Below are 57,671 nucleotides of genomic sequence, written 5' to 3'. Positions count from 1 at the left end.
GCCAGCCGCCCCGCACCTCCCGCTCCTCAGCGATGCCCGAGAGGGTGTCACCCCGCACCACCGTATACATCTCGGCGTTGCCGGCCCGGGACTGCGGCGTGGACTGCGGCCGCACGTCCTCGATGGAGGTCTTGGGCCGCTGCTTCCGGTCTGCCTTCTCGCCCTTCCTCGTGCTCTCGGCGGCCGGCCGGATGTCGGGCTCGGCTCCGCCCCGGGTCAGTCCGGCCCGGACCGAGCACGTCGGCCAGGCGCCCGGCCCCTGCCCGTCGAGCACCTTCTCGGCCACGGCGATCTGCTCGTTCTTGGTGGCCAGGTCCGCGCGCGCCGCGTAGGCCCGGCCGCCGTACGCCTCCCAGGTGGACTGGGTGAACTGGAGCCCGCCGTAGAAGCCGTTGCCGGTGTTGATGTTCCAGTCGTTGCTCGACTCGCAGGCGGCGACCTTGTTCCAGGTGTCCACGTCCGCCGCCTGGGCGGTTCCGGCGCCCATGAACGGGAGCGCCATGCCCGCGCCGCCCGCCGTGACGGTGAGTGAGGCGCGGTTGATCCTGTTCGGCTGATACCGGCGATGCCGGCCGCGTACGGCCATCGAGAGCCCCCCTAGACATGCGTCAGGAGGGGCAAAAGTAAGCGCTGCGAACCGGCCAGGACAAGGCGGCTATCGGCCGCCCGGTTGCCCAAATGGCCGGGATGAGGCCCCTGTTGCGCGACGTGCGCCACTGCGGTGCACCGCGTACGGCACCCGGTGCGCGTGTGCGGCGCGCGCGGGGACGTGTACGTCGGCTGAGTGCGACGGGGGCTCTTGTGCGTATCTGCCTGCGCGACGTCGTACGACCCGCGCGTGCGGACGAAGTAGCGGCACGTCAGGATGGTCGACGGGGCATGCTGGTGGACAACACCGCAGCACCGAATACCGAGGTCTTTAGGAGCCAACCGAATGAGCAGTACAGCGCAGATCGGCGTCACGGGTCTCGCGGTCATGGGCCGCAACCTCGCCCGCAACTTCGCCCGCAACGGCTACGCGGTGGCGGTGCACAACCGGACCCCCGCGCGCACGCGCGCCCTGGTCGACGAGTTCGGCGGTGAGGGGGAGTTCATCGCGTGCGAGTCCGCGAAGGACTTCGTCGCCGCGCTGGAGCGGCCGCGACGGCTGGTCGTGATGGTGAAGGCCGGTGAGCCGACGGACGCCGTGATCCAGGAGTTCGCGCCGCTGCTGGAGCCCGGCGACATGATCATCGACGGTGGCAACGCCCACTTCGCGGACACCCGGCGCCGGGAGCGCGACCTGCGCGAGCAGGGCATCCACTTCGTCGGCATGGGCGTGTCCGGCGGCGAGGAGGGCGCGCTCAACGGGCCGAGCATCATGCCGGGCGGCCCGAAGGAGTCGTACGACTCGCTGGGCCCGATGCTGGAGAAGATCTCGGCGAAGGCGGCCGACGGTTCGCCGTGCGTCTCGCACGTCGGTCCGGACGGTGCCGGGCACTTCGTGAAGATGGTGCACAACGGCATCGAGTACGCGGACATGCAGCTCATCGGCGAGGCGTACCAGCTGCTGCGTGACGTCGCCGGGTACTCCCCCGCCCAGATCGCGGAGATCTTCCGCACCTGGAACCAGGGCCGGCTGGACTCCTACCTGATCGAGATCACGGCCGAGGTGCTCTCGCACGTGGACGCGGAGTCGGGCAAGCCGTTCGTGGACGTGGTGGTGGACCAGGCCGAGCAGAAGGGCACCGGCCGCTGGACCGTGCAGATCGCGCTCGACCTGGGTGTGCCCGTCTCCGGCATCGCCGAGGCGGTCTTCGCGCGTTCGCTGTCGGGCCACGCGGAGCTGCGGGAGGCCTCGCGCGGGCTGGCCGGTCCGAAGGCGCAGCCGCTGGGCGAGGCGGAGGCCGCGGCCTTCGCCGACCGGGTGGAGCAGGCGCTGTACGCGTCGAAGATCGTGTCGTACACGCAGGGCTTCCACGAGATCGACGCGGCCCGCGACGAGTACGGCTGGGACATCGACCTCGGCGCGGTCTCCGCGCTGTGGCGGGGCGGCTGCATCATCCGCGCGGCCTTCCTGGACCGGATCCGCTCCGCCTACGACACCCGGCCGGATCTGCCGAGCCTGCTGGCGGACGCGACGTTCGCGCAGGAGATCGCGGACGCTCAGGACGACTGGCGCGAGGTGCTGGTCGCGGCCACCCGCCAGGGCGTGCCGACGCCCGGGTTCGCCGCGGCGCTCGCCTACTACGACGCCCTGCGCGCGGAGCGGCTGCCGGCGGCGCTGACGCAGGGGCAGCGGGACTACTTCGGTGCGCACACCTACCGGCGGGTGGACCGGGACGGGTCGTTCCACACGCTGTGGGGTGGGGACCGGTCGGAGGTCTCCGCGTAGGCGCTCCGCGTCGACAACCGGTACGGGGCCGGTGGACGGCTGCATCGGCCGTCCACCGGCCCCGTTCTCTTGCCGATTCCCCTACCGCCGTTCAGGACAGCGGCGGGCCCGGCTCTGGGTTCGGTACGGGTTCCGGTCCCGGCGGGATCGGGGACGGGTCGGGTCCCGGCACCGGGTCGGGGCCCGGGGGCGCCGGCGGGGTCGGACCCGGGGGTGTCGGACCCGGGGGCGGGGTCGGGGCCGGGGGCGGCGGGGTGGGCTCCGGGCCCGGCGGCGGCTGCGGGTTCGGCACCGGGTCGGGGTGCGGCGCCGGGGGCTGGGGCTCGGGGCCCGGCGTCGGCCCCGGTGGCACGGGGTCGGGATACGGATTCGTCATGAGGTCCTCCAGCCAGTCGCTCGACTCCGGCTCTGGACTACTCCCCCGCCTACCCGTCGGCTCCTTCCCCAGTCACCCCCGCGCAGGACGCGGAGGGGCCAGGTGGAGGTAACGGGGGCGGGTCGGACACCACGTGTGCCGGTTCGGGAGTCAGAAGCGCCCGGGGTGTTCCGTCAGCCAGTCCTTCGCGGCGGTCAGCAGGGCCTGGTCTGCCGGTGGGGCCTCGTCGGGGTGGCGTTCGGCCCACTTGACGACGTAGGGGCAGAGCGGGGCGACGGCGCTGTGCTCGCGGGCGGCGATGCCGTAGAGCTCTCGTGCCAGCGCGCCCGCGATGCCCTGACCCTCGTGGGCCGGTTCGACGATCGTGTGCACCGGCACGAGCGCGCGTCCGGGGCTGTCGAGGACGAAGTACTCGATGCGGCCGACGACTTCACCGCCGGACAGCGCCTCCAGCCGGCCCGCCGCCCGGTCGTCGCGGATCTCCAGGTCCCTCATGGACACGCTCCTGTCCCTGTACGTCGGTCAGGCCCGGACGGCCTGCGGGCTGCGCTGCTGGTCCGAGCCCGGTACCGGCTCGGACGGGTCGGCGCCGAGGTCCACGATCCTGTTGTCGCGGTCCACGTGCACGACCCGCGGGACGAGTGCCCGGGCCTCGGCGTCCGTCACCTGGGCGTAGCTGATGATGATCACCAGATCGCCGGGGTGGACGAGATGGGCGGCGGCCCCGTTGATCCCGACGACGCCGGACCCGCGCTCGCCCTCGATGACGTACGTCTCCAGCCGGGCGCCGTTGGTGATGTCCACGATGTGCACGAGCTCGCCGGGCAGCAGGTCGGCGGCGTCGAGCAGGTCGGCGTCGATGGTCACCGATCCCACGTAGTGCAGGTCGGCCTGGGTGACGGTGGCGCGGTGGATCTTGGACTTGAACATCGTACGCAACATCGGGACACTCCCACAAGTAGGCTCCCTGCCTGCATTTTTGCAGGTCAAGGGCTGTTTTCACACCTTACAGCGAGTCGCATGTTCGGGCAGCTTTCCCTAGGTTTTCCAGGACTCATGCTGACCGAATGCTGACTTTTCTGATGGTGCATCAGACGCCGGGAAGGGCGCACCCGAGGCGCCTCACGCCTCCGCGCTGCCCGTCACGGACGACCGCGATCAGAGTACGCAACGGGTCCCGATGACTCTCGTGACGATCGCCACAGCAGGGCTTGACTACCTGACCCCGGGTCGATCAAGAACCGTCGCCGAAGGCGGCGGCGCGCAACATAACCGCTCATCGCCGGTTAGCCAAACCGGCGATTTCTCCGATCATTGTTTCGCCCTCGCGGTGACGCTTGGCGGTGGTACGCGACGGGTGCCGCCCAACCTGTCGAGCCGACGCCCCAACCGAGCTTCCGATCGATATCAAGGAGCAAGCCGACCTTGAACCCAATGAACAATGCCGACGAAGTCTCCCGTCGATCCACTCCGACGGCCGACAGCCGCCGAGTGGACCCGGACTGGCCGGCTGCGGCGTCTGCATGTCCGGCAGCGGTGGGCGTCCCCCGCGGCAGAGCGTTCGCCGCCCCCTCGGCCAACGCCATGGCCAGCACGATTCCACCGATGAGGACGAGCTTCCCGTCCCTCCACAACGCCGGGCGGAGCCCGGGGCCCTGCGTCTTCGCCGACCCATCGACGGTGGCACGGCCGGTACCCGCCGGAACGGCGCGCGGCGCGAAGAGGAAGATCGCGACCGCCAGAGCCGTGACTGCAGCGAGGTGCCAGTGGACCGGTACGTCGGCCGCCGTCGCGCCCATGCCCGCGCCGGCTCCGAGGACGGTGCCCAGGCTGAAGCACCCGTGCAGGGCGGGCATGGTCGTCACGCCGGATATCCGCTCGACGTCCGTGGCGTCGATGTTCGCGGCCACATCGCTCGCGCCCATACCGGCACCGAAGGCGCACAGTCCGGCCGTCACCATCGGTACGGACACCATGAGGCTGCCGGCGCAGATCGCGGCCATCCCTAGGATGAGCAGTGCCGTGGCCCAGAGGATCACCGGTCGCGTCCCGGATTGGGAAACCAGCCGGCCGGAGGCGAGGATTCCGAGCATCGAGCCCAGCGACAGCCCGAAGAGGACCAGTCCCATCTGCGCCGTGGAGACATCCAGCGCATCCCGGATCGCGGGGGTGCGTGTCACCCACGAGGACATCGCGATGCCGGCGAGCAGGAAGAGCAGAACCAACGCCTGACGACGCCTGCGCACGGCCTGGTCCATGAAAATGCTTCTCCGATGGCGGGAGGCCGCAGTCCGACAGGCCGGGCATCGGCTCCCACCCGGCCCGGACCAACGTACACGCCGGGTCACCGCTGCGAGTAAGCGCTTGCGAACAGAGCCCGACGCACTGGACGTCGGCTCCACACCGGCCGCCCCGGTCCACCGCAGCTGAGTCCCCGCTCACGACCGACGGCCGCAGGCACGGTGTGCCTGCGGCCGTAACGGTGACCCGCTCCGCCTACTCGGTCTTGATGGCGGTGAGCATGTTCAGCCGGGCCGCGCTGCGGGCGGGCCACAGGGCGGCCAGCAGGCCGACCAGCGCCGCCAGCAGCAGGAAGAGCGCGAACCGGCCCCACGGCAGCACCAGCGCGTATCCGGCGATGTCCGCCTTCGTGGTCTCACCGACGGCCCAGCCCAGGAAGGCACCGACGCCGATCCCGATCACCGCGCCGAAGAGGGAGATGACCACGGACTCCAGCTGGATCATCCGCGTCACACCCCGTCGGTCGAGCCCGACGGCGCGCAGCATGCCGACCTCCCGCTGCCGTTCGAAGACCGACATCGCGAGGGTGTTCACCACCCCCAGCACCGCGATGACGAGGGAGATCGCGAGCAGGCCGTACAGGACGTTCAGCAAGGTGTCGATGTATCTGCTGAACTCGTCGCGGATGTCCTGCCGGTCACCGATCTCGACCCCCGGGTCCCCGGCGAGGGCAGCGGCGAGTGTCTTCTCGTTCGCGCTGCCATCCGTCTTGACGTAGATCTTCGAGATGAACGTCTTGTCCGCGTGCGGTTCGATCACGTCCGTGGAGACGACGACCGGCAGAACGACATCGTTGTGCGCGAAGACGGCCCCGACGGTCAGCCGGCCGCTCTTGGAGTCTTCGTACTCCACGGGCAGGGTGTCCCCCACCTTCCAGCCCTGGGACCGCGCGACGTCATCGGCGACGGCGATCTGTCCCTTCGCGAGCGCGTCCTGCGAGCCGGAGAGCACCGGGAGGTGGAGGGCCTTTGGGAAGTCTGCCGGGGTGACGCCGGTGACATCCTGCTGGCTGCCGTCGATCCGCATCCACCCCGGCTGCTCCTGCGACACCGCCGTGACGCCCTGGACCTTGCGCAGGGCGGCGACCGCCGAGGTGTCCAGGCCCGCGCCGCTGTCCGTGACGATGTAGTCGGCCCGGACGATGTCCGTGGTCATCCTGTCCACAGCCTGGCTGAGGGTGGCAGCGATTACGGTCAGGGCGCTGACCAGCGTGAGCCCGATGGCCAGCGCGGAGGCGGTGGCGCCGGTACGGCGCGGGCTGCGTACGGCGTTCTGGCCCGCGAGCTTGCCGGAGACCCCGAAGCCGCGCCGCAGCAGCGGCTGTACGACCGCGATCACAGGCCGGGACAGCAACGGGATCAGCACGATGACACCGGTCACCGCGAGGACGGCACCGAGCCCTACGAGCCCTTTGCCCAGGGACCCGCCGGCCCCGGCCCCGGCGACAACGACCGCCGCGCCGAACACTGTCATGATGCCGCCCAGCAGGTTCCGTATGACCAAGGACCTGGTGGTGGCCGGCAGGTGTGCGCTGCCGATCGCCGCGACCGGCGGGATCTTCGCGGCGCGGCGAGCCGGCAGCCAGGCCGCCAGCATGGTGACCAGGACCCCGACGACAGCCGCGACCAGGACGGTCGTCGACGTGACGACCAGCGGCCCGTCCGGGTTCTTCGCGCCGAACACACCGACCGTGGAACGCGCTACGGCGGCCATGGCGGCGCCGAGCCCCAGTCCGGCGGCCGCGCCGGCCGCGCCGACCACCATCGCCTCGATCAGCACGGACCGGGTGACCTGCCTGCGGGAGGCACCGACCGCGCGCAGCAGGGCGAGTTCCCTGGTGCGCTGGGCGGCCAGCATGGTGAAGGTGTTGGCGATCAGGAAGACGCTGACGAAGAGCGCGACGCCGGCGAAGGCGAGCAGGATCGAACTGAGCGTCGAAGCGTCTCCCGCGCCCCCCTTGGCCCTCTCGGCGGCGAGTTGCCGGCCCGTCTTGACGTCCGCGTCGCCCGGAAGCATCTTGCTGATGGTGGCGGCGAGTTCGGTGCTCGACGTGCCCGGGGCGGCGGTGACGGTGACGTAGTGATAGAAGCCCGGCTGGAGGAAGAGTCGCTGAGCGACCGGAGTGTCGAACAGCACCAGGCTGTCGCCCAGGGCCACTGAGGTGGCGTCGGTGGTGAAGATGCCGGAGAGTGTGTACGTCTTCGCCGGCCCCTTGAGGGCGATGCGCACGGTGTCGCCGACCTCGTAGCCGTTCTTCTCGGCGGTTTCCTTGTCGAGCGCTACCTGCCCGGGCTCGGTGGGTCCGCTGCCGTCGGTGAACACGTAGAGCGGATCCTTGCCGTCCTTCCCCGGCGCGAAGTTGGCGGCCGAGGTGGACGAGCCACTGTCGATGAGCCTGCCGTCCTTGTCGGTGACGTCGGCGGTCCCGTCGACCCGCCCGGCGGCTTCGGCGACCTGGTCGAGTCGGGCGATCTCGTCGAACGTCTTCCCACTGATGCCGGGGATCTTGTCGGAGGGGTCGTAGGAACGGGCTTCGACGTCCACGTGGGCGTAGCTCTTGGCCGTCTGGTCGCGGTAGCCGTTGCTGAGGGTGTCGTTGAAGATCAGAGTGCCGGAGACGAACGCGACGCCGAGCATGACGGCGAGCACGGTCATCAGCAGTCTGGCCTTGTGCGCGAGGACGTTGCGCAGGGCTGTGCGGAACATGGTGGAGGGGTCCTGGTGAGGTGAGAGGAGGGGAGGACGGGGTCGATCAGGGAGCGCGCGTCGCTCCGTACGGCTCGGTTCGGTCCGCTTCGGATCAGGTCGTACGGAACGGAGTGTCGAAGGCCTTCATCCGGTCGAGGACCCCGTCCGCGGTGGGCTCGTACATCTCGTCGACGATCCGTCCGTCGGCGAGGAAGACGACCCGGTCCGCGTAGGAGGCGGCGACCGGATCATGGGTGACCATGACGACGGTCTGGCCCAACGTCCGTACGGAGTCACGCAGGAACCCGAGAACCTCCGCACCCGCACGCGAGTCCAGGTTCCCCGTCGGCTCGTCGCCGAAGACGATGTCGGGCTTTGACGCGAGCGCCCGGGCGACGGCGACACGCTGCTGCTGACCGCCGGAGAGCTGGGCGGGACGGTGGCCGAGCCGGCCCGACAGGCCCACCATCCGGATGACGCTCTCCAGCCACTCCTTGTCCGGGGTCCGGCCCGCGATGTCCATCGGGAGCGTGATGTTCTCGAGCGCGGTCAAGGTCGGCAGCAGGTTGAACGCCTGGAAGATGAAGCCGACCTTGTCCCGGCGCAGCCAGGTGAGCTGCCGGTCCGTCAGGGCCCCCAGCTCGACGTCACCGACGCGGACGGAGCCGGAGGAGAAGCTGTCCAGCCCGGCGACACAGTGCATCAGCGTGGACTTGCCGGATCCGGAGGGCCCCATGATCGCGGTGAACTGGGACTGTCCGAAGCCGACACTGACCCGGTCAAGGGCGACCACCTGGGTGTCGCCCTGTCCGTAGACCTTGGACAGCTCGGTGGCGCGGGCGGCCACGGTGGGGACGGTGGTGCGAGGGCCGGTGGGCGAGGCGGTGGTCACGGGTACTACTCCGATCGGCGGCCGAGGCAGCGCGGGGCGCAGGCCGCACAGACGGCCACAGTCAGCACATGGACGCGGGGGTCCAGGCCCCACCCCGCTGGGTACTCCTCCATCGTCCGGTTCATACGGGACCCGTGTATCAGCCGAAGTGCCGACCACCTGGGGCTGAGGCGAGAGGCAGTCTCGTAAGCCTCAGGTATGCCGTCGGGTCAGCTCCGAGGATGACGCCCGGTGGAGACCCCGTGGGAAACGGGCCTGTCGTGGGGGCCACCATCCCTGCCACCGGCGAGACGCGGCCTCACACCGACAAAACCCACCCCATCGCCGTCTCGGCCGAACGGCCGATGCACCGCCGAGCCGGGCGATGCGAGGCTCGTCCACCGGCAGCCCCTGCGGCGACGTCTCACGGCGGCCTGCCCTCATTCCCTGTCCTCCCCCAGGTTCTGCTTCTCCCTTTCCTCGGTTCGGCCGGAGGCTCCTCACGGCCCGCCCAATTGACCCCCAAGTGGCCAGCATATGATCATCTTTGCTCCTGCAGTCGCCTTCTTCCTGGTGTTCGCCGGCAGCTTCCTGTACGACCGACGACTCGTACGCAACGGCGTCTACCTGTTCTTCGGGCTCCTCTCCCTGGCCTTGGCGCTGCTGTACCGACTGGCGTCGGTGTCCGAGACAGCGGCCCTGATTCTGCTGTTGACGCTCTGGATCCTCCTCATCATGCTGCCCTTCGTGCTCGCGCTCTTCCTGATCGCGAACGGAGTGATGATGGTGCGCCGTGAGGGCAGGAGCCTGGCGAATCTGCTGTCGCTGGCAGCAGGTGCGGGCATCCTCCTGTTCGTCACGCTGAAGGCGCTGGCCGACCGCACCAGATGGGATCGGCTGGACACCCCGTTGGATGCGGTGGGGTTCGTCCTCGGTTATGTGTCGCTGCTGTTCGTGTGCTTTCTGCTCTACTCGTTCGTCTACGGCAGGATCCGCCACCGGCGCGCCGTCGATTTCGTCGTGGTGCTCGGTTCCGGGCTCATCGGAGGTTCGCGGGTCCCGCCGCTGCTGGCCGGCCGACTGGACCGGGGACGCGCCGCCTTCGACGCCGAACGGGCCAAGGGCCGGGAGACGATGCTGCTGACGTCCGGCGGACAGGGACCGGACGAGGACCTTCCCGAAGCGCGGGCGATGGCCGACTACCTCATCGCGAGCGGTGTGCCGGCCGACCGGATCCTCATCGAGGACAAGTCCCGCACCACCCAGGAGAACCTGCGGTTCAGCAAGACGCTGATGCAGGACCGCAAAACGGACTACCGGGCCCTGGTGGTGACCAACAACTTCCACGTCATGCGCGCCGCGCAGATCGCGCGCAAGGAGAAGGTCGCGGCACAGGTCATCGGCTCGCCGACGGCCCGTTACTTCTGGCCGAGCGCCACGATCCGCGAGTTCGTGGCCGTCTTCCTGTCACACCGGGTCCTGAATATCGGCATCTGCGCGCTGTTGGCCGTCACCGGCATGCTGCACCTTTACTGATCCCCTTTTTCGTAGCCGACGCCGACCAAGGCACGGCGCTGAGAGGAATCCGCTCCTCATGAGTCAGAGAATGGAGCCGGCCGTCTGGGCCGCCCTGTTGATGTCCGTGGCCGCGTTCGTGCTGTTCGTGCCCTATATCGCCGTGCGGTACCGGCGACGCGGCGAACTGGGCCTGGGCAACATGGCATTGGCGTTCGCAGGGCCTCTCTACGGCCTGGCGCTGTTCTTCTACGTATTCGCCCCGTTCCCGCCCGTGCGACACGATTTCTGCGACGCCATTGGTGTGCGCCGACCGCAACTGATCCCCTTCCATTTCCTGCACGACATAGGGAAGGCCGCCACCGGCAACGGCCCTATGGCGATGCTGCACAACCCGGCCCTGACCCAGGTACTACTGAATGTCATTCTCTTCATACCTTTGGGTATGTTTGCCCGGTACATGTTCGGGCGTAGCGTGCCCGTCACCGCGATCATCGGCCTGGGTGTGTCACTGCTGATCGAGACGACACAACTGACCGGCGACTGGTTCATCTACCCGTGCCCGTACCGGCTGTTCGACGTGGACGATCTGATCGCGAACGGCCTGGGAGGATTGATCGGCGCGCTGGCCGCCCCGCTGCTCAGTGCCGTGCCCGGGCAGCGGGTCCACGCCGAACCCGGAGAGCCGCGCCCGATCACCTGGCGCAGGCGGCTGCTGGCGTCCGTGTGCGACCTGATGAGCTTCGGGTTCCTCTACGTGCCGACGGTCGCCGCCTGCGCGGCGCTGATGTGGGTGTGGCAAGGGGGTATATCCAGCACTGGTGCCCTTCCTTACTCGCACTTCTTCTTCAACGCGACCGTCGAGCGTGTCGGGTTCTGGGGGCCGTGGCTGGTGCTGATGGTCGGAATTCCCCTGGCGGGCAGCGGGGCCAGTCTCGGTCAGCGCATCGTCAGGTTGCAGGCAGTCACCGCTGACGGCAGCCGGCCGGACGTGAAGGCACGACTGGTACGCGGCCTGACGGGTGTCGGCGGCTTCCTGCTCCTGAACCACTTCGGCTCAGTGTCCGGCCCTGCCGCCGTCCTGGCCGTCATCTCGCTCATCGCACTGTTCAAGACGTCGCAGCACCGCGGCTTCTCTTACCTCTGCGCAAGACTGACGCTGACGGATTCCCGCATGCCGAGCGGGCAAGCGGCATCGACCGAGCTCGTGCCGTGACTCGACCCCTGCGATGAGGCACACCTCCGGCGCCAGGCCCTGGTACCTCGGACGTCGTCATCCGCTGAGCATGCCCCTACCTGCCGTCCCAGCCGAACGCCGCACGGTTGCGTGATCGGGTCCCTGTCCTCGGGAGCGGCCGTCCATGGATGACTCTGTGGCGATGCGAGCAGTCACCGACGCGACAGGTGTATGAACGGGCGGATCAGCCAGTTGGGGCTCACTGTGCCTCTGCGGTGCGCCTGATGATCGGCAGGATCAGCCTGCTCCGGTGCTCAGGCCCGTGGAACACACGGTTGGTCGCGGTCTTCCAGTCGGTCGCCCTTTCGAGTCGGTCGCCGGTGTTGGTGTTGCGGTCGTAGCGTGGGAAGTTGCTCGAGGAGACCTCCAGCCGGATCCGGTGTCCGGGCAGGAAGACGTTGGACGTGACCGACATGTCGATGCTCACCTCGTAGATCTCGCCCGGCGCGAGCAGGAACGGATCTGCCAGGGACCTGCGATACCTGGCCCGGGTGATCCCGTCGGTGAGGTAGATCGCCCTGCCGTCGGGGAAGACGTCCACCAGCTTCGCCGTGAAGTCCGTGTCGACCGCGGTCGACGCTACGTGCAGCACGGCCGTCACGTGGCCGGTCACCTCAACAGGCTCGTCGAGTACATCGCTCGAATAGCACAGGACGTCCTGCCTGTTTTCGACCTCACGCTGGTCGACCGGGCCGGCCGCGTTCAGGCTCGGAGGCCGCAGCAGCCGGCCACCGACGCTCGGGACCGGGTCGGAGGGGTCGTAGACGAAGGTGTCCGAGTTCGGCGTCGAACTGTTGGCCGGGCCGAGCGTGCCGTCGCCACTCAGGCTGTTGGCGCCGGAGGAGCTCGCGAGGAAGTAGTCCGTGTACTCGGTGTCCGGCAGCGGCCAGTCCGCCTCGTCGCGCCATTCGTCGATTCCCATGACGAAGATCCGCACCGGAGGCTGGTCCGTCGCGTCGGTGCGGCCTCGCACCGTGCGGTCGAAGAAGTCGAGGTGTGCCTGCGTCAGGTCTGCCGCGGGCACTCAACTCGCGAGCCCGAACTGCCGATCGTGGTACTCGCCGCCGAAGTACATGTGATCCCAGGGACCGATAATCAGGCGCTGCCCGTCGCGGGCCTCGGGCGTGCCCGCCTCGCTTCGCGCCCGGGTGAAGGCTCGCGCCATGTCCCCGACGAAGATGTCGAACCAGCCGGCCACATGGAGCGCGGGTACCTTCACCTCGCGGAGGCGCTCGATCGTAGCGAGGTCCTCCCAGTGCTCGTCGCGCGAAGGGCGGGAAAGGATGTCCGACCACCAGGGCCACAGCTCGTTGTAAAGCGGCTGGTCGATGACCGGGAAGTGTTCCAGATGCTTCTGGGCGTCCGCCAGCATCACCAAGGCGCCCCCGGCGACCTCTTCGGGCCCTGAGGACTCGTGGCCGTGTCATTGGTCGGGAGCAGCAGCATGAGGTTGGTCCAGGACCAGATGAGGTGCCACGACAGAGCACCGCCATCGGAGTACCAGCACGACCGGTAGTAGTCGGTCGATGTCATCGTCGGCGCGATGGCTTTCAAGCCCTCGGGGGCCGTCGATGCCGACGCCCACTGGGTGAATCCGAGATAGGAGTGGCCGAAGGTGCCGATGGCCCCGTCGCACCATGGCTGCTCACGAAGCCACGCGATCGTATCGGCGCCGTCCTGAGGTTCGTTCGTCATCGGGTAGAAGAGACCCTCCGACCTCCCCGTCCCCCGGCAGTCCTGATAGACGACGGCATAGCCTTCCTCGAGCAACCGGAAAACATTGGGCATCGTCGGGTAGTCGATCTCTCCCGAAGGAAAGATGTCCTTGCTGTAGGGCAGTCTGACCAGAAGCACCGGACCGGGTTGTGTGCCGTCGGGGATCCATAGGTCCGTGGCCAGCGAAGTCCCGTCGCTCATCGGGACCATCACGTTCTTCTCAACACGGAAGTTCATTGTTGTCTCCTCAAAGAGCAAGGCGACGGCAACTCCGGCCGAACGTCAGGGACGAGAACCACGCCCTCGCCGACTGGGTGTGCCCAGCCCGGACAGCAGGGCACGACTGTTCAGCGCGGTGCCATTCGCAGCGCCCCATCCATGCGGATGACCTCGCCGTTGAGGTAGTCGTGTGCGATGACCGCCAGGGCGAGCTGCGCGAATTCCTCGGCCATGGCCGGCCGGTGCGGGGAGGGCACGGTAGCGGCGAGGGAGTCACGCACCTGGTCCGAGAAGGCCGCCATCATCGGAGTGTCCACGATGCCCGGTGCGATCGTGCCGACACGGATGCCGTGAGCGGCCAAGTCACTCGCCGCCGGAAGAGTGAGTGCGGCGACTCCCCCGCACGTGCGGCGAGCGCCATGACATTGAAGGTGCCGACGAGGTTCACACCGACGACGCGCGCGTACAGAGGGAGATCGTGTACGCCGTGGCGGCCGAGGATCCGGGCCGATGGAGCGACGCCCGCGCAGTTGACCACCGTACGCAGGGGGCCGGCGTCGGCCGCGAGGGCGACTGCTCGCTCGACATCGTCGACGTCGGTGATGTCTGCCGCCGTGTAGGTGATTCCGGGTGCCGCCTGCGCCGTCTCCACGGCAGCGGCGAGGTCGAGGCCGCAGACCCGAACGCCCTCCGAGGCCAAGGCCCGCGCGACGGCGTGGCCGAGTCCGGACGCCGCGCCTGTGACGATCGCCGAGGTGTTGTCAAGCTGCATGATCAGGTCCTTCCTGCGCCCTAGCTGTCCGGGCTCCGGTCCTTGCTCTGGGGCGACTCGCTGTCAGGACAGATCGGCTATGTCGTCGTCGCTCATCCCTCTGAGGACGAAGCGTTGGATCTTGCCGCTCGGTGTCTTCGGAAGTCGGTCGACGAAGTGCACTCTGCGCGGGTACGCGTGAGCGCCGTACTGGCTGCGCACCAGCGCCTGAAGCCGTTCCACCAGGGGCATGCCGCCTGCTTCGCCCGGCTGGAGCACGATGAACGCCTCGACGACTTCGCCGCGGATCTCGTCGGGCCGGCCGACGACGGCCGCCTCGGCCACGGCGGGATCCGCGGTGAGGATGCTCTCGATGTCAAAGGGGCCGATCCGGTAACCCGCGGCAAGGATGACGTCGTCGTCACGGGAGGCGAAGAAGAAGTCACCGTCCTCCGCACGTCCCACGTCCCCGGTCAGATACCAGCTGCCATCGGCGACGAAGCGTTCCCGGGTGCGCTCGGGTGCGTTCACGTATCCGGTGAACCACATCAGGGGGCTCATGTCGGCCGAGATCGTGATCGCCTCCCCCACCGTGCCGGCCACGAATCCCGGCAGGGCCTGTCCCATCGAGCCCGGACGCACGTCCCGCCGCAGCCTCGGGTCCCAGGCGTTGACGATCACCATGCCCTGCTCGGTCTGGCCGAAGTGGTCCCGGACCTGTGTCCCGAGAGCATCCGGAGCCCACGCGGTGACATCGGGGGTCAGCGGCTCGCCGGCCGATGACGCGACACGCAGTCGACGCCTGTCCGCCAGGACCACTCCCCGCTGCTTCAACGCCCGGTAGACAGTCGGCGCCGCGGCGAAGTTGGTGACGCCGACCGCGCTGATCACTTGTGCCGTGAGTTCCGCCGAGAACCCGCCGGCGAGCAGCACATTGGGCCGCCCCATGGCGAGGGGACCGACCACACCGAAGTACAGCCCGTAGGCCCACCCCGGGTCGGCGGCGTTCCACAGGACATCACTGTCGAGAAGGTGAAAGCCGTAGCGCATGTAGGCCATGAACGCGGCGATGGCCCGCGCCGGAACTCCCACGCCTTTCGGGGCACCTGTGGTTCCCGACGTGTACAGCTCGATGAACAGACCGTCCGGCCCGACAACCGTGCTGTCCTCGACCGGACGGTGCGCCGCGACGAGGCCGTCCAGCTCGTCTCCCGCCTCGATCACGTTCGTCCCCAGCCCGTCGACCTTCGCACGTTGACTCGGCTCGGTCACGACCAGCTTCGCGCCCGCGCCCCGCACACGCACACTGATGGCCGGTGCGGCAAAGGCCGTGAAGAGCGGCACATGGACAGCGCCGAGCCGCCACAGCGCGAGCAGGACAATGGGAAGCTCGCGCCGCTTACCCATCAGCACCGCGACCCTGTCCCCCGTGCCGATCCCCCGCGCGTGGAGGGCGGCGGCGAGCCTGCGGGACTCGTCCGAGAGTTCACCGAAAGTCAGACGGCGGACATCGAGGTCACCGTCGACGAGGATGAACGCCGTGTCCTCCCGTGGATGCTCGTCGCACAGGACCGAGGCCACGCAGAGATCGGGCTGATCGAAGCGTCGGCGCAGGTTCTCGACCTCATCCACCATCTCTGGCAGGTCCAGCCATGGTGCCGGCGCGGCCAAGGGAACGTCCTCGGCACTTGGGGCGGCCGGCAGGCCGGCCGTGGGATCGGACACTTCGCCTCCGTGGGTTTCGCCATCAACATGCGCACAGCGCCCACGTGCCCGCAGGAAGCGGCCGGGAGGCTGCAGGACACACTGTCGCCGTGTCCTGAGCAGAGCCACACCCTCCATGGAGGGGACCGACCTCGTTGCAAGCGGCCTAGCCTTCGCTGAGAATGGTCCTTCCTGCCTTCCCCTCACCATGACGTTCGACAGTGTCATGGACACGGGGCGGGGGCCCCACCACGGCAGGCATGTACGACGAAGGGGATCAATGATGATCGCCAACGACCTCACCAACCGGCTTGACCGAACTGCCGAACGAGTTCGCAAGCTGACAGGTGTATCCCTGGCCTTCGCCGGCTCCGTCACACCTGCCAACGACCTCGTGCTCGGCAATTTCGCGGGTCCGACTGTGGGTGCCCTGCCCGGAGTGGTTCTGCGCTACAACGAAGGACTGGGCGGCCGAGCGGTGGCCTCCCGCCGGCCCATCGCCGTGAACGACTACGTCTCCTGTGACCAGATCACCCACCGCTACGACGTCATCATCCGGGCCGAAGGCATCCGCTCCATCGCCGCCGTTCCCGTGGTCGTCGACCGCAGCCCCGTAGCTCTGGTGTACGCGGCGTTTCGCACCGACGAGATCGTGGGCGACCGGATCCAGGACGGCCTCAAGGACGAGGCCCGCGCACTGGAACAGGAACTCGTCACTCTGCATGCCCTGCGCGGAAGCCACGAGGAACCGGACGCAGATCTCGGGAGCCTGCGCGAACGCCTTCGGGAGGCATACACCGACCTGAGGGCCCTCGGCCGACGTGTTCCGGACCCCGCGATGGAACGCGCGCTCCACGACATCGCACGACGGCTCATCGAGCCTGGCACCGCTGCGTGGACCTTGGGCAACCTGACCCGGCGGGAGTTGGACGTGCTCGCTCTCGCGTCCTCCGGGCTGCCCAACAAGACGATCGCCGACCGGCTCGGACTGACTCTGAACACCGTCAAGGGATATATGAAGTCCGCGATGTCCAAGCTGCACGCGACCAGTCGGCTCGAAGCCGTCGTGATCGCCCGCCGCGCCGGCCTTCTGCCCTGACTCCCTCCACGCTCTGCGCCGCTGTCGCGTAAACCGCCTTACGACGGCGACGTGCCGGTTCAGCACACTCCGCGTCGTCAGCCACCTCACCGACGCCCCGGATCCACCGGCCGCTCTCGTCGAGGGCTTCGCTCCGCACGACCACGTCGAAGGGGTATCGGTTCGGCATCAACGTGGTCGGACACAGCCGATCAGGACTAACGAGGATTAGCCTGCGGCCCATGCCGCTATTCGGTCGTCGCAAGGCGACTCCCCATCTCGCCCCTGAACTCGACGACACCGAGCTCGGCCAGGTCTGCCGACGTCTCGCAGACCGAGGCGTCGGCAACTCCCGCGCCCTTGCCGTAGCGGTCATCGAGAAGCTGCTCGACAGCGCCGGCGGGGACTGGGACCGCCGCTGTCACCGGTTGGCCGTACTGGCCGAGGTGTCGCTGCCCGGTGTGCAACGTCTGTGGATGGACCGGCGGCCGGATCATGCGGACGCGCTGACGCTTTTCGCGTGGGGCGTCATGGCCCGTGGCCGCCACACGCCTCCGTCGCAGGACGAGTTCCAGCTGGCCTGGCACGCGTCCATCGAGGCCGCCCGGCTACGGCCCGCCGACCCGAGTCCCTGGATCGTGCGACTCGGCCTGCTGAGGCAGTGGCGTCGGCCCAACGACGAAGTGTTTCCGCTCTGGAGGGAGATCACGGCACGCGATCCGTGGAACCGTGAGGCCCACCTTCAGATGTTCGGCTATCTGTCCCCGCAGGAGTGCGGTACGCGGGGACAGATGCTGGACTTCGTCGACGAGGTGCGCGCGGTCGCGCCCGCGTCCGCTCCGACCGCGGCGATGCCCCTCTGGTCCCTGGTCGAGCGGTATCACTCGGCGTTGGGCAAGGGAGGCGTGGGCGCTCTCACCGCCGTGCACCTCTGGGAGCACGGTGAGGCCGCCGGCGTGCTGCAGGTGGCGACCGCCACGTGGCTGCGGCCCGGCCACCTGACACACGCGGCTCTCCTTGCCGACCTCAACCTGCTCGCCTACGCGCTGTGTGAGGCCCGGAAGCATGCCTCGGCGGCAAACGTGTTCGCGACCGTGGGCGGCAGGGTCACTGCCTTCCCGTGGAGCCGAGGGGGTGCGGATCCCGTATCTGCGTTCGTCTCGGCTCAGGAGCGGGCCGACCGGGCAGCACGGTGAACACGGCGACGAGCGGAGTGACCCTCGTCGGGCCGCCCGCCCGGCCGCGACCACAGGTCAGCCGAACAGGCCGAGGGTGACTTCCGCCCAGATCGTCTTGTCGTCATAGGGGCTGCCCAGGAGTGTCCGACGTGGAGCTCACAGCGCCGCGGGTCCCGGCGGGCGCGGCGCGACCGACCGTGGGACGAGCCCGGCCCCTTCAGCGGGAAGGCCGGGCTCGCCTGCTGGGACGCCGGGCTGTCCCGGCGGTAAGCCCGTCACAGGTCCTGGCGCCCGATCCGGGCGTACACGTCCGGCTTGGTACGCCGGTACACGAGAGCCAGCACGATGCCGAGTACCGCGAGGCCGTAGGCGACGGCGAGCAGGACGTTCGCCGTCGTCCTCGACCCGCCGATCAGGAGGTCGAGGTTCTGCGTGGCGAGGACGGTCGCCGTGACGAGACCGCCGATGGCGAGAACCGGCGCGACCTTGCTGTGCCAGACGCCCAGACCGGTCTCCCGGTGCCGGTTCAGATAGACGAGCACGGCGACGGCGGTGGCCAGCACGAGGACGATCAGCGCGTAGCCCCCGATGCCGATGAGCGTGGCGTACAGCGTGGCCGGAGCGACCCCGGCGACGGCCAGGGAGACGATGCCGGTCAGGGCGAGCGCACTGGTGGCGAACGAGGCTCGGTACGGCGAGCCGTGGCGGCCGTGCACACCGCTGAGGACGCGGGGGAAGATGCCGTCCACGCTGAGGTTGTACAGGTAGCGCGTGGTCACGTTGTGGGTGGACAGGTTGGCCGCGAAGATGCTCGTGCAGAGCAGGACGCTGACGATGTCCACGGCTGCCTTGCCGACGAACAGCTGCAGGCTGTGGGTGAAGGAGCCGGTCGGGTCCGCGGCGGTCGCCTGTACCACCTGGTCGGGACCGTACGCCTGGATCATCACCCAGGCGCCCAGCGCGTACAGGGTCGCCATGAAGCCGATGGCCATGTACGTGGCCCGCGGGATGGTGCGCTCGGGAGACCTGACCTCCTCACGGAAGATCGCGGTCGCCTCGAAGCCCGAGAAGCACGTGATGCCGAACAGGAGGGCGAGTCCCACCGAGCCGGAGGTGGCGGCAGACGGGGTGAACGACTCGAACGAGGTGCCCTGCGGGCCGCCGGTGAAGACGACCGCCGCATCGTAGACCAGCACCATCAGGACTTCGAGGCCCAGGAGGACGGTGAGTACACGGGCCGAGAGGTCGATCTTGAGGTAGCCGAGCACGCCGGCCCCGGCCTGCAGCACCAGCACCCAGATCCACCAGGCGATGTCGGGCCCGTGGAAGGTGTCCCGCACGAGGCTCTGCAGGGAGATACCACCGAACGCGTACCCGCCGATGAGGACGAAGTAGTACGAGAACAGGGCGAGGAACGAGGCACCCAGCCCCGCCGGGCGGCCGAGCCCGGCGGTGATGTACGCGTAGAACGCGCCCGGGTTCGGCAGGTGCCGGCCCATCGCCGTGAAGCCCACCGCGAAGAGTCCGAGGATGACGCCGGCCGCGAGGAATGCCGTCGGCGCCCCCAGCTGGTTGCCGAAGCCGATGACCACCGGCACGAATCCGACCGCCGTGGCCAGAGGTGCGTTGAAGGCCAGCACCGTGAAGACCAGGTCAGCCGTGCCGAGGGAGCCTTGAAGACCTGCCTCGGGCGCCGGTGAGGGTGATCTTGCGGGGTCGTTGGCGGTAACCGGAGAGCTCATGTACGCACCTCATCAGGGGACGGGAGAAGACGACCAGCCAGCGGGTTAACGAATATTCGTTAGCGCCTCAGTAAGCAGGTGGCTTGCCTCGGTGTCAAGAGGGTGGGCGTCTTTCGACTGGGCCGGACACGATGGGCCGGCTCGGCCGAAGATCTCGCTGAGGTTGCGGCTGCCCCCGAGCCGACGCTCAGAGGCGCAGCATGCCGCACACGAGGAACCAGTAGGCGTTGGCGACCTCGTCGTGCGAGAACTCGCCCTGCGGGCGATACCAGGTCACGACCCGGTCGCAGAGGCTGATGATCGCCAGTGAGGTGATCCGGGCGTTCGGGGCCCCGACGACGGCCCGGGCCGTATGCAGGGTTTCCAGGATCCCGGTCACGAGGTCCAGGTGCCGGCGCATTCGCTTGCGCAGGTCATCCACGGTTTCGGACGGCATGATGCCCTGCAGGGCCGCAGCCTCCAGCAGCAGGTCGTTGGCCTGGGCGATCTCCACATGGCGGAGTTGGAACAGCACATGACGCCGCACGATCTGTTCCAGCCGGTGCAGGGGCGGCGCGGCCGGGTCGTCGGCCCCCAGGACACTGCGCTGGAAGACCTCCAGACCCCAGGTCGTCGCCGCGATCAGCAACTCCTCCTTCGAGGAGAAGTGGTTGTAGATGGAGGGGGCCTTGATGCCGGCCTCCTTGGCGATGTCCCGCAAAGTGGTCGAACCGAAACCACGCGCACCGAACTGCTGGATCGCGGCCTGCATCAAGCGCTCACGCGTATCCGCGGTCTCGTCGATCAGGGACATGAAACCCCTCCCACCTGCCGTGTTTCGGCGATGCTAACAAACATTCATACGGCGACTTCGGCCGCCGACTCTTGACAGCCACGAGCTTACCGGTGTCGACTAACAAATATTCGTAAGCGGAGGTGGCCATGAGTCAACACATCGCTGTCGTCGGCCTGGGGCAGATGGGCCGCAGCGCCCTCGCCATCCTGCTCGACTCACTTCCCGGCGCCCGGTTCCTGGCCGTCGACCGTGACGAGCGGGCCGTCACCACGGCGGTGGAGCAGGCTCCCGACCGGATCCAGGGAGGGGTGGCCGACGCCACGGCCGACCTGGACCTGACCGGCGTGGACCTGGTGCTGAATCTCGCCGGCCCCTTTTTCGCCGGGTCGGACCGGATCGCCCGGCAGGCCATCGCGGCCGGGGCGGCGTACGTCGACATCTGCGACGACGTCGAGGGCACCACCGCGATCCTCGCGCTGGACGCCGATGCCAAGAACGCCGGTGTCCCCCTCGTGACGGGAGCCGGCCTCTCCCCCGGCGTCTCGAACTGGATGGCCTGCCGGCTGCTGGACGAACACCCGGACGCCGACGGCATCCAGGTCGCCTGGGCCGTCCACGAAAGCGACCCGGGCGGACTGGCCCCGCTGCGCCACATGCTGCACATGGCCGTCAGCCCTTGCCCCGTCCTGCAGGACGGGGTCCGGGGACACTCGCCGGGTTTCGTCCCGGACACCGCGGCCGTCTTCCGCTTCCCCGACCCTCTGGGGGAGATCGAGGCATACGACACCGCTCACCCCGAGCCGGTGACCCTGGCCCGGCACTTCCGGCGGCTGCGCAACGCCGGCTGCAAGGGCGCCTTGCAGCCGGCCTGGGCGAACTCGGCGTTCTCCACCCTCGGCCGGATCGGCTTCGGCTACTCCGACGTGCCGGTCGAGATCGCCGGCGTGGAGGTCGAACCGGCCGAGTTCCTCTGGAAGCTCATGTGGTCCCGCTACCACCGCCGCCCGCAGCGCCCCCGCTCGGCGCACACCAGTGTCCTGGTCCAGGCGTTGCGCGGTGACGCGGTTCTCGACGCCCTCGCCATCACCGACGACGAGGTCATGGCGCGCGGCACCGGTATCGGCGCTGCCGTCGCCACCACGGTTCTCCTGAGGCACGGGGCCGTCCCCGGCGCAGGGGGCGTGGAGGTCCTTCCCTGGAAGGACTCATTGGACCTTTTTGAGAAAATTGCTGCACAACGTGGTGGTTTCACCGACGGTGTGGCGCGGATGGCGCTTTCTGCCTCCTCTTGTTCCGCCTGACCCTGAATTGGAGTTCTTCATGGCCACCATCGCGGACCTCACGCCTTATGTGGGCGGACGACCGTATACGCAGGGTGAGGCGGCCTCCGTGGTCGAGCCTGCCACCGGCCAGGTGATCGGCCGGGTGCCGGACGTCGGCGCCGAAGGTGCCGCGGCCGCCGTCCAGGCGGCCAAGGAAGCCGCGCCCGGGTGGGCGGCGACGCTGCCCAAGGACCGGGCCGCGGCCCTGCTGGCCATCGCCGATGCGATGGAGGCCCGGATCGACGAGTTCGCCGAGCTGGAGGCGCGGGACGTCGGCAAGCCGCTGGCCGCGGCCCGCGGCGAGATCGCCTCCGCGGCCGACAAGTACCGCTTCTTCGCCGGAGCGGCCCGCACCCTCACGACGGCGGCGTCGGCCGAGTACAAGCCGGGCGTCACCAGCATCGTGCGCCGGGAACCGCTGGGTGTGGTGGCCGCCATCGCCCCGTGGAACTACCCGATGGGCCTGACGAGCTGGAAGATCGGCCCGGCGCTCGCCGGCGGCAACACCGTCGTCCTCAAGCCGGCGCTCGACACCTCGCTCACCGCGCTGCTGCTCGCGGAGATCGCGTCCGACATCCTGCCGCCGGGCGTGCTGAACGTCGTCACCGGCAGCGGCCCCGGCGTGGGAGCGGCGCTCGCCACTCACCCCGATGTCGCCATGGTCTCGCTGACCGGCGGCACCGACACGGGCCGCCGCCTGATGGCCCTGGCCGCGCCCACCGTGAAGAAGATGCACCTCGAACTCGGCGGCAAGGCTCCCGTCCTCGTGTACGACGACGCCGACCTGGATGCCTTCGCGGCCGTCGTACGCGGTGCGGTGTTCCGCAACAGCGGTCAGGACTGCACCGCCGCCACCCGCGTCTACACGTCGCCGAAGCTCCGTGACGAGGTCGTCGACATCCTCACCACGGCGGCGAAGGACATCAGCGTCGGCAACGGCTTCGTGGACGACTCCGTGGAAATGGGGCCCGTCGTCTCCGAACGGCACCGCAAGAACGTGGTCGGTTTCGTCGAGCGGGCCCTGGCGGGCGGTGCGCGGGCCGCGGCCGGCGGCGGTACGCCCGACCTGCCGGGCTCGTACGTCGACCCGACCGTGATCGTGGGGGCGGAGCAGTCGTCGGAGATCGTCCAGGAGGAGATCTTCGGCCCGGTGGTCACCGTGCTCACCCACGACGGGCACCAGGACGCCGTCGCCAAGGCCAACGACATCGCCTACGGCCTGGCCGCCTCCGTGTGGACCCGGGACATCGACCGCGCGCTCGACGCGGCCCAGCGGATCCAGGCGGGCACGGTGTGGATCAACGACCACGGCCCGACGGCCGCGGAGATGCCCTTCGGCGGCTACAAGCAGTCCGGTGTCGGCCGGGACCTGTCCGTGCACGCCGTCGAGGACCACATGCAGCTCAAGCACGTCGCCGTCACCCTCCGGAGCCCACGATGACGGGCAGCGCGGATCTCACCGCCACCGGTCGCTACGCCTTCGCCGGCGACATCGGGCCCGACGTCCGCGAGCGAGCCGCGTCGTTCCTCGACCGGAAGGCTTTGGACCTCCTGGGCGACGGCCCCATTACGGTCGAACGGCTTCAGGGCGGGGCGAGCAACGTCAACCTGCGCCTGATCGCCGGCGGTCGCCGATACGCCCTGCGGCTGTGTGACCCCGAGGCCCGGCGGTGGGGTGTGGACCGGGCCGCGTCCATCCAGGCCCAGCAGGACGCCGCCGCCCTCGGCCTGGCGCCGCGGATCCTGGCGTCGGAGCTGCCCTGCGGGGATTTCCTCGCCGAGTACGCCGACGGCGTCCAGATGACCGCGGCGATGCTCGCGGACGACACCCTCGTGGCCAGAGTCGCCCGGACCCTGCGCACACTGAACGCGGGCGCGACAACCTCCCAGGAGTTCTCGCCCTTCGACGACGCTCGGATCTTCATCGAGCACGCCGACGCGGAGAAGGCTCCCCGCCCCGACCGTTACGACGAGATGCTGGCACGGTTGCTGCGCGTCGAGGCACTGTTCGTGACCCGTGACGTGCCACGCGGCTTCTGCCACAGCGACTCCGTTCCCCAGAACTACCTCGTCACCGACGAGCGCATCCAGCTGGTCGACTTCGACTACGCGGGCTACGGCTGGACGGCGTTCGAGCTGGCGTCGCTGTGTTGCCAGGCCGAACTCGACGACGACCGCACCGCCATCCTGCTGAGGGCGTACGACCCGGAGGCGGACGACGGCCAGCGGGCCCGAGTGGAGCTGATGCGGTTCGTGGCCGGAGTCCGCGAGGCTGCGTGGGCGCTGATGGCCGAGCCGATTCTCGCGGCCAAGACGGCCACCCTCGACGGCTGGTCCTACCAGGACCACGCCGCACGCAACATCCGGCAGGCGGCCCGGGTCGTCGACAGCGGCGCCTTCGAGGTCTACCTCGCCCGGGCCAGAACCGTGAGGGAGGGCGCGCTGTGCTGACCCAGGCCACCACGTGGCAGATCCCCAACGGCGCCACTACTCTCGACGCGGCCCTGCGGGGCTGGGCGGAGCGGGCTCCGGATCTTCCGGCGCTGCGGCACACCACCGAGGAGTGGTCGTACGCCCGGCTGGACGACGCGGTCAGCCGCGTCGCCGGCGCCCTGCAGACTCGGGGCGTCAGCCCCGGCGACCGCGTAGTCCTCGTCGGGCACAACAGCACCGCCTGGGTGATCCTCTATCTCGCCACTCTGCGCGCCGGCGCGATCATCGCCCCGGCCAACAACCGGCTCAGCCCCGGCCAGTTCAAGGAACAATGCGAACTGCTCGGTGCCGCCCTCGTACTGCACGACACGGAACACCACCCGCTCGTCTCCGAGTTGAACGGCTCGGTGTTCTCTGTCTGCGACGCGCAGGTCTTCGTGGACACCGCGCTGGCGCAGTCGGCCAAGCCGGTCGGTGAACCGCCGGTCCCCTCCGACACCGCGCTGATCAGCTTCACCTCCGGCACGACCGGCGCTCCCAAGGGAGCGATGCTCACCCATGAGGCGCTGCTGCGGGGCTCCGCGGTCTTCGCCGAGTACATGGAGTCGACGCAGGACGACAGCACCACCGTTCTGGTCCCGCTGTTCCACAACACCGGCTTCGTCGACCAGCTGGGCCACATGCTGGTCGTCGGCGGCTGCACCAACCTGCTCACCCGCTACAAGACGGCTGCCGCTGTCGCCGAGTTCGCCGAGCGGCCGACCACCTTCATCACCGCCGTGCCGAGCATCCTGCGGCTGCTGATGGTCGCCGACGGCGCCGACCATGTGTACGGCACCGCGCGGACCGTCCTCTTCGGCGGCAGCCCGATGCCGGAGGCATGGAGTGCGGAACTGCGCTCGCGTTGGCCGCAGTTGCGGCTCGTCCACGGCTACGGGCTGACCGAGTTCACCTCGGCGTGCACCCTGCTGCCGCACGAACTGGTCGCCGAGTGCGGCGAGTCGGTCGGTTTTCCCGCGCCGGGCGTACGAATGCGCCTGGTGGACGAGGAGGAGCGGCCGGTGCCGGTCGGCGTCACGGGCGAGGTGCAGGTGGCGGGTGCGACGCGCATGCTCGGCTACTGGGCCGCCCCGGAACTGACAGCCGGCAAGCTGTCCGGCGAATGGCTGCGCACCGGCGACCTGGGACACCTGGACGACCGAAGCCTGCTCTGGCTGGACGGCAGGGTCGACGACGTCATCAACCGGGGCGGCGAGAAAGTACTGCCCGCCTTCGTCGAGGCCTGCATCGCGGAGCTTCCGGCAGTGGCGGAGTCCTCGGTGTTCGGCGCCCCCGACCCCGTTCTGCAGTACCGCGTCGCCGCCGCCGTCCTGCTCAGGCCGGGCCACGTCTTCGACGAGGACGCCGCCCGCGCCCATCTGGCGAGTCGGCTGCCGGACTACGCGGTGCCCGAACGCTGGGTGGTGCGCGAGGAGTTGCCGCGTACGGCCTCCGGAAAGGTCGACCGCCGAGAAGTTCTCAGACAGTTCATGACACACGTGACAGCCGGGTCCCGGGAGGAACAGTGACCGAGCGTCGTTGGAAAGTAGTCGTCATCGGCGCCGGCGGCGCCCAGGCCCAGGCCATGCTGGCAGGAGCCGCCCGGGGCACGGACGTCAGCGGCTGGCTCGCCGTCGACCTCCGCTGGCGCCCCGAGGCACTGGCCGCCACCCAGGCCCTCGGCATCAGCACGATCGAGGAAGACCCGCTGGCCGACCCGGGCAAGCTGCGCGAGCTCACCGCGAGCGCCGAGATCGTGGCCAACTTCGCCGGCCCCTACTACCGCACGGGCACCCTCGTCCTCGACGCCGCGATCGACACCCGCACCCACTACCTCGACATCTGCGACGACGCCGACGCGACCCTGCCGATGCTCGATCCCGTCCGGACGGCCGCCGCCGAGGAGGCCGGGGTGACGGCTCTGGTGGGGATGGGTTCCTCGCCGGGCACCACCAACATCCTCATCCGGGCCGCGGTCGACCACCTGGGGCCGGTCGAGAACGTCGACATCAGCTGGACCGTCGACGTGGACGACGTCGCCAATGCCGCGCTGCGGCACTTCTGGCACTGCTTCAACCTCGTCGACCCGGACGGCACCACTCATCCGGTGTCGACCTGGGAGGACCTGGAGCAGCGCACGGTGGACTTCCCCGGCACCGTCGGCAGGCAGGTCGTCGTCCGGCTCGCCCACCCCGAGCCGTTGACCATTCCCCGCTTCCTGCCGGTGAAGAGCTGCGGCAACTTCGGCGCGGTCACCCCGTACGAGTCCATGGTCACCGCCTGGGGTCTGGCGCACGCAGTGGACCCGCAGCGCACCGAGGTCTCCGAGGCGACCCTCGACGCCGCCGTGGCCGTGTTCTCCCACTACCGCGACACCCGACCGGCGACCGCCCGGCTGGGCAGCGGCCTGCAGATCGACGTGCACACCGGCGGCAACGGCCTGCGCTTCGCCTCCGGCGCCCCGACCCCCATGGAGGACGCCACCGGCATCCCCGCCGCGGCGGGCCTCCTGATGCTCCAGGAGGGCAAGGTGCGCGACGTCGGCGTCATCGCCCCCGAAGTCCTCTCCCCTGCCGACTTCTTCACCACGCTGCGCCGTGTCAGCACCGGTGGCGGCGGCCTGGGCCTGTACCGGCTGGAGAACGGAAAGACCGGCGAGCGCCTGCGCATCCGCGACCTGATCCGCCTCGACACCGCGACGGAGAGCTGACCCATGGCACACCTCACCGGCAGGACGGCCCTCGTCACCGGCGGTACCCGCGGCATCGGGCTCGCCATCAGCCGCCGGCTCGCGCAGGACGGCGCCCGTGTGGCGCTCGTCGGCCGCGGCACGGACTCCGTCAAGACAGCCACCCAAGAACTGAGCGCCGCCGGGCACGACGTCCTCGGGATCATCGCCGACGTGACGGCCGACGCCGACATCGCCCGCACCGTCGACGAGGTCGTCGCCTGGGCAGGCGGACTCGACATTCTCGTCAACAACGCCGGGATCGCCGAGGAAGCCCCCTTCGCCGACATCACGCGCGAGTCGTGGGAACGGGTCCTGACCGTCAACCTCACCGCGCCGTTCCTGCTCACCCAGCGCGCCGCCACCGTGATGAAGCCCGGCTCGTCGGTCGTCAACATCAGCTCGATCGACGCCCACGGCGCCGACGGCCCCTTCGCGAGCTACATCGCGGCCAAGGCCGGGCTCGTGAGCCTGACCAAGTCCGCCGCGGTCGAACTCGCGCCCGCCGGAATCCGCGTCAACTCCGTGAGTCCCGGCTGGGTGCACACCGACATGGCGGCCGAGGCCGTCGGCCCGCAGATGCTCGCCTACATGCAGAACAGCTTCGCCCGGGTCCCGATGCGCAGGCTCATCACCACCGAGGAGGTCGCCCACGCCGTTGGCTATCTGGCCGGCCCGGCCGCCTCGGGCATCACCGGAGTCGACCTCCTCGTCGACGGCGGCACCCTCGCCAACCTCTACATCCTGGAAACCCTGCCGGACACCGGCGGAGAGGCACAGTCATGACCGGCCCCACCATAGCGATCATCGGCGCGGGCACCGCCGGCTGCGGCGCCGCCCTGCGCGCCGCCGAACTCGGCGCCGAGCGGGTCGTCGTGATCGAACAGGACCACCCCGCCTCCGGCTCCTCGGGCCGCAGCGCCGGCGTGTACAACATCCAGACGCTCGACCCGCTCGACATCGAGATCCGCGTCCGCGCCCGCGAGCTGTACTTCCGCCTGGAGCGAGACCGCGATCTGCACCTGGCCCGCATCGGCAACATCCGCGTGGCCGGCCGCGAGTCCGACATGGCGCGCCTGGCCGAAGTGATCGAGATCCAGAGGAGCTTCGGCGCCGACGACTCCCGGCTCCTCGACCGTGCCGGGCTGCAGAAACTGGTCCCCGACCTGCGCACCGACGACCTGGCCGGGGGCCTCCTCGGCCCCAACGACGGCCACCTCGACGGCCACATGCTGTGCGAGGCCCTGCTCGCCGATGCCCGCGACATGGGCGCCGAACTGCTCAGCAAGGCCAAGCTGCTCGGACACGAGGTGAGCGGCGACGGGCGCCACATCCTGACGACCTCACGCGAAGAGGTCGTCGCGGACATCGTCATCAACGCGGCCGGGCCCTGGGCCTCCAAGGTCGGAGCCCTGCTCGGGCAGCCAGTGCCGCTCATCCCGCAGGTCCACGAGGTCATCCAGGTCCAGCTGCCCCGCGACCTCGGCTACGTCGTCCCCATGGTGAACCTGTACATGCCCGGCCAGGAAGGCGAGGCCCTGTACTTCCGGCAGGACGGCCCGGACTCCCTCATCGCGGGCATGCACACCTACGTCGTCCTCGACGACCTGCCCGCGGCCGACCCCGACAAGTACCGCACCAGGGTCGAGGAGGACTACCTCATCGAGGTCGCGGGAGCCCTCACCGAGCGGTTCACCGTCGAGGACCTCGGCTTCAAGCCCGGCTGGACCGGCCTGTACCCGCTGAGCCCCGACGGCCGGTTCATCCTCGGGCCGGAGCCCGGCGACCCGACCGTCATCACCTGCGCCGGCCTCGGCGGAGTCGGCGTCACGATGGGCGCCATCGCGGGTGCGAGCGCCGCGGAATGGGCCGTCGAAGGCAAGCCGACCACCGTGCCAGGTGTGACCGCACTGACGCCCGGCCGTCCGACTCTCATCACAGAAGGCACCTCCGCATGACGATCCTGCTGACCAACGACGACGGCTACCAGTCCGACGGCCTGGCCGCCGCCCGCGAGGCCATGCTGAAGGCGGGCCTGCGCGTCATCACCGTGGCCCCCGACGGCCCCCGCAGCGGCAACTCCCGAGCGGCCACCTTCCGCAGGCCCGTCCGCGTCGACCTTGTCGGCGGCGACGACGCCAACCCGATCTACGCCTGCGACGGCACCCCCGTCGACTGCGTACGGGTGGGCCTGATGTCCGACCTCGCCCACGAGGCCGCCGTGGTGGTGTCCGGCATCAACGAGGGCGCCAACCTCGGCGACGACACCACGTACTCGAGCACGTTCGGGGCTGCGGTCGAGGGCGCGCTGCTCGGTATCGCGGGTATCGCGGTCTCCCAGCAGTCTCGCGACCGGCGCTTCCGCCTGGTCGACCGTACCGGCTACGACTGGGAGACCTCGGGCGCCGTCACCGCCGAACTGGCACGACTCGCCCTGGACACCCCGCTCCCGGCCCGCACTGTCGTCAACGCCAACGCGCCCGGCATCGCGCCCACGGCCGGCACGGCGGTCACGCGCCTGGGCCGCCGCGCCTACCGTCGCGGCGGGCTGGAAACGGCCACCACCGAGCACGGCCACGGCTACTACACCTTCCACGTCAACCTCGACACCGACCCTCCCATCCACGACGAGGACGGCACCGACTTCGCCGCCCTCAACGAAGGCCGCGTCGCCCTCACGCCCGTCTCCTACGCCTGGGGACGGCCGGAGGTCTTCGGGCAGGTCGAGCAGTGGGCGCAGGAGGCCGCAGCCCGTGTCGACACCGCCCTGAGGATCGCCCATGCCTGACGTCACCGACAGGCCCGTCGTCGTGGTCACCGGTGCCGCCGGCGACCTCGGCTCGGCACTCGTCTCCTCCCAACTGGCCGCAGGTGCCGTGGTCGTGGCGCTCGACCGGGCCGAGGACGCCCTGAAGGAGGCGGCCGACGCCTGGGCCGCGGAGTACTCCCAGGACCGGATCCGCACCTTCGTCGTGGACCAGACGTCCCGTGCCCGGATCGACGAGGCCATGGACGCCGTCCGCGACGAGTTCGGCCGTATCGACGGCCTGGTCGCCAACGCCGGCTACGCCAGGTTCGGCGGCTTCCTCGACATGCCGGCCAAGGTCTGGGACCGGCATGTCGAGGTCAACCTCAGCGGTACCTTCCACGTCTGCCAGGCCGCCGCCCAGGTGATGGCCGCCGCCCGCACCGGCGGCTGGATCACCGTGATCTCCTCCAACCTGGCCCTGGGACACACCGACTACGTCAGCGCGTACAACGTCACCAAGGCCGCGCTGCTGTCGCTGGTACGGTCCGCCTCCGCCGAACTGGGCGTGCACCGCATCCGCGTCAACGCCGTACTTCCCGGCGCGATCGCCACCGCCATGACCCGGCAGATGCTCGACGAGCCCGGCGTCACGGAGGGCCTTCTGCAGCTCACCCCGCTGGGCCGGCTGGGCAAGCCCGACGACGTGACCTCCGCGGTCGAGTACCTGGCCTCCCCCGAAGCCCGGTGGATCACCGGCGCCGCCCTCGTCGTCGACGGCGGCCAGTCCATCTACGGACAGCCCGCGTGGATGCGGCAGGACCGCTCCACGCCCCACGAGCCGCAGTGGCTGCCCAACTACCAGCCCCGCTGAACCACTTGTCGCACAGACAAGCCTCCTCCCCCCTGTAAGCCACACCTAAGGAACACCGACATGGCAAACGTCAACTGGGACCGCGTCGCCAAGGGCGTTGCACGCGAGCACGAGAAGATGATCTGGCGTCCGTACGGCATCCCGACCGTTCTGGACCTGGAGAACAGCGCGTTCCACGACGCCGGGATCTCCGACCGCTGGGACATTCCGGAGAAGCTGGTCGTCTCCGTCGCCATCACCGGCGCGTTCTTCCGCCACGACCAGAACCCCAACCAGCCGCTGACGCCGGGAGCGATCCTAGACTCGGCCCGCGAGGTCGCCCGCGCCGGCGCCAGCACGGTGCACATCCACGTCCGTGACGACGAGGGCTACAACGTCCTGTCTCCCGACCGCTTCCGCCAGGTGATCAAGCCGCTCCGCGACGAGTTCCCGGAACTGGCCGTCGACGGCTGCCTGGTGCCGGCGCTCGCCGGGGAGTGGGACTTGATGAAGGAGGTGCTCCAGGCCGGCGTGCTCGACGCCGCCCCGATCAACACCACGGCCACCTACATCGGTGACTCGCTCTTCGTGAAGCCCGCGCCGATCATGATCGAGAAGGTCCGGCTGATCAACGAAGCCGGGGCCAAGCCCGAGATCGCGGTGTACACGGACGCCGACGTCTCCAATGCCGACCGGTTCCTGTTCAGGAGCGGGCTCATCGAGAAGGGCGCGGCCTGGCTCGTCCTCCCGGCGCTCCCGGGCTGCAGCCCCATGGAGAACCCGCGCCAGATGATCGAGGGCCTGACTCGCACGGTCAGCGCGATCCGCGACATCGACCCCGACGCCTTCATCATGGTCTGCGCCGCCGGCCGCGCCTCCACCCATGTGGCGACCCTGGCCGCCCTGATGGGCCTGCACATCCGCGTCGGTATGGAGGACACCTACTTCCTCTGGCCCCACCGGGACGACCGCATCGAGAGCAACCTCCAGGCGCTGCGCATCGGTCAGCAGATCGCCGAGGTGACCGGACGCCCCGTGGCCACGCCCGCCGAGTACCGGGCGATGCTGGGACTTCCCGCGCGGCACGGCGCCGCTTCTCCGACTGCCTGATCAACAGTCACGGTTCGTAGGTGAGCGCCCGGGACCGGCTCCCGTCTCCTCCCCTGGCGAGAGCCGGCACCGGACGCCACCACCGATCCACGCAAAGTACCGCCACCGCCCATGTCGCCGGCTTCCGCCGTTCGGGCCCGGCGCGCGGCAGGAGGACCACTTGAACGGACAAGGACACGAGGTCGCCTTCGTCACGGGCGCCGGCTCAGGCATCGGGGCGGCGGTCGCTCGCCGACTGGCGGCGCGTGGAGCGGCGGTCGCGCTGTTCGACCTCGCCAAGGACAAGGTCGAGGCCACAGCTGCCACGATCGCAGCCGAGGGCGGCCGTGCCCTCCCCCTGCACGGGGACGTCGGAAACGACGATGCCGTCGGGCAGGCCGTGACCGGGGCAGTGAGCCGGTTCGGTGCTCTGACCACCGCGGTGGCGTGTGCCGGAATCGCCGTCACGGGCACTGTCGTCGACCTCTCGCCGGCGGACTGGCAGCGCACCCTGCACGTGAACCTCACGGGCGTCTTCCTGACGGCCAGGCACACCATCCCCCAGATGATCCAGGCCGGGGCGGTGCGTTCACCGCGATCAGCTCGGACGCGGGAGTGCAGGGCGCCGAGGGCTTCGCCGCCTACTGCGCGTCCAAGCACGGCGTCGTGGGACTGGTCCGCTGCCTGGCCCTCGATCACGGACCGCAGGGCGTGCGCGCCAACGCGGTCTGCCCGGGCTTCGTCGAGACACCGATGGCCGATCAGATCTTCGAGGGGACCGGCCCCGAGGTACGCGGCTACTACGCCACGACCGTGCCGCTCGGCCGCTTCGCGCGACCGGAGGAGGTGGCAGCGGCGGTCGCACACCTCACCTCCGCCGAAGCCTCGTACACCAACGGCATGACGTACGTGATCGACGGCGGTGCCACCGCAGGCTACTTCGAGGGCGGCGAACCCACCTGAGGGCGCCTCAGCACAAAGCGAAAGGACAGACGACGTTGGACAAGGTCAGCGTGAGCGCGCAGGAGGCCGTCGCGGACATACCGCACGGAGCCTCGCTCGCCGTGGGCGGCTTCGGGCTGTGCGGCATCCCTTCCGTCCTCATCGACGCCCTCTACGAACACGGCGCTTCCGATCTCCACGTCGTGTCGAACAACTGCGGCGTCGACGGTGCCGGCCTCGGCACCTTGATCACAGCCCGCCGCATCACGCGGGTCATCGGCAGCTACGTCGGGGAGAACAAGGAGTTCGCCCGCCAGTACCTCGCCGGGGAACTGGAGGTCGAGCTCATCCCCCAGGGAACCCTCGCCGAGAGGCTGCGCGCGGGTGGCTGTGGCATCCCCGCGTTCTACACCCCGGCAGGCGTGGGCACACAGGTGGCCGAGGGCGGCCTGCCCTGGCGCTTCGACGCCGACGGAAACGTCGCCGTAGCCTCACCACGCAAGGAACGGCGCACCTTCCACGGCCGCGAGTACATCCTGGAGACGGCCATCACGACCGACTTCGCACTCGTCCGGGCGGTGAAGGGCGACCGGCACGGAAACCTCGTCTTCCACCACTCCGCCCGCAACTTCAACCCACTCGCCGCCATGGCCGGCCGCATCACCGTGGCCGAGGTCGAGGAACTGGTCGAGCCCGGAACCCTCGATCCCGACGAGATCCATCTGCCCGGCGTGTTCGTGCAGCAGGTCGTGCCACTCACGCCCGAGCAGGCCGGCGACAAGCTCATCGAGAAGAGGACGGTACGAGTCTGATGCCCTGGAACCGCGACCAGATGGCCGCCCGAGCCGCCGCGGAACTGACCGACGGCTCCTATGTCAACCTCGGCATCGGCCTGCCCACCCTCGTCCCCGGTCACCTTCCCCCGGACATCCACGTGGTCCTGCACTCCGAGAACGGCATCCTGGGAACCGGCCCCTACCCGAACGAGACAGAGGTCGACCCCGACCTGATCAACGCGGGCAAGGAGACGGTCACCGTCCTCCCGGGGGCCTCCTGCTTCGACTCGGCTCTGTCCTTCGGCATGATCCGCGGCGGCCACATCGACACCGCCGTACTCGGCGCCATGCAGGTCTCCACCACCGGCGACCTGGCCAACTGGAGTGTGCCCGGCAAGATGGTCAAGGGCATGGGCGGCGCCATGGACCTGGTCCACGGGGCACGGCGTGTGATCGTACTGATGGAGCACACCGCGAAGGACGGCAGCCCCAAGATCGTCCGCGAGTGCACACTGCCGCTGACCGGAAAAGCATGCGTTCACCGCATCATCACCGACCTGGGCGTCTTCGACGTCGCCGACGGAGAAATGCTCGTCCTGCGTGAACTCGCACCGGACGTCACGACCGACCAGATAGACAGCACCACCGAGGCCGAGGTCGTCATCGCCCTCATCGATGAAGTCGCGGCCTGAGAGCAGGAGTTACGCATGAGCTTGAGGATTGTTGTCACTGTGAAGTACGTGCCCGACGCCACTGGCGACCGGCACTTCGCCGATGACCTGGCCGTCGACCGGGACGACGTGGACGGTCTGCTCTCCGAGCTCGACGAGTACGCGGTCGAGCAGGCGCTGCAGATCTCCGAGAACTCCGACGACGACGTGGAGATCACCGTCCTGACGGTGGGCCCCGAGGACGCCAAGGACGCCCTGCGCAAGGCGCTGTCCATGGGCGCTGACAAGGCCATCCACGTCGAGGACGACGACATCCACGGCACGGACGCCATCGGCACCTCCCTGGTCTTGGCCAAGGCGATCGAGAAGGCCGGCTACGACTTGGTGATCTCCGGGATGGCGTCGACGGACGGCGCGATGGGCGTGGTGCCCGCGCTGCTGGCCGAGCGTCTGGGTGTGCCGCAGGTGACGCTGCTGTCGGAGGTGGCGGTTGTGGACGGCACGGTAAGGGGCCGCCGCGATGGTGACGCCGCTTCAGAGCAGCTGGAGGCGTCCCTGCCTGCGGTCGTGTCGGTGACCGACCAGTCGGGCGAGGCGCGTTACCCGTCCTTCAAGGGCATCATGGCGGCCAAGAAGAAGCCGGTTCAGTCCTGGGACCTGTCCGACCTCGACATCGAGGCGGAGGAGGTCGGTCTGGAGGGCGCCTACACCATGGTCGACAACGCGGCCGAGTGCCCGGCCCGTACCGCGGGCACGATCGTCAAGGACGAGGGCGAGGGCGGCAAGCAGCTCGCTGAGTTCCTCGCGGGCCAGAAGTTCATCTGAGCCCCGCATTCGCTGACCGCCCCTCATCTTTCGCAAGCAGGAGAGAAGAAGTCCCATGGCTGAAGTTCTCGTCTACGTCGACCACGTGGACGGTGCCGTCCGCAAGCCCACCCTGGAGCTGCTGACCCTGGCCCGCCGCATCGGCGAGCCGGTCGCCGTCGCGCTCGGCAACGGCGCCGCCGACACCGCCGCCACGCTCGCCGAGCACGGCGCGGTCAAGGTCCTCACCCACGACGCCTCCGAGTACGCCGACTACCTGGTCGTACCGAAGGTCGATGCCCTCCAGGCCGCGGTTGCCGCAGTGTCCCCGGCCGCCGTGCTGGTCCCCTCCTCCGCCGAGGGCAAGGAGATCGCCGCCCGTCTGGCGCTGCGTCTGGGCTCGGGCATCATCACCGACGCCGTCGACCTGGAGGCCGGCGACGAGGGCCCGGTGGCCACGCAGTCGGTGTTCGCCGCGTCCTTCACCACCAAGTCCCGTGTCTCCAAGGGCACCCCGGTCATCACGGTCAAGCCCAACAGCGCGGCCGTCGAGGCCGCCCCGGCCGCCGGTGCGGTCGAGGCCCTGTCGGTGTCGTTCTCCGCGCAGGCCACCGGCACCAAGGTCACCGGCCGCACGCCGCGTGAGTCGACGGGCCGTCCGGAGCTGACCGAGGCCGCGATCGTGGTCTCCGGTGGCCGTGGCGTCAACGGCGCGGAGAACTTCGCGATCATCGAGGCCCTCGCCGACTCCCTCGGCGCGGCCGTCGGTGCCTCGCGCGCCGCCGTCGACGCCGGCTGGTACCCGCACACCAACCAGGTCGGCCAGACCGGCAAGTCCGTCTCGCCGCAGCTGTACATCGCCTCCGGCATCTCCGGCGCGATCCAGCACCGCGCCGGTATGCAGACCTCGAAGACGATCGTGGCGATCAACAAGGACGCCGAGGCCCCGATCTTCGACCTCGTCGACTACGGCGTCGTCGGCGACCTCTTCGACGTCGTCCCGCAACTCACGGAACACATCAAGGCCTTTGGCTCGTGAGACCGGGTGTCATGCCGGCACCTGTCAGGCGATGCGCCGTGTGAGGCCGCCAGCAGCAACTTAGACCGTGTCCTATGTGGTGAGGCGGACGAGTCGCTTGTAGCAGCAGATGGCTGCGGCCAGTCCGAGAAAGGCCAGGTAGTTGCGGGGATTGCGTTCATAGCGGGGGCTGAGTCTTCGATAGCCGGACAGCCAGGACATGGTCCGCTCGATCACCCAGCGGCGGCGCCCTAATCGTTCGCTGGACTCGATCCCTTTGCGGGCGATGCGCACTCCGATCCGCTTCCAACGCAGTCATCTGCGCAGGTCGGGGCGGTCGTAGGCTTTGTCCGCGTGCAGGCGCTGAGGCTTGAAGTAGCGGCCGTTGTGAGGGTCGTGTCTCGTTTGGTGACCCTCGATCATGGGCTGCAGCCCTTCGCTGTCGTGGGTGTTGCCGGCCGAGACGCCGACGAGAAGGGGCAGTCCGTTCGCGTCCGACAGGACGTGCATCTTGGAACCCGGCTTGCCCCGGTCCACGGGGCTCGGACCTGTGTGTTCGCCCCCCTTTTAGCCCTGACGTACGCGGTGTCGAGCACTACGCGAGTGACGTCGATGAGGCCGGCGTCGTCGAGCCGGTGCAGCACGGCCTCGTGGAGGCGGCCCCAGACACCGGCCCTCGACCAGATCAGGAAGCGGCGATGGGCAGTCGACTTCGATATGCCGAAGCACGGCGGCAATTGACGCCAGGCGCAGCCGCTTACCAGGACGTAGATGATGGCCGCGAACAGCGTCTCATCAGGAGTGTCCTGCGTTCCGCCGCCCTGTGGCCGCACCCTCGACGGAGGGATCAGCGGCTTCGCGATCTCCCACAGCCCGTCCGGAACAATCCAACTCCACGTACCCCGCCCCATGATCGGACCAACGTCCGCCTCACCACATAGGACACGGTCTTAGACGCCATTTCAGTTGGCGTGATCTTGCGGCAGTCTGGGGTGATGACTGCTGCGCTTGTCGAGCGGATGGCGCCGGAAGACCTGTGGACGTTGTTCCAGCGGGTCGTGCCACCGGCGCCGGTCTGCCCTCAGGGTGGAGGGCACCGGCGGCGAGGGGACCGCGAGGTGCTGGCCGCCATCATCTTCGTGGCCACCTCGGGCTGCACCTGGAACCAACTTCCTCCAGGCTTCGGCCTATCGGGCGTGACGGCCTTCCGCCGGTTCACCGAATGGACCGAGGCCAGGGTGTGGGCCAAACTTCACCGCCTAGTCCTGGATGAACTCGGTGTCCGGGGCGAGCTGGCCTGGTCGCGGTGCGCGATCGACTCGGTCAGTGTCCGGGCCCTCAAAGGGGGCAGTTGACGGGACCGAATCCGACCGACCGTGGCAAGAAGGGATCGCAAATCCACCTCATCGTCGACTGCCAGGGCCTGCCCCTGTCGGTCGGCATCTCCGCCGCGAACCTCCACGACAACCAGGCCCTCATCCCGCTGGTCCGCGGCATCCCGCCCAAACGCTCCCGGCGTGGCCCGCGTCGCCGCCGACCCGGCAAGCTGCACGGTGACAAGGGCTACGACTACAGGCACCTGCGGCAATGGCTGACTTCCCGTGGCATCCGGCATCGCCTTGCCCGCAAGGGCATCGAGTCGTCCCGGCGTCTGGGCCGGCACCGCTGGGTCGTGGAGCGGACCATGTCCTGGCTGACCGGCTGCCGCCGCCTTCACCGCCGCTACGAACGCAAGCCGGACCACGTCCTCGCCTTCACAGCCATCGCCGCGACCCTCATATGCCACCGCAGACTAACCAAGTGAAATGACGTCTTAAAGCCGCATGGGAGGCTGACCGCGCGAGGGTTCGTGCCGGACACAGACGGCACGAACCCGTAACGCATCTCGCGGTCTATCCGCTCAGGCGGCCGGCCCCGGGTGACAGCGCCTGCTGGGCTCCTGCTGGTCTTCCTCCTCCGGGTAGGAGGACGAAGGTCACTGACGTGCTGGAGGAACCGCAGCCGGACACCGCGTGACACGTGACGCGCGCTGTGGTTGAGCAGCATGACTCCATGTGCCGGGCCCGGGGATGACCTCCCCCGGGGCCTGTGGTGTAGCGGGATCAGGTCAGGTCAGGAGTGGCGGATACGTGCTCTACAGCATGGGTGCCGTGGAGCTCGACCAAGACGTCCTCGTTGCAAGGAGCATGGATGCTGCGCCGCTTGAGCGCTGACGACGAGCGCTGACGACGAGCGCTTCAAAGAGGCGTCCTTCACCGGGGGCCTGAACCTGATCGTCGCGTCCACCACCGCCTCATCCGCAGACACTGACAGCCGCAACAGCGCCGGCAAGTCCAGTCTGATCGAGCTGATCCACTTCCTGCTCGGAGCGCGAGCGACAAACACCACGCTCGCCATGAACAAGGCGCTGCGGCAGACCACGTTCAACCTAGAAATGGACTGGCCTGGCCTCAGCAGTCCGCTCATGGTTCGCCGCAGCGGACAGCGTGCCGGATTCGTGACCCTGAGCGAGGACGTCACCGGGACGGACGACGGCGCCATCTTTCCCCGCACAGGTTCCATGGAGCTGCCCGTAGAGCGGTGGACACAGCTGATCGAGCGGGACCTCTTCGGCCTGCGCGGCGACCACCCAGGCGTGAGCGGAAGGGTGCTGCTCTCCTTCCTAGCCCGACGTATCTCGTCGCACGGCTTCAACGAGCCAACCCGTACCTTCTCCCGGCAGTCCGCCCCAGAAGCCGCCTCCAACCTCGCCTACCTGCTGGGCTGGACTGGCAGCTCGTCGACGAATACAGACAGCTGGCCGCCCGAAAGGCAACGCGTGCCCAGCTGAAGAAAGCGGTCGATGACCCCGTATGGGGGCGCATCGTGGGCTCCACCGCAGACCTCAGGGGCCAGATCACACTGGCCGAGGCACAGGTGGAACGGCTCCGTGCACAGGTGGCAGCCTTCCAGGTCGTCCCCGAATACGAACGTCTCAAAGACAGAGCGGACCAGGTCAGCCGGCGCATCAAGCAGCTGGCACAGGAGGATGTGATCGACCAGCACAACCTCGAAGAACTCTAGGCAGCCGTCACCGAGACCACCGACGTCGAAGTCGACTACCTCGAACCCGTCTACCGCGAACTCGGCGTCGTCCTCAACGACCAAGTCCGCCAACGGTTCGAGGACGTGAAGACGTTCCACCACTCAGTGGTCCGCAACCGTCGGCGCTTCCTGGAAGAAGAGATCGCCGAACTCACAGACCGGCTCCAAGCGCGCCGCTCCGAGCGTGCACGCTTGGGCGAAGACCAAGCCCGCCTCCTTCGGGACCTTGCCGAGGGAGGAGCGCTGGAGGCTCTGACGGCCCTGCAGACGGCCCTTGGGCGCGAAGAGGCGGCGCTCCAAGCGCTGCGACACCGCTTCGAAGCGGCGCAGACCCTCGAAGCCAGTGCCCGGCAAATCACCGCGAAAAGCGTGGAACTGCAACAGGCCGTCGATACCGACCTTCAAGAGCGCCGACGGCAAACCGACGAAGCCATCCTGCTGTTCTCCCGCTATGCCCAGCGCCTCTACGGGGAAGGGCGTGAGGCCTACCTCGCCATCGAGGCCGGCCGCAACAGCCTGACCATCACTTCACGCATCGACAGGCGACGGCAGCCGCGGAGGCATGAACCACGAGGAGGCCGCCCGCAAGCTCGGCGTCGACCCGGCCTCCCTCACCCCCGCCCCGCCCGCGCCCAGCTTCGCCGAGACCTGGGCGCGGATGCAGCAGGAGCCGCCCTGCTCCGCCTGCGGCCGGCCGTCCCGCACCAGCGGCGTGACCCACGACCCGCACCTTAGCCACCAAAGGCGACCTCGCCCGCGACATGATCCTGCGCGCCCTGGCCTCCCCTCTGCCCATCGCATGGGTCACCGCGGATTCAGCCCACGGACAGGACTCGCACTTCCGTCGCTTCCTGGAAGACGTCGAGCTCTCCTACGTCGTTGCCGTCTGCAAGTCGCAGCAGGTCCACGGCCCGCGCATCGATCATCTGCTCGCCCAAGCCCCGGCCGAGGCGTGGCAGTGCCTGTCGGCGGGACCCGGAGCCAAGGGCGAACGGCTCTGCGACTGGGCCGCCGCCCGTCTGCCCACCGTGGCCGAGTTCGACGGCGACGAGCCGACCCGGCAACGGTGGATGCTGGCCCGCCGCAGCATCAGCAGGCCCGACGAGATCGCCTACTACCTCGCCTGCGCTCCCCTGGACGCCACCGTCGCCGACCTGGTCCGAGTCGCCGGATGCCGCTGGAAGATCGAGGAGTGCTTCCAGAGCGCGAAGAACGAATGCGGCCTGGACCAGTACGAGGTCCGCCGCTACGTGGGCTGGTACCGGCACATCACGCTCGCCATGCTCGCCCACGTGTTTCTCGCGGTGATGGCCGTTCAGGAGCGCGAAAAGGGGTGACCAGGCCGACACACCCGACCTCGTGGACCTCACACCAGCCGAAATCCGTCGTCTGCTGGCAGCTCAACCCCGCCACCCTCCTGCACGCCGCGACCACGCGGTGAACTGGTCGAGGTCGAGATGGCGGCGTCACCAGGCACGTGCCCAACGCTGTCATTACATGCGGCGCGGCACACGTTGGTGGGACGACCGGCCCAAGACCGCCCCACCCGTGCCAAACCCCCGCTCCACTCCCCACCGCCAGGCCGTTGACCAGGACAAATACAGAAGTCCGGCTGGAGTACTAGCCTTCGACCGGCTGGCGGCCCGCCTTGGATTGGCGCGCCGCCACAAACACCGAACGGCCGCAATTGCGCGCATTGCGAATGCTCGCTACCCGAGCTCCTCTTAGGGTGTCGAACCGCTAACGAGGGCCATCCCGTTCTCCGATTGAGACTATCTCGGCCCCACTTTTCTCGACCACCCATTCCAACGCCTGAGTTGGAATGTGGTTGTCGGCAGCTGAAAGCGATAGCGACATACTCTCACCCCCGCCCCAGCTGATCTCCGAGAGGGACCAAAATTCATTTCCGGAGGAGAACCAGTAGAGCCAGTCCAGCAGCTCCCACCCAGATTCCCTTTCCATCTTGATTCTTTTCGACTCAGAGGACCAGCGCCACATGCGCATCCATGCCCGCGACTTCGCCCCACTCGCCTTGGTGGCAAAGTTCGACACCAGCCACTCTGGCAAATTTTCTTGCCAGTAGAGCTCGCTGTCTTCGTCGAGCTCGCCCGGCCGGCCCTCTGCGAGCCGCCTCAGCACTTCTGCCAGGCGTGCAAGGGAGTCCTTACTCCCCTGCACGGTCACATCGAAGCAGATGTCCAACGCATAGCCCCCTTGTTCCCATCACCTTGGCTAGTCCAGGACTTCAGCCGTTCCCGGGATTATATAGTCGAACATCATCTTGGTTTGCTCGGGCCGCAGTCCGTACTGGTCTGGGTACTTCCTATCGACCACCAAGGGACTGTCAGGGTACTTCCTGGCCATTTTCTCGGGAACGGCGTTGTTTCTCAGGTGGTTGAGAAATTCCCGGTCAACCTGGAAGGTGACCGTGTGGGAACTTCCGTACTGCTCAACCCTTCTGGAAAGATACGAGTTGGCCCGCTTAGAGTTGCCAAAGTTGAGAAATATTACCTTCTTTTCTGCCCCCTTGATGAGGGGGTACCCATTCCTGATCTTTATGCGTGAATTTGCTTGACCTTCAACGCGGTAGACCTTAACGACCCCCGCCTCCACACCCGGACGTCCTACCAGACCGACGAAGGGACCGAAGAGGGAAACTGTCTGTCCCCAACTTCTGCGCGCTTGGCACTGCCAGGCAGCATCTCCCTTGGCACACGGAAGATTGTTCCAGAATTCCGCTGCAGCCAGTTTCTGCGCTTCTTCAGAAGCCTTGATCCCACTGGGGTCCCACGCAGGGTTGGTGCCCATTGCGTAGATGTCGCTATCAGGAGTCGACCGTGAATCGTCACCCGGCCCCACCAGCAGTGTGACCTTGACGCTGCCTTTGCTGTTGGTGCTGGCTGTTCCGCCGCCTAGACCGACGCTTTCACGTGTCCCGTCGTAGGGGCCGTCGTAGGGCGGAGGGCCCCATCGCTTGTCCGGCTTCTGGTGCCCCAGTTTGCCGCCATCATCGGGCATGCAGTGACCGTTGCCAGGGTCGATACACAGACCTGTCGGATCGCTGAATGTGACGGGTGCATTGTTCGCGTAGGCGTAGCCGTTGAGGGATTGGTGCTGGTCGAGCGTGAGTATCGGATCGGTGCTGATGAATTGGCCGACCGAGGGATCGTACTCGCGGGCACCGACGTGGGTCAGGCCTGTGGACTCATCGGCAGGCTTGCCCATGATTGCCTTGTCGTCGGGCCAGGTGGTCGCCTTTGGGCCCCGTGTCCCGCCGAAGGGCGTGCTGTGGCGTTTGGTGACCGCGTACGTGCTCGCATCGAGGGCGATACTTGACGTGCCATGGTGGTCTGCGGCCAGGAAGCGGAGCTTGGTGCCTGAAGTGCCGGCTACCGCAGTACGTACGGCGGTGGTCTGGCCGTTGGCAGTGTAGTAGCGCGTGCCGGCGAGGGTCTTTGTCGTGCCTTGAACTGTGAGGCGAACTTCGTTGCCGCCGGGCAGGTATAGGACGGTGTCGCCGTCGCCCTTGGATCGTCGGATCAGCAGCTCGCCGGACGCGTCATAGAGGTAGGTGGTCTCCTTCGTGCTCTCGGTGAGTTTGGTCAGTTCTCCCTCGGTGTTCCAGGCCAGGGTCTGCTGGGCCGTCGGACCGGGGCGGGAGGTGGTGTTGCCGCTGATGTCGTAGGAGTAGCTGCCGGTGCGGGCTCCGGTGATCTTGTCGAGCGTGTTCGGCTTGTTGTCCTTCGTCGTGTCGTCGTATGTGTAAGTGGCGGTCTGATCACCTGAGGAGGTGTGCTTGGTCTCGGTCTTGCGCTGTCCGGCGGGGGTGTAGGTGTATGAGGTCCAGTAGGGGGCTGAGCCGTCGATGTTGGACATGGCGCGGCCGGAGGCGGCACAGTCCGCTGTCTTCGGTGTCCAGGCCTCGGCTAGGCGGCGGTGACCGTCGTAGATGAAGCACTGGTAGTCAGCTTTGGTGGTGCCGCCCTGGGTGGTGGCGTCGAAGATGGAGGTGACGTTGCCAGCGTCGTCCTGGGTGAACTTCAGCTCTTGCGGCATGTAGTCGTGTACGTCGTCGGTGACGTAGGCGCGGGTAAGTCGGCGTGTGCCTGGCTCGTAGTCCCAGTTGAGGTAAGCCTTTTTCGACGTGTCTGCGGGGTCTATGCCCAAGGAGAGTTGGCGTAGGTCGCCCTGAGGGGAGAATGTCGCGCCTTGGAGGTAGCCGGTGGTGCCGGTTGAGCTGGTCTGGTGGCCGGTCTGGTCGTACTTGTAGGACACCGTTTCCGCAGGTAGTCCGGCGATCGCGGGAGAGTCGTACTGGCTGACGGTCCCGTCAAGGTTGTAGCCGTTGGTGAAGGAGAGGGTCTTGGGGACGCCTGCGGCCACCAGGGGGTCGTCTTCAGGCAGGAGTAGTTGGCTGCCGGCAGCCCGGTACAGCGGGTCGTATGCGGTGACCTTCTGTGTGTAAGTCTGTCCGCCGACACCGCCGTTGTAGCGGACCGCGGTGTCTTGTTGTCCCTTCGCCAGGGTGTCGAAGGTCCAGGCGGCAAGCTTGTTGGCGTCGGTCTTGGAGACCTGCCACATGCCTGTCTTACGGCCGAGCTCGTCGTACTCGTATAGAAGCCTCCTGTTCGAGTCGTCGTTCGGGGTGGTGCTGAGGACCTGATCGAGGGAGTTGTATTCGGTGGTGCTCTTGCCTCGCGCCGGGTCCGTCTCCGTGACTTGGCGGCCGAATAGGTCATAGCCATATGACCACTTGGCCTGTTCAGGACCAGTGATAGTTTCCTGCTGGCCTGCTGGCGTGTAGGTGTAGCTGGTTGTGGTGTAGTCGGTGCCGCTGGGCTGCGGGCCTCCATACTCGCGGCGCTGGGTGGTCTGGCCGAGAGCGTTGGTGGCCACGGCGGTGGCTTGGCCTCCGCTAGGGGCGCTGGTGGTGACCGAATCGCCGGTGTAGGCGGTGTTGATTGTCCAGCGTGTGGTGCCGTGCGTCTTGGTGACTGCCTTGATCGGACGGCCGGCGCCGTCATAGGTGGTGTCCGTCTGGATCGGCGCCTGCCCGGCGGAGATTTGCGCGTCGCTGGGACTGGGGGGTGACTTGCTGTCCCAGATGTCGGACTGCTGGCTGACCGCGAGGCCTCTGGTGTCGTAGAGCGTCTGCGAGATGAGCCGGCCGCCCTGCGGCGTGGGGGACTGCGTCTGGCGGGTGCGCAGCAGTGAGTCGTAGAAGGTATAGCTGGTGGTGTAGCCGGAACCGTCGCCCTTCAGTGTCTCGGTGGCGGCCCAGGACATGGCGGAGCTGGTGACGCTGTAGGTGTATACGTAGTTGGGCGTCTTGTTCAACGCCTTGAGACGGTTAGGCAGCCACACCTTGGTGATACGCCCGAGGCTGTCGTATTCGCTCTCTGTGACCCTGGAGTTGGGGTCGGTCACTTTGAGGGGGGCACCCGTGGCGAAGTCGACCTTGGTCGTCTTCTTGTACAGCTTGGCGTCCTCAACAACGGAGGCTGTCACGGGACCGGCCGCTGCTGGTGTGTAGGTCGTTTTGGAGACCTGCAGGCCGTTGGTGTCCTTGACGATGAGTGGACGGCCGAAGGAGTCGAACGTCGTCGTGGCTACCTTCTGCCAGGTGGGGGCTCCGTCGCTGCTGTATCCCCTGGCCCGTGCAGTCCAGTTTGCGTCACCCTTAGTCGGACTCAGCGACGCTGACCACGCGGCGGCTGTCGTGTCGTCGTAGACCGTAGCGGTGTCGGCGATGACGTCGCCTGAGCGCTTTGAGTCAGCAGGCAGGTCGAGTTCGGAGTCGGCCGTGGCACAGAGCTTGGCCACGGTCCGAGTACGGGAGACCAGGGCGTTGATGCCCTTGGCGTCGTTGCGGGCGTACCAGGTGCGGGTGCACTTCTCGTCGCCGGGAGCTGAGGTGTCTCCTTGGTCTTCGACGGTAGCGGCCATGCCGTAGTCGTCAAAGGTAGTTTTCACCGTGCGTACCCGGTCGTAGGGGTTGAGCTTGCTGGTGATATTGGTGCGGGTGTGGGTAGCGCCGGTGCGCACGTAGTACGCCTCGGTGTCGGCGTATGACTTGTGCTGGGTGGCCGTTCGCTTGGACCATGGATCGTTGATGGTGCCGACGACCTCGGCAGCGCCGTTGTAGGTGACCGTCTCGCGGGTGAAACCGGCGTACTGGTCAGAGTCGGCGATCGCGGCGGCCTTGATGCCCGAGACCTCTACCGTCTTGCGGGCATCGGGATCGAGGCTCTTGCCGTCCGACCCTAGTACGCGGTCGCCGTGCATGCCTCGCAGATGGATGGTGACTGTTCTGCTCTGGGTACCGGTTGAATTGCCGACGACGTGGGTGACTCTCTCAAAGCCACGCCATACGGACCACGTGCGCTCCTTTGCCGGAGTCATCGGGTCATCGTTGTAATGCCAGGCACCGCCGCCGGAGTACTGATAGGCATGCTGCACTGCTTCCGAGCCGCCGCGTGGGTCGGTGGTCTGCACGGAGCTGACCGGGTACTTCTGGAACCAGTCGAGGACGGGGTCCTTCTCTCCGTTGGGGGACCAGTACACCGGGTAGCAGCGTTTGGTGTTCTGGTCGGCTTTGGGCATGGCCTGGCCCGGGACGCAGTCGGCGTCCAGGTAGGTGAGGATGGTCTGGGCGCCGGTCTCCGATGTGACGGTTTTCAGGCGCGGCTTGTGCAGGGGCAGGATGTTGTCCGTGCCGTCAACGCGGTTGGCCCGCATCTCGTGAGTGAATCTGACGGGGTCCAGTGACAGATCGGTGCCGCGCTTGCCGGTATGCCGGATTTCGTCCAGCCACAGGGACTGGTCGGTCGAGTCACCCGTGTCGCCCGGGTCGAGGTAGCGCTGTTTAAGCGTCCACACGTCCACCGGGGCGAAGTCGGGCGTGGTGGCCGCCGTATTCCATGCGTAGGTGGTGATGGCGGTCATGCGCTTGCGGGTGAAGAACGTCGGGGCAGTATTGCCGCTGCACTTGTCACCGTCCTTGCAGACCGCGTCGAACGGTACGTCCGGCCAGTTGTCCCGGGTGTCCTCGGTCAGTGAGTCGCAGCCTGCGCCGGATGCTTCGCAGCGCTCTTTGTAGTCGAAGACGACCTTGTTCGAGGCCGCAGGGGAACCAGAGAAGAGGGCCCCGGCGCGCTGGCCGTAGCGAATCTCCTTGAGGTAGCCGCCACGAACGTAGTCGGTTCCGGTGGTGTCGTCGCCGAGCTTGTCGTAGTTGTTGTGCTCAGCTGTGTACCAGTACGACATGGCGTTGTCGTGGGTGTCGACGACGTAGTCGAGGTTCCAGCGCCAGGCTTGGCTCTTGGCCCGGCCAGCGAATGATGAGCCGCTGCTGTAGCCGGGCTCTGAGGAGTCATCGCCGAAGACCGGAACGGTCCAGACCGAGTTCGTGCGATCACCGGTCCCCGCGCCGTCCAGCTTGTTGCGGCCGAAGACGTACTGAGTACCGTCGCCGGTGCTCACGGTCCAGTATTCGCCCTTGCCGTCGCCCTTGCCATCGACGATGGGATCGCCGTCATCGCCGTTGTCGGCGCCCGTGGAATGCGTGACGGTGGAGGCGTCGTCATTCTTCAGGCGCCACTTGCCCGTGGTGTCGTCCTTAACCAGTTCGGTGGCCTTGCCGTTGAGGACAAGGGATGCGTTGTCGTACTTCCAGCACAGGTCGAACTTGTCCGTCTGGCTGTCGTCGTCGCATGAGCCGTACTTACGCTCAATGTAAGACTCGGCCAGGTCGAAGCCCTCACCGATCTGGTTGCCTTGGTTGTTGGTGCTCGCCGTGCGTCCGTCGACGGCGCCAGAGTTGTACGAGAGGGACAGCGTGGGCTGGGGCCCGGCCGCGGCCGGCGGCACACGCAGCGGGTAGGACCAGGTGAACGTGCCCGATGAGCCACCTGCTTCCCAGGTCGAGGAGGCCGACAGCGGGGTTGCCTTGTAGTCGCCAGTCGCGGATTGTGTTCCGGCGGCCAGCGCGAGCATCATGGGTGTACCGGAGGCTGGCAAGCTGACGGGGGCAGATACCCGTCCCTTCGTGCGGTCGTTGGCCGATGGGAGGTCGAGGCGCTTGCGGCATTTCGTGGTGGCCGGATCGGTGAGAGAGCAGGCAGGCAATCGGGTCAGTTTCAGGCGTCCGGCCCAGTCGCCGCCGTAGGCGGAGGCGAAGGCTGAGTAGTCGACGCCCAGCCTGGCCTTGCCGCCTCCCTTGGGGCCTGTGATCTTGAGGGCGACGCCCTTGATGCCGAGCCTCGTCGCCGTTTTCTGGTCGAGGACCTCCACGGTGACGGACTGAGCCCTCCGGCTCTTGGCCGGTGCAGTCACGGTGACGGGGAGAGAGCCTGGTGTGGCGTTGGCCGTGCCCTTGGTCGGAAGGGTCAGATGTGCCTTGCCGGCCTTGGGCCATGTGGTCTGCTTCTGCCGGTCATGGCGTGCGCGGGCGATTGCCGCTTGGTCCGCTTCTGCGGACTTCGTCACTATCGCGGCAGTCTTCTTGTTCACCTTCGCTGTGAACGGGCTGACCTTGGCCGAGCGGGGCTCCTTCAGTCGAGGAGCGCCCAGGGGATCGGTGTCGGCGGCGAACGCCACGGGTGCGAGCAGGCCGGGAAGCATGGCCAGTCCGGTGACTGCGGCTAGGCGACAGGCCCAGTGTCTCGCGGTCTTGCTTCTGCGGCCTGGGTCAGGGCCGGGGATGCCGGAGGGGTTCATGTGGTGTCTTCCTGATACGGCGCCAGGCAGCAGCGCGCCGGACGCGTGCCGTTGAGACGACGGAGAGCAAGCGGGGAGCGGGCCCGTTGTGCTGGTGTTGGGCGGACATGCGCAGGCGCAGGGCGCCGGTCACCAGCACAACGGGCTACGGGAGTGTCAGATGGCGTCGGGGGTGTCCAGCACCTGGGAGCGCACCTGGTTGGCGGTCATGGCTCCGGTCCAGAGCCGCAGGTCCTGAAGGCCGCCGGGCAGGTAGTGGACGGTCTTGCCTGAGGCGGTTCCGCGGCCCAGGCTCAGCTGTCCGCTCCCCTGTTGCGGGGTGGAGAAGCCGGGCGTTGTTTCCGAGGGCTGGTCGAATCCGCCGACGTACAGGTGGAGCTTGCCGTAGCGGCCTTCTGTCGTGCCGTCCGCTGGGTTGGTCCACTCCCAGGTTTCCTGGGCGTCAAAAGTGCCCGTGATCTGAACCCACGTGTCGGTGGCGGCCACGTCCGCTGCCGGCACCTGCGCGCTTTGAGTGACCTTGCCGTCCGGTCCCACGGCTGTGCGGGTGAACTTCCATTGGTAGATGCCGTCGTCGGGCTTCATGACCCACAGAGCCCAAGAGGACTCCCCGCTCAGGCGCTGGGCGGCCACCTGTGCCTGGTATCCGACCGGCTTGGCGTTGAGGGCCGCTGAATCCAGTCGGACGCTCGCCGACACCGTGAACGAGCCGGTCTCGTCGACAACCGGGCCGGTGGCGGCGGCATATCCGGCTGTACCGTCCAGGAACAGGGCGTTGTCTTCCTCGTTCAGCGTGGCGCCGGAGCCGGACAGTGTCATCGCCGACAGCGGGTAGGCCGTGGTCTCGGCGACCTGGCTGCCCTTGGCGGTGGTGGCGTCCCAGTGCGCGACCAATTCGTTGGCCGGCACTCCGTTCTGCAGCACCTGGGCTTCGTCCGCGACTTCTGCCGGCTGCAGGGCCCGCTGCCACACCGCGGCTTCGTCGAGCAGGCCGAAGTGGTAGTCGACGTACTTGCCGCCCGCCTTCGAGCGGCCGAACTGCAGTCCTCCGCTCGCAGTCCATGGGGTGTAGGCGGGTGCGGCCTTGGAAAGGACCACCGGCTGGCCCTGGGGCTGGCCGTTGATGAACAGCTGGATGGTGTCGTTGGCCGGGTCGGTGTCCGGGAGGTTGTCATCGCCTTCGGTCTTGAAGACGCCCGCCACGTGCGTCCACACGTTGAGTGGTGGGTTCTCGTGGTCGGCCATCGAGCGGATATACGCCGGGTCCGTCTGGTCCTTGTCTGCGCGGTTGAAGACCCACTTCTTGTAGGCAGCGGAGTAGTAAACGGTGAAAGAGCTGCCGTTCGTGCCGGGCGCGGACAGCACTGCTCGGTTGGCCGAAGCGTTGGACAACTGGACCCAGGCGGAGACGGTGAAGGAGTCGCGGGTGTTGACCGCTGCAGCGGAGGTTGCTGCGTGGCCGGTCTGCTGTGCTGGGTCGGTGGCGTCGTCGTTCAGGCGCAGCGCGTAGTCCGCTTCGCCGCGCCGGGCCCTGGTCGACCAGCCGGTTCCGGCTTCTCCGACGAGAGTCGCGTCGTGTCGCGTGCCTACGGTGGCGGTGTCTTTAGCCGTCATGGTGCCGGAGCCCGGGACTCCGTTGAAGTGCCAGCGACCCACCGCTTCCTCGGCGGTGGCTACCTTGAAGGTGAACTCCTGATAGGCGCCCCACCGCTTGTAGACGTCTTTGGCGCGCACCGACAGCACCTGGGTGCCTGACAGCGGCGGGGTCACGTTCGGGACGGTGACCTTGAGGGCGCCGGCGACCGATTTGGCTGGGGTGGACAGCAGCTTCCACTCATAGCCCGTGACATCAGTTTTGCCGCTGGTGTTGATGTCGGCGGTGTTGGGCTGGAAGGTGAAGGAGCCGGGCACGCCCGGGCCGCCCTTTCCTTCGCAGACGTTGGCGACACACTCGGTGTAGGGAGAGCCTGCGGTGATGCGGGGCGGCTTCGGCGCCGTCGAATCGATCTTGAAGTAGCACCACGAGCTGTAGCCGGAGAACAGGTCGCCGGACTTTCCGCTGTAGGACCAGTGGGACTGGGTGCGGGCTTTATAGCGGTACAGGCCGCCGTCGGCCCGGTTGCTCATGCGGAGCTTTTCCAGCGTGCCGTCTGGGTGCCAGCCGGTATCGGGCGCATGGCCGGTCCACACCTGGTGCCAGGCTGCGTCGTCGCCGCGTTCCACAACGTACTCGGCCTGCAGGGATCCTTCCTGGTCGCCCTTGTTGGACTCGACCTTCGTCTGGACGCGGGCCTGCACGATCGGGTCCTTGCGGGTGACGATCAACGGGTCGCTCGAGGACTTCTTGCAGTACGTGGTGGTGCCTTCACCAGGGATGAGGCCGACGTCGGTGGGCGTGCCCGGCTTGTAGGCGAAGATGACCTGCAGTTCGGCGTTGTCGTCGAACCGCTTCCAGGCCCGGGGCTCGCCCTCGTCCTTGGCCCGCAGCATCAGCGTCAGGCGGCTGATCTTGCCATCCGCGAAGGAGCGGACGGTGTTCTTCAGGTTCTCGTCCGCCTCGTCGGGATTGTCGTTGAACTCGATCCAGGCGTCGGGCTGATCGGGCGTGCACAGGCCACCGCGCCCGGCGGAGACGTACCGGTCGCCCATCTGGTCCAGCTGCTTAGGGCCCGGCCACCGGGTGCCTTCGGAGATGTTGTCGGTGCGCTCGAGGTCCACCCAGTAGGGAGTGCAGTTGTACGACCAGGTCTCGCGGGCCCGGAAGGTGGCGTCCAGTACGTACTTGCCAGCGAGCTTCGTTGGCGCGAACTCGAAGTACATGCGGTCGACGTAGCCGGCTCCGCACGAATAGCCGTCGGCAGTACCGCACTTGCCGACGCCCTTGCCGCCGTCGAACATCCAGAACTTGTCGCCGTCGGAAGAGATTTTCGTGCGCTCCTGGGCGCCCAGGCCGACGGAGGGGTCGATGTACACCGGGTAGACGGTGTCCTTGCCACGAAGCAGGTCCAGGTCGGGGTGCACGGCCACGGTGTCGTTGTCCACCTTGACCGGCAGTACCGCGCTGGCATCTCCCTCGCCCGGTTGTGAAGGATCGTCTTCCCCGGGCTCGTTCACCACCGCGTCAGCATCGGCTGCCAGGAGTTGGGGCTGCGGACCGGACTCGGTGTCATCACCGGCCGAGTCCCACATCTGCCCGGCCGGCCCTCTGAAGAGGGCGTTGCCGTCCTCATCGACGGCCCGCAGACCGCCACCGGCACCAGGAACCACGGTCAGCCCGTCGCCGGATGCGGTGAGCTTGACCTGCTCTAGCTCGGGATTGGCGGCGGCTTCAGGCGTCTTCACGACGAGTACCTCGCGGTACCCCTCGGCAGTCGCCGTCAGTTGCAGATCCACCCCGTCCAACACGTCGGCGTATGTGGCTGTTGCACCCTTCAACGTCGGCTCGGGCAACGGGTCGCCCCAGCCGAGGCTGATGGACCGGCCGCCTTTGCCCATGCTGAGCATGTCGGAGCCGGAACCACCGCCGGAGAAGGACAGGTCGACCGCGGTGCCCTTGGGGACGATCCGTCCATCAGGCCGGCGCTCCAGCGTGGGATCAACGGGCTGCCAGCTGCCGTCCTCCTGCTTGACGCGCTGAGGCGTGGACGACTGAGTGAGCAGGAAGGTGCCGTCCGGATTGGCGTGCGTGGTGGAGTACTCGGTGCGGTCGCCTATCACCTCCACGGGCTCGCCGGAAGCCTTCGCCTGCTCCAGCGCGGTCGACTCATCCACAACAGTGGCCACTGCAGGCGTTGTTGCCGCTGCCGCAGCTGGCGACATCGGCAGTGCAGACAGCACCAACGAGGCGGCCACACCCCCCAGCAGCATCCCGCGCGCTCTTCGCGCACGCAGAACGAACACAGCCCCCACCCCCCGCTTCACGGAGCACACCCTCCGTCACAAAATTCTCACAGGAAGCACAGAGTTAATGCAGAGTTACCGACCGAGTCAATCAAGCGCGATCCGCGTCACGCACACTTGTCCGAATCTAGCCTGAGCTGCCTCAATACACCTCCCCCACACCCATAGGCCTGAGGAACAGGCGCGGCACTCGGGAGCGGCCCAAGACGCGCACGCCGATGACCTTGCCGCTGCTCACCGCCCGGCCGTCGAGCCAGGGTGTACCGACCGCAGGCCACGCCGTCACGCCCTGAACGCTCGGTCGGGGCGTGAGGGTGGATCAGTTCTGCGAATGCCACCGCTCTGCAGACTGGCTTTTCCTTGACTCCACCGTTGAGGTGCTAGTGAACGGAGGACATGCGCCGACGCGGCGCACCATGCAGGCGTCGACACAGTGAGCAGCTGTGTCAGAACGGGACTCGAAACCGCCTACCCCCTCCGAGGACCCGGTCCCCAGACAGCCCCCTGAGTCAGCCGGCGTTCGGGTACTGCGGGCCCGGGAGCGGCACCGACGGCGAGGACGGCAGCCCGCCCAGGTGGACGTTCACCTACGCGGGCGTCACGTACCGGTGCGGGCCCGTCGAGGGCTTCGGCCCGGGCGACCCGCGCTAGAACTGCCAGCCTGTTGAGCCGCCACCGTCGGAGCCGAGCCCGACGCCGCCGCAGACGGCGGCCCTGAGCCCGTTCCGGCGGGAGTACGGGTAAGCCCCCCGACGACCCCTCGTCCTCTCCCGCTCCAGAGGGCGAGGGGTCTGCCATGCTCGGGGCATGAGCTACGCCCCCGAGGGAGACAACCGCGAGCTCGAAGCGTTGGTGGCGCGGCTCCCGCGCTGTACGCGGGGCCCGTCACTGCGATGGGGCCAACGCGGCCTAGTCCGGGTCACCGACAGAATGCGGTGCGCGGGGTGACGGAATGAGGCGGACATCAGCCGGTGGGGCAGGGTTGGGGCCGCTCACAGGGCTCAGCTACCGGTCAGGGTGGCCAGGGCGCTGGTGAGGGTGGCGGCCAGGGTGAGGGTGGCGGCGAAGGCCACGGTCGCGCGGGTCAGAGCAGCGGGGTAAGTGGCGTGGTCCCGGCGGGCAAGGTAGCCAGTGGCGGCCCCGACCAAGGCGGCGACCACGACAGTCAGGGCACAGGCAAGCAGGATTAGGGCGATGCTATCGGACACGGGTGGCGATTCCTCCTCGGCACGGCGGACGTTGTCCTGGACCGAATGTCGCGAAATCGGTGTTCGCCATGGTTCGGCAGGTCGAAGATGAACACCGGCGAACAACAGCCAAAGACAAGGCAGGAGCGGCGTGAGCACGGAGGATGCCCAGGACTCGGCGGCAGCTGCGCGTGAGCTGCGTACCCGCCTGGAGAGGGGCCTGGTCAACAAGCGCCTGACTAAGACTCAGCTGGCCCGCCGAGCCGGGCTGGGCCGTACCACCGTCCAACAGGTCTTCAATCCCTCCGCGCGCGTGCCTTCGGCGCAGACGGTGAAGACGCTCGCGGATGCCCTGGGCCTGGATGCCGACTCCTTACTGGCCTTGCGGTCCCATGCTGACGGCGCAGCGGACTCGCTCTCAGCTGAGGGAGCCACTGCCACGGTTCCGGGTGGGCTGGGGCGGCCGATCGCGGACTGGGACCCTCTGGACCTGGAGGTTCACCCCGCCGTGGAGGCTCCCGTCCCCGCGGGACACAGCAGGTCGGGCGGTGAGAACGGGAAGGGCTGGGCAGTGACGCTGCCGGGCTATGTGCGCCGTCGGCACGATGCGGAACTGGCCACCCTCGTTGCCGCCGCTGCCAGCGGAAGCAGCCGGATGGCGGTGCTGATCGGTTCCTCCTCCACCGGCAAGACCCGCGCCTGCTGGGAGGCCGTACAGCCGCTGGCACCTCTGGGGTGGCGGCTGTGGCACCCCTACGATCCCACCCACGCCGAGGCCGCGCTGACCGACCTTGGACACATCGGCCCCCGCACGGTGGTATGGCTCAACGAGGCGCAGCACTACCTCGGGGCTGGTGGAGGGGTCGGTGAACGCATCGCCGCTGCTGTGCGTGCTCTACTCACAAGTCCCGCCTGCGGGCCGGTCTTGGTCTTGGGCACGTTGTGGCCTGAGTTCGCCCACGCCTACACCACTCGACCAGCTCCCCGGCAACCGGATCCGCACCCGCAGGTGCGCGAGCTGTTGGCCGGTCGGCAGATCGTCCTGCCTGACCACTTCGACACTGCCGCCCTCAGCGCCGCCAGGGTTTGCGCCGAGGGCGGCGACCGGCAGCTCGATCAAGCCCTGGAGTGCGCCAACGACGGGCGCGTGACCCAATTCCTGGCCGGAGCACCGGAACTACTGCACCGCTATCGCACCGCCTCTCCTCCGGCGCGCGCCGTGCTGCAGGCGGCCATGGACGCCCGCCGCCTGGGCGCCGGCCTCCACCTGTCGCTGGCCTTACTGGCTCAGGCGGCCGAGGACTACCTCACCGACGACGAATACGACGCCCTGGACGACAACTGGCTGGAACAGACCCTCGCCGAGACCAGCACAACTGTCCACGGAAACCTCGCTCCCCTACGCCGCGTCCGCCCCCGCCGCACGACTCTGGCCCCGCCCCCGACAGCAACCGGATCGTCGTCTATCTATCGGCTGGCGGACTACCTCGAACAGCACGCGCGGGACACTCGCCACCGACTCTGCCCCCCGGAATCGTTCTGGCAGGCCGCACACGATCACGTTACGAACCCCGACGACCTCGCCACCCTCGCCAACGCTGCTGCCGCCCGATATCGCCACTACTGGGCCCACCAACTCCGGCTCAAGGCGGCCAGCACCGGCCACGCCGATGCCCTGGTCTGGTTGGTCGAGCTGCGGGAGAGGGCTGGGGAGCGCGACGAGGCCGAACGCCTCGCACAACAAGCCGCCGACAACGGCGAGCCCTATGCCTTGGTACGGCTGTCCATCATGCGGGAGAAAGCCGGAGAACGCGACGAGGCCGAACGCCTGGACCTGCAGGCCGCCAACGCCGGCCACGCCATTTCCCTGTCCTTGCTGGCCAGCCGGCGGGAAGAGGCTGGAGAGCGCGACGAGGCCGAACGCCTCGCACAACAAGCCGCCGACAACGGATACGCCGATGCCCTGTACCACCTGGCCATCACGCGGTATCACGCCGGAGATTGGGACGAGGCCGAACGCCTGGCGCAACAGGCCATCAGCGCTGGCAGTACCGGTGCTGTGGTCTGGCTCGTCCTCAGGTGGGAGGAGGCTGGGGAGCGCGACGAGGCCGAACGCCTCGCGCAACAAGCCGCCGACACCGGATATGCCGAGGCCCTGGGCCGGCTGGCCGAGCGGCGGGAGGAGGCCGGGGAGCACGACGAGGCCGAACGCCTCGCACAACAAGCCGCCAACGCCGGCCACGCCCATACCCTGAGCTGGCTGGCCAGTGTGAGGAAGCGAGCTGGGGAGCGCGACAAGTCCGAACGCCTCGCACAACAAGCCGCCGACACCGGCGATATCAATGCCGTGGAGCGGCTGATCCAACTGCGGGAAGAGGCCGGGGAGCGCGACGAGGCCGAACGCCTCGCACAACAAGCCGCCATCGCTGGCGATACTGGTGCCCTGTTCTGGCTGGCCCAGCTGCGGCAGGAGGCTGGGGAGCACGACGAGGCCGAACGCCTCGCACAACAAGCCATCAACGCCGGCCACGCTGCTGCTCGGGTCTGGTTGGTCGAGCTGCGGGAGAGGATTGGGGAGCGCGAGGAGGCCGAAGACCTTGCACAACAAGCCGCCGACAGCGGTGATACCGATGCCCTGGCCTGGCTGGTCGAGCTGCGGAACAGAGCCGGGGAGCGCGAGGAGGTCGAACGCCTCGTACAACAAGCCGCCAACGCTGGCCACCTCTTTGCCCTGGCCCGGCTGGCCATGATGCGCGAGGAGGCAGGTGAACGGGACGAGGCCGAGCGTCTGTGCCTGCAAGCCGCCGATTCTGGCGCCTTTGCTTTTCCTTCGAAGCAAGAGAGCCTAGCCCTCACGCTGTGGCCGCATGGCCTCAATCCTGACGGCTCCCCCTCCAACCCGTGGTGACCTGGCCTCAGGATCATGCCACTCGCCATCAAGAGATAGCACCGAAGCACAGAAGCCCCGCCTTCCAGCCGTTACGAGCCCGAGACCGCGCTGCCCTGGGCCAGTCCGGATGGCCACGATGCTGAAACCGCGCCGCACGCAACCACATAACCCCGTGACACCAGAAGGGGAACCGACGAAACGCGGCTCGCCAGGTGACGGAATGAGGTTCAGCGGGTCGCGACGGGCACAAGGCTGCTCTCCAGCAGCGCCTCTTCGGCAACGGCCTGGACGAGAGCATGCGCAGCGTGGAGGGGAAGATCACGGCCACCCGCCGCGCCCGTACCCGTACCCGTACCATCGTGCAGACGATCCTCCACGCCGTTCCGTACGGCGTCACCGGTCGCGAGAAGGCCGTGGATGCCCCGTGGGAGCTCCCCGGCGACGGGCGGGCGTTGTGCATGGCGCTCACCGCGGCCGCGCTGCCGTCGCACGCTGGCCCTGCGGGCCCGCCAGGGTGCTGGAGGTCAGATTCCCGGCGAAGTGCCGTGGCGTGGTGCACACTCAAAGCTCCGGGACTTCCGCGGGTCACCTAGGGGGCGGGATGTGCGACGATCGAGAACTTGCCGTGATGCGAGTCGCCGAGTTGGACTTGCTCAGCTTCCTGTGGCGTGATCGCTGCGAGGAACTCCCTCCTGGCGGGTTCCACGTAGACGCCGGCTACCACTACGAGCCCGGGCTTGGTGCGGCTATTCCGAACGGCTACCACTACGATCCGGCGGCGGGGGTGGTGGTCGGTCCCCCTCGCTCGACGATCGTGGTGCGGATGTCCTCGGGCGGCGGCCACGAAAACGCGGGGGGCGGTGGCTACGCGCCCATTACCCAAGTCCCCGTCGTACGGGTGGTGGACGGCGGAGCGCCTGATCCAGGAAAACCCGCAGAAGGAGGCGGTGTATCCGGAGTGGAGCCGCCCTACCATCCTCCCCAGGGGACAATCCTGGAGACCGTCGCTCCGCCTACGACCGGATGGCTGCGGTTGGGGATGACTGGCCTGATCCATCCGACCAACACGGGCAATGTGGCGATCATCGTCACCGGTATCGACGCGCACGGCAACACCATCAACCCGATCATCCTGTTCCCCGGGGACACCGTCGACTGGTACAAGATCGACGGACCTGCGACGGACATCGCCACCAGCATCGTGTATCCGCCCGAAAGCACTGGGCCCCAGCCCACCGACCGAGCCGAGCTGACGTACGTCAAACCGCAGAACCCCACCCTGTGACCCGGCCCGGCCGGAATCACGGCCTCCGTCCGCGTCCTGGGTGGGGACGCGTGGACCTGGAACCGGCGTCAGGCATCGATGTCTCACCGCAGCAACAACTATGCGAACTCGGGGTCTGCGGGCCCGCTGCTGGGCTGTCAGTGATCCCCGGCGGGATCACGGTGTCCGCCTACGCCGGGAACGTGGGGAACCGACGAAATGCGGCTCGCCACGTGGCGGAATGAGGTTCGGCGGGTCGGTTGGCCACTCCGCGTACGCAGAACGCGCGGTGATCACTCGGGCCGATGACGTCGGTGTACAAGGCTTCACCGGGAAGCTCCACACATCTACGCGGGACCCCTACCCCTCAGAGACCGCGTTCCCGCAGGTCAGCGAATTTCGTCGGTAGTCCTAGTCAGGCCGACGGCCCGTCACTTTCGTTACAGGGGTGGTGGCCGTGTTCCCAAGCCCTACTTAGAGGTCCTAACAAAGGCGTTGGATGGCGGTAGGTGATCAGGCAGGTGGCGAGGCCAAGGAAGGCTTCGTGGATGTCGTCGCGTCGTTCCCATCGGATGCGCAAGCGGCGCAAGCCGTGCAGCCAGGCGATCGTGCGTTCGACCACGTAGCGGAAGATGCCCAGGCCGGAGCCGTGAGGCTGTCCCCGTTCGGCGATGACCGGGCG

At 68.1% G+C, this 57,671-nt stretch carries 41 protein-coding genes and 6 pseudogenes (1 of these 47 running past the window's edge); 27 read left to right on the top strand and 20 right to left on the bottom strand.

Annotated features, from left to right (window positions below):
- Window positions 1-586: the beginning of a transglycosylase family protein gene (locus ACH4G3_RS14805; RefSeq protein ID WP_397624813.1), read on the bottom strand. The gene continues 668 nt to the left of window position 1, outside the view; the window shows 586 of its 1,254 coding nt (coding positions 1-586); the start codon lies at window positions 584-586; its stop codon lies off the left edge, out of view.
- Window positions 587-934: 348 nt separating this feature from the next.
- Between ACH4G3_RS14805 and gndA the strand changes: the two genes are divergently transcribed.
- The gene (gene gndA / locus ACH4G3_RS14800; RefSeq protein ID WP_397624812.1) at window positions 935-2,374 is read left to right on the top strand and encodes an NADP-dependent phosphogluconate dehydrogenase; all 1,440 of its coding nucleotides are present in this window, start codon (window positions 935-937) and stop codon (window positions 2,372-2,374) included.
- 526 nt (window positions 2,375-2,900) lie between these two features.
- On the opposite strand, the gene ACH4G3_RS14795 is transcribed toward gndA, so the two are convergent.
- The 5 genes and pseudogenes from ACH4G3_RS14795 to ACH4G3_RS14775 all read right to left on the bottom strand — a co-directional run bounded on the left by ACH4G3_RS14795 (window position 2,901) and on the right by ACH4G3_RS14775 (window position 8,631).
- A complete protein-coding gene (locus tag ACH4G3_RS14795; RefSeq protein ID WP_397624811.1) occupies window positions 2,901-3,245 on the bottom strand; it encodes a GNAT family N-acetyltransferase in 345 nt (114 codons plus the stop codon).
- Window positions 3,246-3,272: 27 nt separating this feature from the next.
- Window positions 3,273-3,692: an aspartate 1-decarboxylase gene (gene panD / locus ACH4G3_RS14790; RefSeq protein WP_397624810.1), complete on the bottom strand. Its 420-nt coding sequence runs from the start codon at window positions 3,690-3,692 to the stop codon at window positions 3,273-3,275.
- A 617-nt stretch (window positions 3,693-4,309) separates the two neighbouring features.
- A pseudogene (locus ACH4G3_RS14785) lies at window positions 4,310-5,008 on the bottom strand (MFS transporter); the annotation flags it as partial.
- Window positions 5,009-5,246: 238 nt separating this feature from the next.
- Window positions 5,247-7,757 carry an ABC transporter permease gene (locus ACH4G3_RS14780; protein WP_397624809.1) on the bottom strand — a complete coding sequence of 837 codons (2,511 nt, stop codon included), beginning with the start codon at window positions 7,755-7,757 and terminating at the stop codon, window positions 5,247-5,249.
- 94 nt (window positions 7,758-7,851) lie between these two features.
- Window positions 7,852-8,631, bottom strand: coding sequence for an ABC transporter ATP-binding protein (locus tag ACH4G3_RS14775; RefSeq protein WP_397624808.1), 780 nt, complete (start codon window positions 8,629-8,631; stop codon window positions 7,852-7,854).
- Window positions 8,632-9,147: 516 nt separating this feature from the next.
- Here ACH4G3_RS14775 and ACH4G3_RS14770 point away from each other — a divergent pair.
- Entirely contained in the window at window positions 9,148-10,146 is a 999-nt protein-coding gene (locus ACH4G3_RS14770; RefSeq protein WP_397624807.1) for a YdcF family protein, read from the top strand.
- Between the two features lie 58 nt (window positions 10,147-10,204).
- The gene (locus ACH4G3_RS14765; protein WP_397624806.1) at window positions 10,205-11,341 is read left to right on the top strand and encodes a VanZ family protein; all 1,137 of its coding nucleotides are present in this window, start codon (window positions 10,205-10,207) and stop codon (window positions 11,339-11,341) included.
- A 220-nt stretch (window positions 11,342-11,561) separates the two neighbouring features.
- Here the strand turns inward: ACH4G3_RS14765 and ACH4G3_RS14760 are convergent, their stop codons facing one another.
- From ACH4G3_RS14760 to ACH4G3_RS14735, 6 genes are all read right to left on the bottom strand, one after another.
- Window positions 11,562-12,386, bottom strand: coding sequence for a CocE/NonD family hydrolase (locus ACH4G3_RS14760; RefSeq protein ID WP_397624805.1), 825 nt, complete (start codon window positions 12,384-12,386; stop codon window positions 11,562-11,564).
- Entirely contained in the window at window positions 12,387-12,734 is a 348-nt protein-coding gene (locus ACH4G3_RS14755) for a CocE/NonD family hydrolase (RefSeq protein WP_397624804.1), read from the bottom strand.
- Window positions 12,734-13,315: a CocE/NonD family hydrolase gene (locus ACH4G3_RS14750; protein ID WP_397624803.1), complete on the bottom strand. Its 582-nt coding sequence runs from the start codon at window positions 13,313-13,315 to the stop codon at window positions 12,734-12,736. The genes ACH4G3_RS14755 and ACH4G3_RS14750 overlap by 1 nt, the downstream gene beginning before the upstream one ends.
- A 110-nt stretch (window positions 13,316-13,425) precedes the next feature.
- A complete protein-coding gene (locus ACH4G3_RS14745; RefSeq protein ID WP_397624802.1) occupies window positions 13,426-13,659 on the bottom strand; it encodes an SDR family oxidoreductase in 234 nt (77 codons plus the stop codon).
- Complete coding sequence (locus ACH4G3_RS14740) at window positions 13,599-14,069, bottom strand: SDR family NAD(P)-dependent oxidoreductase (RefSeq protein ID WP_397624801.1); 471 nt, start codon at window positions 14,067-14,069, stop codon at window positions 13,599-13,601. The genes ACH4G3_RS14745 and ACH4G3_RS14740 overlap by 61 nt, the downstream gene beginning before the upstream one ends.
- A gap of 63 nt (window positions 14,070-14,132) precedes the next feature.
- On the bottom strand, window positions 14,133-15,881 hold the full coding sequence (locus ACH4G3_RS14735) for an AMP-binding protein (RefSeq protein WP_397624800.1): 1,749 nt from the start codon (window positions 15,879-15,881) through the stop codon (window positions 14,133-14,135).
- Window positions 15,882-15,888: 7 nt separating this feature from the next.
- Here ACH4G3_RS14735 and ACH4G3_RS14730 point away from each other — a divergent pair, with 7 nt between their 5' ends.
- Both ACH4G3_RS14730 and ACH4G3_RS14725 read left to right on the top strand, forming a co-directional pair.
- Complete coding sequence (locus ACH4G3_RS14730; protein WP_397624799.1) at window positions 15,889-16,851, top strand: LuxR C-terminal-related transcriptional regulator; 963 nt, start codon at window positions 15,889-15,891, stop codon at window positions 16,849-16,851.
- Between the two features lie 221 nt (window positions 16,852-17,072).
- On the top strand, window positions 17,073-18,026 hold the full coding sequence (locus ACH4G3_RS14725) for a hypothetical protein (protein ID WP_397624798.1): 954 nt from the start codon (window positions 17,073-17,075) through the stop codon (window positions 18,024-18,026).
- Window positions 18,027-18,283: 257 nt separating this feature from the next.
- Here ACH4G3_RS14725 and ACH4G3_RS14720 read toward each other — a convergent pair whose 3' ends face one another.
- Entirely contained in the window at window positions 18,284-19,750 is a 1,467-nt protein-coding gene (locus tag ACH4G3_RS14720; RefSeq protein ID WP_397624797.1) for an APC family permease, read from the bottom strand.
- 187 nt (window positions 19,751-19,937) lie between these two features.
- Complete coding sequence (locus ACH4G3_RS14715; RefSeq protein ID WP_397624796.1) at window positions 19,938-20,543, bottom strand: TetR/AcrR family transcriptional regulator; 606 nt, start codon at window positions 20,541-20,543, stop codon at window positions 19,938-19,940.
- A 128-nt stretch (window positions 20,544-20,671) separates the two neighbouring features.
- Between ACH4G3_RS14715 and ACH4G3_RS14710 the strand changes: the two genes are divergently transcribed.
- The 15 genes and pseudogenes from ACH4G3_RS14710 to ACH4G3_RS14640 all read left to right on the top strand — a co-directional run bounded on the left by ACH4G3_RS14710 (window position 20,672) and on the right by ACH4G3_RS14640 (window position 35,967).
- Window positions 20,672-21,826 (top strand): saccharopine dehydrogenase family protein, encoded by a 1,155-nt coding sequence (locus ACH4G3_RS14710; RefSeq protein WP_397624795.1) that lies wholly within the window; start codon window positions 20,672-20,674, stop codon window positions 21,824-21,826.
- A 19-nt stretch (window positions 21,827-21,845) separates the two neighbouring features.
- Window positions 21,846-23,288 carry an aldehyde dehydrogenase family protein gene (locus tag ACH4G3_RS14705; protein WP_397624794.1) on the top strand — a complete coding sequence of 481 codons (1,443 nt, stop codon included), beginning with the start codon at window positions 21,846-21,848 and terminating at the stop codon, window positions 23,286-23,288.
- Window positions 23,285-24,298 carry a phosphotransferase gene (locus ACH4G3_RS14700; RefSeq protein WP_397624793.1) on the top strand — a complete coding sequence of 338 codons (1,014 nt, stop codon included), beginning with the start codon at window positions 23,285-23,287 and terminating at the stop codon, window positions 24,296-24,298. The genes ACH4G3_RS14705 and ACH4G3_RS14700 overlap by 4 nt, the downstream gene beginning before the upstream one ends.
- Window positions 24,292-25,848: a class I adenylate-forming enzyme family protein gene (locus tag ACH4G3_RS14695; RefSeq protein WP_397624792.1), complete on the top strand. Its 1,557-nt coding sequence runs from the start codon at window positions 24,292-24,294 to the stop codon at window positions 25,846-25,848. The genes ACH4G3_RS14700 and ACH4G3_RS14695 overlap by 7 nt, the downstream gene beginning before the upstream one ends.
- The gene (locus ACH4G3_RS14690; protein ID WP_397624791.1) at window positions 25,845-27,029 is read left to right on the top strand and encodes a saccharopine dehydrogenase family protein; all 1,185 of its coding nucleotides are present in this window, start codon (window positions 25,845-25,847) and stop codon (window positions 27,027-27,029) included. Before ACH4G3_RS14695 ends, ACH4G3_RS14690 begins: the two co-directional genes overlap by 4 nt.
- A 3-nt stretch (window positions 27,030-27,032) precedes the next feature.
- Entirely contained in the window at window positions 27,033-27,833 is an 801-nt protein-coding gene (locus ACH4G3_RS14685) for an SDR family NAD(P)-dependent oxidoreductase (RefSeq protein ID WP_397624790.1), read from the top strand.
- The gene (locus ACH4G3_RS14680; RefSeq protein ID WP_397624789.1) at window positions 27,830-29,005 is read left to right on the top strand and encodes an NAD(P)/FAD-dependent oxidoreductase; all 1,176 of its coding nucleotides are present in this window, start codon (window positions 27,830-27,832) and stop codon (window positions 29,003-29,005) included. The genes ACH4G3_RS14685 and ACH4G3_RS14680 overlap by 4 nt, the downstream gene beginning before the upstream one ends.
- A complete protein-coding gene (surE, locus tag ACH4G3_RS14675; protein WP_397624788.1) occupies window positions 29,002-29,835 on the top strand; it encodes a 5'/3'-nucleotidase SurE in 834 nt (277 codons plus the stop codon). Before ACH4G3_RS14680 ends, surE begins: the two co-directional genes overlap by 4 nt.
- Window positions 29,828-30,667 carry an SDR family NAD(P)-dependent oxidoreductase gene (locus ACH4G3_RS14670; RefSeq protein ID WP_397624787.1) on the top strand — a complete coding sequence of 280 codons (840 nt, stop codon included), beginning with the start codon at window positions 29,828-29,830 and terminating at the stop codon, window positions 30,665-30,667. The genes surE and ACH4G3_RS14670 overlap by 8 nt, the downstream gene beginning before the upstream one ends.
- A gap of 60 nt (window positions 30,668-30,727) precedes the next feature.
- Window positions 30,728-31,756 carry a beta-keto acid cleavage family enzyme gene (locus ACH4G3_RS14665; RefSeq protein ID WP_397624786.1) on the top strand — a complete coding sequence of 343 codons (1,029 nt, stop codon included), beginning with the start codon at window positions 30,728-30,730 and terminating at the stop codon, window positions 31,754-31,756.
- 111 nt (window positions 31,757-31,867) lie between these two features.
- Window positions 31,868-32,698, top strand: a pseudogene (locus tag ACH4G3_RS14660) (SDR family NAD(P)-dependent oxidoreductase); the annotation flags it as partial.
- A 35-nt stretch (window positions 32,699-32,733) separates the two neighbouring features.
- The gene (locus ACH4G3_RS14655; protein ID WP_397624785.1) at window positions 32,734-33,489 is read left to right on the top strand and encodes a CoA transferase subunit A; all 756 of its coding nucleotides are present in this window, start codon (window positions 32,734-32,736) and stop codon (window positions 33,487-33,489) included.
- Window positions 33,489-34,145, top strand: a complete 657-nt coding sequence (locus ACH4G3_RS14650; protein WP_397624784.1) for a CoA transferase subunit B — start codon at window positions 33,489-33,491, stop codon at window positions 34,143-34,145. The genes ACH4G3_RS14655 and ACH4G3_RS14650 overlap by 1 nt, the downstream gene beginning before the upstream one ends.
- A gap of 15 nt (window positions 34,146-34,160) precedes the next feature.
- The gene (locus ACH4G3_RS14645; protein WP_397624783.1) at window positions 34,161-34,949 is read left to right on the top strand and encodes an electron transfer flavoprotein subunit beta/FixA family protein; all 789 of its coding nucleotides are present in this window, start codon (window positions 34,161-34,163) and stop codon (window positions 34,947-34,949) included.
- A 55-nt stretch (window positions 34,950-35,004) separates the two neighbouring features.
- Entirely contained in the window at window positions 35,005-35,967 is a 963-nt protein-coding gene (locus ACH4G3_RS14640) for an electron transfer flavoprotein subunit alpha/FixB family protein (protein WP_397624782.1), read from the top strand.
- Between the two features lie 72 nt (window positions 35,968-36,039).
- Here ACH4G3_RS14640 and ACH4G3_RS14635 read toward each other — a convergent pair.
- Window positions 36,040-36,857 (bottom strand): annotated as a pseudogene (locus tag ACH4G3_RS14635) (IS5 family transposase).
- Between the two features lie 84 nt (window positions 36,858-36,941).
- Between ACH4G3_RS14635 and ACH4G3_RS14630 the strand changes: the two are divergent.
- The 5 genes and pseudogenes from ACH4G3_RS14630 to ACH4G3_RS14610 all read left to right on the top strand — a co-directional run.
- A protein-coding gene (locus ACH4G3_RS14630) for an IS5 family transposase (RefSeq protein ID WP_397625488.1) occupies window positions 36,942-37,750 on the top strand; the annotation gives its coding sequence in 2 pieces (ribosomal slippage) (window positions 36,942-37,289 and window positions 37,292-37,750; 807 coding nt in all).
- 591 nt (window positions 37,751-38,341) lie between these two features.
- On the top strand, window positions 38,342-38,776 hold the full coding sequence (locus ACH4G3_RS14625) for a hypothetical protein (RefSeq protein ID WP_397624781.1): 435 nt from the start codon (window positions 38,342-38,344) through the stop codon (window positions 38,774-38,776).
- Between the two features lie 35 nt (window positions 38,777-38,811).
- A complete protein-coding gene (locus tag ACH4G3_RS14620) occupies window positions 38,812-39,009 on the top strand; it encodes a hypothetical protein (RefSeq protein WP_397624780.1) in 198 nt (65 codons plus the stop codon).
- A gap of 75 nt (window positions 39,010-39,084) precedes the next feature.
- A pseudogene (locus ACH4G3_RS14615) lies at window positions 39,085-39,765 on the top strand (ABC-three component system protein); the annotation flags it as partial.
- Window positions 39,747-40,367: pseudogene (locus ACH4G3_RS14610) on the top strand (IS701 family transposase); the annotation flags it as partial. The pseudogenes ACH4G3_RS14615 and ACH4G3_RS14610, both read left to right, overlap by 19 nt.
- Before the next feature lie 403 nt (window positions 40,368-40,770).
- Here the strand turns inward: ACH4G3_RS14610 and ACH4G3_RS14605 are convergent.
- The 4 genes from ACH4G3_RS14605 to ACH4G3_RS14590 all read right to left on the bottom strand — a co-directional run bounded on the left by ACH4G3_RS14605 (window position 40,771) and on the right by ACH4G3_RS14590 (window position 52,808).
- Window positions 40,771-41,232: a hypothetical protein gene (locus ACH4G3_RS14605; protein WP_397624778.1), complete on the bottom strand. Its 462-nt coding sequence runs from the start codon at window positions 41,230-41,232 to the stop codon at window positions 40,771-40,773.
- A gap of 30 nt (window positions 41,233-41,262) precedes the next feature.
- Window positions 41,263-47,748, bottom strand: coding sequence for an RHS repeat-associated core domain-containing protein (locus tag ACH4G3_RS14600; RefSeq protein ID WP_397624777.1), 6,486 nt, complete (start codon window positions 47,746-47,748; stop codon window positions 41,263-41,265).
- A gap of 156 nt (window positions 47,749-47,904) precedes the next feature.
- Window positions 47,905-51,615, bottom strand: coding sequence for a laminin G domain-containing protein (locus ACH4G3_RS14595; RefSeq protein ID WP_397624776.1), 3,711 nt, complete (start codon window positions 51,613-51,615; stop codon window positions 47,905-47,907).
- Window positions 51,616-52,649: 1,034 nt separating this feature from the next.
- Complete coding sequence (locus ACH4G3_RS14590; RefSeq protein WP_397624775.1) at window positions 52,650-52,808, bottom strand: hypothetical protein; 159 nt, start codon at window positions 52,806-52,808, stop codon at window positions 52,650-52,652.
- A gap of 178 nt (window positions 52,809-52,986) precedes the next feature.
- Between ACH4G3_RS14590 and ACH4G3_RS14585 the strand changes: the two genes are divergently transcribed.
- Both ACH4G3_RS14585 and ACH4G3_RS14580 read left to right on the top strand, forming a co-directional pair.
- On the top strand, window positions 52,987-55,743 hold the full coding sequence (locus tag ACH4G3_RS14585) for a helix-turn-helix domain-containing protein (protein WP_397624774.1): 2,757 nt from the start codon (window positions 52,987-52,989) through the stop codon (window positions 55,741-55,743).
- 583 nt (window positions 55,744-56,326) lie between these two features.
- Window positions 56,327-57,010 carry a hypothetical protein gene (locus tag ACH4G3_RS14580; protein ID WP_397624773.1) on the top strand — a complete coding sequence of 228 codons (684 nt, stop codon included), beginning with the start codon at window positions 56,327-56,329 and terminating at the stop codon, window positions 57,008-57,010.
- 484 nt (window positions 57,011-57,494) lie between these two features.
- On the opposite strand, the pseudogene ACH4G3_RS14575 reads toward ACH4G3_RS14580, so the two are convergent.
- Window positions 57,495-57,671, bottom strand: a pseudogene (locus ACH4G3_RS14575) (transposase); the annotation flags it as partial.

The organism is Streptomyces afghaniensis, from assembly GCF_044327915.1.
GTDB classification, from domain to species: domain Bacteria; phylum Actinomycetota; class Actinomycetes; order Streptomycetales; family Streptomycetaceae; genus Streptomyces; species Streptomyces afghaniensis.
The sequence above is the reverse complement of the archived record's forward strand: the minus strand, read 5'-3'. Positions and strand labels throughout refer to the sequence as shown.

Bases quoted from the DNA above. Each gene is read 5' to 3' on its own strand.
- ACH4G3_RS14730 (WP_397624799.1), top strand. From the start codon at position 15,889: ATGGAGGGGACCGACCTCGTTGCAAGCGGCCTAGCCTTCGCTGAGAAT.
- ACH4G3_RS14580 (WP_397624773.1), top strand. From the start codon at position 56,327: ATGTGCGACGATCGAGAACTTGCCGTGATGCGAGTCGCCGAGTTGGAC.
- ACH4G3_RS14765 (WP_397624806.1), top strand. From the start codon at position 10,205: ATGAGTCAGAGAATGGAGCCGGCCGTCTGGGCCGCCCTGTTGATGTCC.
- ACH4G3_RS14705 (WP_397624794.1), top strand. From the start codon at position 21,846: ATGGCCACCATCGCGGACCTCACGCCTTATGTGGGCGGACGACCGTAT.
- ACH4G3_RS14665 (WP_397624786.1), top strand. From the start codon at position 30,728: ATGGCAAACGTCAACTGGGACCGCGTCGCCAAGGGCGTTGCACGCGAG.
- ACH4G3_RS14750 (WP_397624803.1), bottom strand. From the start codon at position 13,315: ATGAACTTCCGTGTTGAGAAGAACGTGATGGTCCCGATGAGCGACGGG.
- ACH4G3_RS14595 (WP_397624776.1), bottom strand. From the start codon at position 51,615: ATGCTGCTGGGGGGTGTGGCCGCCTCGTTGGTGCTGTCTGCACTGCCG.
- gndA (WP_397624812.1), top strand. From the start codon at position 935: ATGAGCAGTACAGCGCAGATCGGCGTCACGGGTCTCGCGGTCATGGGC.
- ACH4G3_RS14720 (WP_397624797.1), bottom strand. From the start codon at position 19,750: ATGAGCTCTCCGGTTACCGCCAACGACCCCGCAAGATCACCCTCACCG.
- ACH4G3_RS14725 (WP_397624798.1), top strand. From the start codon at position 17,073: ATGCCGCTATTCGGTCGTCGCAAGGCGACTCCCCATCTCGCCCCTGAA.
- ACH4G3_RS14685 (WP_397624790.1), top strand. From the start codon at position 27,033: ATGGCACACCTCACCGGCAGGACGGCCCTCGTCACCGGCGGTACCCGC.
- ACH4G3_RS14795 (WP_397624811.1), bottom strand. From the start codon at position 3,245: ATGAGGGACCTGGAGATCCGCGACGACCGGGCGGCGGGCCGGCTGGAG.
- ACH4G3_RS14600 (WP_397624777.1), bottom strand. From the start codon at position 47,748: ATGAACCCCTCCGGCATCCCCGGCCCTGACCCAGGCCGCAGAAGCAAG.
- ACH4G3_RS14680 (WP_397624789.1), top strand. From the start codon at position 27,830: ATGACCGGCCCCACCATAGCGATCATCGGCGCGGGCACCGCCGGCTGC.
- ACH4G3_RS14700 (WP_397624793.1), top strand. From the start codon at position 23,285: ATGACGGGCAGCGCGGATCTCACCGCCACCGGTCGCTACGCCTTCGCC.
- ACH4G3_RS14670 (WP_397624787.1), top strand. From the start codon at position 29,828: ATGCCTGACGTCACCGACAGGCCCGTCGTCGTGGTCACCGGTGCCGCC.
- ACH4G3_RS14770 (WP_397624807.1), top strand. From the start codon at position 9,148: ATGATCATCTTTGCTCCTGCAGTCGCCTTCTTCCTGGTGTTCGCCGGC.
- ACH4G3_RS14755 (WP_397624804.1), bottom strand. From the start codon at position 12,734: ATGCTGGCGGACGCCCAGAAGCATCTGGAACACTTCCCGGTCATCGAC.
- ACH4G3_RS14640 (WP_397624782.1), top strand. From the start codon at position 35,005: ATGGCTGAAGTTCTCGTCTACGTCGACCACGTGGACGGTGCCGTCCGC.
- ACH4G3_RS14710 (WP_397624795.1), top strand. From the start codon at position 20,672: ATGAGTCAACACATCGCTGTCGTCGGCCTGGGGCAGATGGGCCGCAGC.
- surE (WP_397624788.1), top strand. From the start codon at position 29,002: ATGACGATCCTGCTGACCAACGACGACGGCTACCAGTCCGACGGCCTG.
- ACH4G3_RS14740 (WP_397624801.1), bottom strand. From the start codon at position 14,069: ATGCAGCTTGACAACACCTCGGCGATCGTCACAGGCGCGGCGTCCGGA.
- ACH4G3_RS14650 (WP_397624784.1), top strand. From the start codon at position 33,489: ATGCCCTGGAACCGCGACCAGATGGCCGCCCGAGCCGCCGCGGAACTG.
- ACH4G3_RS14625 (WP_397624781.1), top strand. From the start codon at position 38,342: ATGAACAAGGCGCTGCGGCAGACCACGTTCAACCTAGAAATGGACTGG.
- ACH4G3_RS14715 (WP_397624796.1), bottom strand. From the start codon at position 20,543: ATGTCCCTGATCGACGAGACCGCGGATACGCGTGAGCGCTTGATGCAG.
- panD (WP_397624810.1), bottom strand. From the start codon at position 3,692: ATGTTGCGTACGATGTTCAAGTCCAAGATCCACCGCGCCACCGTCACC.
- ACH4G3_RS14780 (WP_397624809.1), bottom strand. From the start codon at position 7,757: ATGTTCCGCACAGCCCTGCGCAACGTCCTCGCGCACAAGGCCAGACTG.
- ACH4G3_RS14645 (WP_397624783.1), top strand. From the start codon at position 34,161: ATGAGCTTGAGGATTGTTGTCACTGTGAAGTACGTGCCCGACGCCACT.